Source organism: Sphingobium sp. FW305-3-2-15-F-TSA7 (assembly GCF_058787155.1).
In genome coordinates this window covers 1-57,671 of the sequence record NZ_JBYSZM010000018.1, presented here as the reverse complement: position 1 = coordinate 57,671, position 57,671 = coordinate 1, and the positions used below count along the sequence as shown (strand labels likewise).

Here is a 57,671-nt window from a genome sequence, read left to right as displayed (position 1 = left end):
CCTCCGATGGGAACTTGCCCTGTTTTACCAAAATCGTTCTCGCCTTGCGCTTTGCACAGCTGCGGGGCCGAAGCCCGATATGCGCTGCCTAGCATCTCCATCGCTATACTGGTAGCCGGGTTGTTCCGCCCTTGCCGGCGATCTCGGACTGTTTGGCCTGCAGGCTTTCCGGATCGAATCCGGCCACTTTCTGATAGCCGCGCGTGATGGCGTCGATCTCTTCCTGTGAGATCAGCGCACTGATGTCGTCGTCCGGCCCCGTGACGCGTTCGCGTGCGAGCTGGAGCACGGCTTCGGGGCCCTTGGCGCGGTTCGCGGCGACCACGGCGGCGGCGGCGGGCAAGCGGCGCTGTTCATAGGCCTTCAGCGCTTCCACCGGATCGGCATGGTCGCGCAGCGCCTTGTCGAGTGCATCGGCGTCGAGAAACGCCTGCGAGGCACCGTTCGCGCCGATCGGATACATGGGATGGGCGCTGTCGCCCATCAGCGTCACGCGCCCCTGGCTCCAGAAAGGCAAAGGATCGCGATCGACCATCGGATAGACGAATACGTCGTCGATCTCGCGCAGCGCGGCGGGGATGTCGAGGAAATCGAACTTCATATGTTCGAAGGCATGGATGAACTCGCCAATGTCCGCCGGCCGGTTCCAGTCCTCTTTCGGATAGCTGGCGCTGGTGCCGATATGGATCTCGGCAGTGAGGTTGATCAGCGAGCGGCCGCGAAGCCGCGCCTCTTCCGAGATCGGATAGATCACCATCTTGGCATCGTGATGGCCGGCGATCACCATGGTGCGCCCGTCCATATAGGGTTCGCGTTCCACCGCCCCGCGCCACATCATCGTGCCGGAAAAGGTCAGCGCGGCATCGGGGTGCATCTGCCTGCAAAGCGCGGAATGGACGCCGTCGGCGCCGATCAGCAGGTCCGCCTCCAGCGTCACCGCGCTGCCGTCCGCCCGCCGGAGCCGGGCGGAGACGCGATCGGCGGTCTGGGTGAAACCCTCGATCCGGTGCCCGGTCATGATCCGCCCCTCGGGCAGCGCTGCGGTCGCCGCGTCGAGCAGCACCTTGTGCAGATGGCCGCGATGGATCGAATATTGCGGAAAGGGATCGCCGGCGTTGCGCCCGCGCGGGTCGCGCAGAATCACCTGGCCGAATTCGGTGCGATACTCGACGGCGCTGGTCTGGATGCCCGTCTGGTTGAGCGCATCCTCCAGCCCCAGTTCGTAGAGAATGCCCGCCCCGTGCGGCAGCATGTTGATGCCGACGCCCAGCGGAAGCAGCACCGGCGCGGCATCGATGACCGTCACGTCGTGGCCCAGGCGGTGCAGCTTGTTCGCCGCCACCAAGCCGCCCAAGCCCGCGCCCGCAACGATCACTTCCATTCGCATTCTCCGTCTTTCGCGCGGCCAGACAGGGCCGCTCGACCTTCGATACCTATTCTCTTATCCGCTATAAATGTTTCCAACAAGCTACATTAGTAGTTGACCTAGATCATGTGTGTCACATAAAACGCTGATCGTTAGTGGAGGTTGGTGCGCGCATGAGTTGGGAAACGCAGCAAGGCAGCTATGAGTTGGGCGATCTGCCGCTGCAGAAAGGCGACGTGCTCCAGGCCGCGCAATTGAGCTGGAAGACCCACGGCACGCTTTCGCCCGAACGCGACAATGTGATTCTCTATCCCACCAGCTTCGGCGTGCATCACGGTGACGTGGAGTGGCTGATCGGTCCGGACGGCGTGCTCGATCCCGCCCGCTGGTTCATCGTGATGGTGGACATGTTCGGCAACGGCCTGTCATCGAGCCCGTCGAACAACGCATCCTATCCGATGCTGCTTTCGATGGCGGACAATGTCCGCGCGCAGCAGCGCCTGTTGGCCGACCTGTTCGGCGTCTCGCGTCTCGCCTGCGTCTATGGCTGGTCGATGGGCGCGCAGCAGGCCTATCACTGGGCCGCGCTCTATCCCGACATGGTCGACCGGATCGTCGTCAATTGCGGCAGCGCGCGCACCGCGCCGCATAATCAGGTGTTCCTTGCCGGGCTGATGGCGCTGCTCCAGGCCACGCCGCAATATAAGGGCGAGGGGCGTTTCCATTCGAAGCCGAATGAGGCGCTGCGCGCCTTTGGCCGGGTCTATGCGGGCTGGGCGATGAGCCAGTCATTCTACCGCGAGGGGCTGTATCGCGATGCCTTCCAAGTCGACGCGCTGGAGGATTATCTGGCGCAGAACTGGGACGGACGCTTCGCCGCCCGGCACGGTTCCGATCTCCATGCCCATCTGATGACCTGGTATCACGCCGATATCAGCGACAACGATCTCTATCGCGGCGATCTTGCCGCCGCGCTGGGCGCCATCAAGGCGCGCGTCCTGCTGATGCCGGGGCAGACCGACCTCTATTTCCGCGTTGCCGACAATGCGCTGGAACTGCCGCATCTCGGACAGGCGACGCTGGCACCGATTCCCAGCAAATGGGGGCATGTCGCCGGCAATCCCCAACGCAATCCGGCCGACGCGGCGTTCCTGCGGGAACAGGTACGCGCGCTGCTGGCCGCGTGAAGCATATGACGATCGAAGGAGTCACCAATGAGCGCGCTTGACCTGCTGGATTTGTTTCAACGCGAGCTCGAGCTCTGCAAGGTCGGCCCCGGCGAGGTGATGGCGGTGCTCAGCGGCCCCGGCACGCGGCCTTTCTATGCCGAGGCGTTCGTGGCGGCGGGCCAGCGGCTCGGCGCGGAAGTGTTCCATCTGCATCTGCCGCAGCCGATGAAAAGCGCGGGCGCAACGCCGACCACGGCGCAGGGCGCGCTGTGGGGGATCACACCGCTCACCGGCCACAAATCGGGCGTCGAGATACTGAAGGGCACCGATATATTGATCGACCTGGTCGGCCTGCTCCATTCGCCCGAACAGATCGAGATCCAGAAGGCCGGCACGCGGGTGCTGATGGTCGTCGAGCCTGCCGATATCCTGGCGCGGATGATCGCGCGTCCCGATGCGCGCCCGCGCGTCGAGGCCGCCGGCAGCAAGATCGCGGCGGCAAAGACGCTTCGGATCACGAGCCCGGCAGGCACCGACCTGACCTATCAGCTCGGCCAATATTCACACACGCCGATCCTGCAATATGGCTATACCGACATACCCGGCCGCTGGGATCATTTCCCCGGCGCTTTCGCCTATACCTGGCCCAATGAGGGTCAGAGCGAAGGCAAGATCGTGCTGCGCGAGGGGGACATCATCTATCCCTTCAAGGAATTCGTGCGTGGCGAAATCCACATCACCGTGGAGAAGGGTTTCATCACCGATATTTCCGGTGGATTCGACGCCGAGCATCTCAGTCATTTCCTGGCGGCGTGGAACGATCCCGACGCTTATGCCATGGCGCATATCGGCTGGGGTCTGGACGAGATGGCTCTGTGGAACAATATCAGCCTGATCAATCGCGAATCCGCCATCGGGCAGGACGGCCGCGCCTTTTACGGCAATGTGCTGTGGTCGACCGGCCCCAACACCGATGTCGGCGGCAGCCGCAACACGCCGGCGCACCTCGATATCGTCATGAAGGGGGCGAGCCTCTATCTCGACGGCGAACCGATGGTCGAGAATGGCGACGTCATTCCCGCAGACCAGAAACTGATCCGCTAGCGTCATGCTCCACACGCTGACCCTGACGGAGATCGCCAGCCGCATCCGCGGCGGCGATCTCTCGTCGGAAGCATTGGTCGGCGCGTGCCTCGAACGGATCGGCGAGCGCGAGGCGCGGGTCGGCGCGTGGCAATGGCTCGATGCCGAGGCTGCTCTCGCCGCCGCGCGCGCGGCCGATCGCGCGCCGGCGAAGGGGGGGCTCCACGGCGTGCCGATCGGCGTGAAGGACATCATCGACACCCACGACATGCCCACCGGCCTCGGCTTCGGTCCGTATCGCGATCGCCGTCCGGCCTGGGATGCGGGCTGCGTCGCTTTGTGTCGCCGCGCCGGCGCGATCGTGATGGGCAAGACGGTGACGACCGAATTCGCCTATTTCGCGGCGGGCAAGACCCGCAATCCGCACGATCCGGATCGCACACCGGGCGGATCGTCGAGCGGATCGGCGGCCGCGGTCGCGGACGCCATGGTGCCCGCCGCCTTCGGATCGCAGACCGCGGCATCACTGACGCGGCCGGCCGCCTTTTGCGGCGTGGTCGGCTATAAGGGCAGTCACGGCGAATTCAGCCTTTCGGGTATCCGACCGCTCGCCGAATCCTTCGACAGCCTTGGCGTGCTCACCCGTTCGGTCGAGGATGTGGCGACGCTGCGCGACGTGCTGCTCGGCCGTGCCGTCACTGCGGGACCGGTCGTGGAGCGACCGCGCATCGGCTTTGTCCGTGGCTTTCATTGGGCGCAGATGGAAGCGGAGGCGAATGCGCTGACCGAAGCGGCAGTCGCGATGCTCGCCGATGCGGGTGCGGTGGTGGAGGAGATCGCCCTGCCGGAGCGTTTCGCGCCGCTGACCGAGCTTCACAAGACGATCATGGCTTTCGAGGTGGCGCGCAATTATGCCTTCGAGCAGCATAGGCACGCCGCGACGCTGAGCCCGGCCTTCACCCAGCTTTGCGCGGCCGGAGACGCCGTTTCGAAGCTGGACTACGACGCGGCGCAGGCCGAATGCGTCTGGGCGCGCGCCGAGTTTGCCCGCCTCTTCGCGGGCTATGATGCATGGATCGCTCCATCCGCGCTGGGTGAGGCGCCCCGCGCCGCCGATGGAACCGGCGATCCGGTGATGAGCCGGTTGTGGACATTGCTGCGCGGGCCGAGCGTCAGCTTGCCGATCGGGCTTGGTGCGCAGGGGCTCCCGATCGGGATGCAGCTTGTCGGCCCGGCCGGCAGCGACGATCGCCTGATTGGCGTCGCGGCCTGGGCGGAGCATCGTCTGGCCTGGCACGGCCAGTCGGGTGAGAGGAGCAGGCGCCATGCGCGAGGGTGAGATGACGGCATCCGCCGCCGGCAGGGCCGCTCCGTCGGGCATTCCGGTACGCGCGATGATGGCGCTGTGCTTCCTGGTCGCGATCATCGAAGGTTTCGACATCCAGGCCGCCGGTGTCGTCGCGCCGCGCCTCGCCCCCGCGCTTGGCCTCGGGCCCGCGGAAATGGGCCTCTTCTTCAGCGCCGCCACGCTCGGCCTCATCGCCGGCGCAGTGATTGGCGGCCGCCTGGCGGACCGGTTCGGGCGCAAGGCGACGCTGATCCCGGCATTGCTGCTGTTCGGCCTGTTCTCGCTCGGCACTGCTTTCGCCAATGATTTCACCGGCCTGTTCGTCATGCGCTTCATGACCGGCCTCGGCATTGGCGGGGCGTTTCCCAGCCTGATCGCTATCGTCGCCGAAAATGCCAGGCCCGGCAGGATCGCCGCGGCGGTCGCGGCGCTCTATGCGGGCCTGCCCGCGGGCGGCGCGGTGGCGTCGCTTATCTCCGCGCTTGGTGCGCATGGCAGCTGGCAGACGATCTTCATCATCGGCGGTGTCGCGCCTTTGTTCGTCGCACCATTGCTTTACTGGGTGCTGCCGCATGACAAGCCGGCACTGCGCACGACCGAAATCCGCGCCGCGCCGCTCGCTGCGCTGTTCGGGCCGGGCAATCTCAACACCACGCTATTGCTGTGGCTTGGTTTCTTCTGCGCGCTGGGCGTGCACGGCCTGTTGCTGAATTGGCTGCCCACGCTGCTCGTCACGCGCGGCATCGACAAGGCGGGTGCCGGCATCGTCCAGATCCTCTTCAATATCGCCGGCGCCACGGGCAGCGTGCTTGCCGGTCGCGCAATGGTGGCCTTCAATCCGCGGCTCGTGATCGTCGCGGCTTTTGCGGGGCTCGCGTTCGCGCTCGCGATCATCGCGGATGCCCCCGCGCAGCTTGGCTTCATGCTGGCGGCCGGGGTGCTCGTCGGCTTGGGCAGCATGGGCGTGCAGGGGATCATCTACGGTCTCGCGCCGCGGCTTTATCCGGCCGAGGCGCGTGGCACCGGCGTTGGTGCCGCGATGGCGATCGGCCGCTTCGGCTCGGTCGTCGGCCCGATGTTCGCGGGTTTCCTGATGGCGGCCGGCGGTGGCGGCACAGGCGTGCTGCTCGGGGTTCTGCCGGTCGTGCTTGTCGGCGGCATCGCCACCTTCGCCATCATCCACAGGAAGGACCCGGCACAGGTCGCCGGAAACGCAGTTTGAATCGTGATCAGCAGTCGAAGTCGAGTTGAGTAACGGGTCGGTCCGAACATGACGAAAAGTCTTCGGCCGACACCCTGAGTTTGAACAGATCCGAAGAATGGCGGCGGACGCGATTCCGCCGATGGGATCGCTTGTGCCTTGAACGGGAGCATCTGATGCAGCGCCGAGACTTTGTTCGAACCATGGCTGGAGGTGCGATCGTCGCGACCTGTGCCGGCGGTATGGGCAGCCTGCCCGCAGTTGCGGCCAGCGGGGCGGCGCTCGAGCCCTGGCAGCTTCGGCGCATCGGCATGACCACGGTCTGCCTGCGCGACCGCATTCCGACCAATCCCAACCAGCCGATGCCGCTGGTCTCGCCCCCGCTGCCGATGCTGGAGGCGCCGGCCTTCATCCGCGACACCTTCGGGCTCACCAATATCGAGGTGTGGAACTTCCAGTTCGCCGACGACAGCCCCGCTTATTGCCGCAGCCTGCGCGCCGCGGCGGAGCGGGCGGGGTGCCGCATCTTCAATCTCCAGCTCGACGGCGATTACGACCTGTCGAGCAAGGATGATGCGGTGCGCGAACGGTCGATCACCTTCGTGAAGGACTGGATGCTGCGCACCTCGCTGCTCGGCGCGGCGATGATGCGGGCGAATATCGATTCCGGCAATCCGACCGATCCGTTCGATCCGGTCGCGCTTGCGCCCACCATTCGGCTGCTCGGCGACTATGGCCGCACGATCGGCGTGAAGCTGCTCGTCGAGAACCATCTCGGCCATTCCAAGCACATCGCCAATGTCGCGAAACTGCTGTCGCTGGTGAAGCACGAGAATGTCGGCGGGCTGCTCGACTGGGGCAATTCGGAGGCGCCGGACCCACGCCGCCGCATCGCGGATTTGAGCCGGATGTTCCCCTATCTGTCGCTCGTATCGGCCAAGGGGCTGCATTTCGACGCGGCGGGCCGGCATGTCGAATATCCGATCCGCCCGATCGTGCTCGCCACGGAACGCTCGGGATATGGCGGTATCTATTCGGTCGAACTCTACACCGAGACCGATCTTCCGGACCCGCTGGTCGCGGTCAAATCGCTGATCGCGAGCATCGCCGCCGCACTGGCCCGGCCCTAGCCGGCGCTTCGGACCGCAGGAATCACCGCATCAAGGACGCAACGACAGAACGATCAAGAGGGAGATTTCCATGAACTATCGCCATCGCCTCGGCCTGATCGGGGTTTCGATCGCAGCACTTGCCGCCACCGGCGCGCAGGCACAGACCAATGACGCGCAGGGAGAGAACGCCACCGGCGAGGGTGAGATCGTCATCACCGCGAACAAGCGCAGCGAGAATGTCCAGGATGTTCCGAAATCGGTTCAGGTCGTCACCAACGATGCACTCGTGCAGCAGAATATCACCAATATCGCCGATCTGTCGAAGATCGTGCCGACCGTGTCGGGCGTCGGCCAGACGCTGACGATGCGCGGTGTCGGCACCGGCGCCCCCACCATCGGCGCGCAGAGCAAGGTCGGCATCGTGGTGGACGACGTGCCGCAGCCGTCGCGCGCCAATATCGCCAATAATCTTCAGGACATCGCACAGGTGGAAGTGCTGCCCGGGCCGCAGGGCACGCTGGCGGGGCGCAACGCCACCGGCGGCCTGATCAATATCGTGACCTCCGCGCCGACCAGCGACTGGACGGGTTTCGTCAATGTGCTCGGCACGACCGACAATCAGTTCCAGGCGTCGGGCTTCGTCTCCGGGCCGATCAGCGACAAGATCAGCATCAGCATCTCGCAATATTATGACGGCTTCCGGGGCCTCTACAAGAACATCACCCTCGACAAATGGGCCAATTCCTACGTCTACGGCACCCGCAACAAGATCCAGTTCCGGCCCACCGAGGATCTGACGATCACGGGCACCTTCTTCTACCAATATGCGCATCGCAATGGCGTCGGCGCCGCGCCGACCGGTGTGTCCGCGACACCGGGCAACGCGTCGCTCGGCGGCAACGAATATATCCACGCCTATGCCAACCCGACGATATTCTTCGCGGCCGACATCAATCGCCGCAGCCTTGCCCAGCTCCAGCCCGGCGTGCCGATCGGCCCGGACAATAAATATTACGCGTCGCCGAACAACGGCACCGCGCACAGCCAGACCTGGGGCGGCGTGTTGCGCGGCGAATGGGAGAGTTCGGGCGGGGTGACGCTGACCTCGATCACGTCCTATCTCAAGGAAAACAGCCCGATCCGCGGCGATTTTCTCGGCTTCACCCTGCCGCTCGCCGATTTCAACGCCCGGCCGGAATGGCAGGGGTACAACAACCTGCTCAACGCGACCGATTATCTGACGCAGGAGTTCCGCGTTTCCTCGCCGTCGAGCGGGCCATTCCATTATGTCGCCGGCGTCTTCTACAGCGACCTCAAGCAGCGCTTCAATTATCAGCGCTACTGGCTGCCGGTCGACTGGTATCGCACCTTCTGGACCGAAACCATCGCGGCATACGCCCATGCCGATTATGCGGTGACCGACCAGCTCACCATCCAGGGCGGCATCCGCTTCGAGCATGACAAGGTGAAATATAGCTGGCTGTTCAACGGCATGCCGGCGGCGCAGAAGGCTCTGTCGAACGGCACTGTTGCCAATTTCCCCGCGATCGCCACGGTGCTGAGCCAGGGCAAGGACGATGCGAGCTTCGTCAATTTCGACTTCGGCGCGCAATATCACGTCACGCCCGACGTGATGGTCTACGCCACCTATGCCCAAGCGAAACAGGGGCCGGTCTATGATGCCGAGGACAATACCACCGCGATCGTGACGTCGCTCCAGACGCTGCCGCAGGAAACGGTGAAGAACATCGAATTCGGCCTGAAATCGCAGTTCCTCGATCGCCGCGTGACGCTGAACATCGCCGCGTTCCAGGGGCGCTACGCCAATTACCAGGCCTATACCAACGTGCCCAATGCCACGCCGAACCTGCCGCCCGTGGTCAAGACCCAGCCGGTCGGGCGCGTGCGGACGCGCGGCGTCGAACTCAGCCTCGACACGCACCTCATCGAGGAACTGCGAACCACGCTGAACCTTGCCTATACCGACGCCAAGATCCTCGATTTCCCCAATGCGCCTTGTTACACCGGCGCGGTGGCGACGGCGGCGCCGGTCGGCACGGTCGCCTGCGCGATCACGCCCACGGGCAACACCCAGGGCGACATGTCGGGCGAGACGCTGAACAATGCACCGAAGCTGCGCTTCACTGCCGGGCTCGATTATGCGGTGCCGGTCGGCGACGGGGGTCTGAAGCTGTTCGTCGCGCCCTTGCTCAAATATGCCAGCAAACAGCGCTTCGACCTGCTGCGCCTGCCGACTTCCTACATCAAGGCCAAGGCGTTCGTGGATCTGAACGTCGGGCTGCGGTCGGAAAATTATACGCTGGAGGTGTTCGCCTCGAACCTCTTCAAGACCAGGGCGCAGACCTACACCATCTCGGCGCTGGGCTACACGCCGGCGACCGGCTTCCTCAATCGCGTGATGGACCGCACCAACACGCGTTATTTCGGTCTGCGGGGTCGCGCCAGCTTCTGACCCCGCAACCGGGCACCGGGCCGATCCCCTTCGGTCCGGTGCCCATTTTTCCTGTCCCTGCCCGTGTTCATGCCGGAGTTGTCCATGGCCCGCCGTCCCCTCGCGTTCCTCGGTCTCGCGACCATATTGGCCGGTTGCCAGACGGCATCGACATCGTCGGTCCGGTCGACGCCGGTGGGGCTGGAAACCGCCGAATGGGCGCATTTCGGCGGCAATCTCGGATCGAACCAATATTCGCCGCTGATCCAGATCGACAAGAGCAATGTCGGCCAGCTCGGCATCGTCTGGGAATATGACGTAGGCGATCCCACCACGGTCGCGGCGCCGCTCATCGCCGACGGGATCATGTATATCGTCCGCAACGCCGACACGCTGGTCGCGCTCGATCCGGAGACCGGCAGGGAAATCTGGGTGGCGGAGGGCGCGATCGACCGCACGCGCGGGCTTTCCTACTGGCGCAGCGCCGACGGCAAGGAAAGCCGGCTGCTATTCTGCAAGAACCAGGCTCTGCGCGCGGTCGACGCCAGGACGGGGCGGCCGATCACCGATTTCGGCGTGGACGGCGCGGTCGACCTGCGCCTCGGGCTCGGTCGCAATCCCGCCAGGATCGGCAGCATCGCGCCGATTGCAGGCGGCAAGGTGGTGGGGGACATCATCATCATGGGATCGAACACCGGCGAGGGCTATGGATCGCCGCCCGGCGACATCCGCGCCTATAATGTCCGCACCGGCAAGCTCGTCTGGCAGTTCCACACCATCCCGCACCCCGGCGAGCCCGGCTATGACAGCTGGCCCAAGGATGCGTGGCAGACGATGGGCGGCGTCAACAACTGGGGCGGCATGGCCGTCGACGAGGCATTGGGCATCGCCTATCTCGGCCTCGGTTCCTCCACCTATGATTTCTGGGGCGGCGACCGCAAGGGCGACAATCTCTACGCCAATTCGCTGATCGCGCTGGATATCCGGACAGGCAAGCTCGTCTGGCATTATCAGCTCGTCCACCACGACCTGTGGGATTATGACGTCACCAGCAGCCCGGTGCTGATGCAGGTGCGCCGCGACGGCAAGATGATCGACGCGGTCGTGCAGGCGACCAAGCAAGGGATGGTGTTCGTCTTCGACCGCGCGACCGGAAAGCCGGTTTTCCCGATCGAGGAACGCCCGGTTCCCAAAAGCGAGATGGAGGACGATGTCGCCTCTCCCACCCAGCCCTTTTCCGCGCTGCCGCCGTTCGCCCGGCTGCGTTTCACCGAGGCGGACATCGATCCGAACCTGCCCGAAGAGGAGCGGCGCGCCTTCGCGTCGCAGGTGCGCGCCGCGCGCAACGAGGGGGTGTTCACGCCGCCGGGTCTCAAAGACACCGTGCAGATGCCGGGCAATCATGGCGGCGTGAACTGGGGCATGGTGGCGGGCGAACCCAGATCGGGCCGTTTCTATGTTTCGTCCTTCGACCTGCCGACGATGATGAAGCTGGAGAAGATGGATGGTCAGCCGGCGGGCGGCTATGCCACCCCCAAGGACCGCGGCCGCGCGGTCTACAAGAATAATTGCGCGATCTGCCATGGCGACAAGATGCAGGGCCAGCCCGCGATCCCCGCGCTCCAGGGCGTCGTCGCGCGGCTGGGCTCAGCCGAGGCGGCGAAGACGATCCTGGGCGGACGCAATACCATGCCCGCCTTTGCCGGCAGCCTCGAACAGGCCGATATCGACGCCGTCGTCGCCTTTCTCGACGATCCCTCCGAAACCCAGCAGCCGGTGATGCCGGCGGTGTCGCGCGGGTTGCCGGTCGATGCCCAGGCGCATGGCGCCTCGGGGCCGGATCTCAGCAATGCCGGCAAGGGCCGCTGGTATTCGAGCTATGGCTTCATGGTCTCGGCCAAGACCTTCCTGCCCGCGATCAAGCCGCCATGGACGACGATCACCGCCTATGACCTGAACGAGGGCAAGATCATCTGGCAGGTGCCGCTGGGCGGCGTGCCGGGCTATCCGGTCGCGCAGACCGGCGTGTCGCGTTCCAAGGGCGGGCTGATCGTCACCGAGGGCGGGCTGATCATCGCGACATCGTCCGACGATCGCAAGATCCACGCCTATGACCGGGACACCGGCAAGCTGCTCTGGGAGCACGAACTGCCCTCGATCCCGCAGGGCGTGCCCGCGATCTACGCGGTGCGGGGCCGGCAATATATCGCGGTGCCGGTCGCCTATTATTTTCCGAGCGGGATGAGCCCGATCGGTCCGTCGCGCGGGCCCAAGGGACGGAATTCCTATGTGGTCTTCGCGCTGCCGGCGAAACGATAGGGGACAGGGTGTTCCCTCTCCTCCCTACGCGAAGCGTGGGGAGGGGGACCGCCCCGGCGCAAGCCGGGGTGGTGGAGGGGAAATGGATGTATCGACCGACACTGCATTCGACAGAATTGTCGGGACGATTCCACTTGAATAGCTGCGCGGTGTCGGCACCGCATTTCCCCTCCACCACCGACCTATGGTCGGCGGTCCCCCTCCCCATCTTCGATGGGGAGGAGAGGGTTTTCGCGTTTGCGGCTCAGGCCTGTTCTTGCTTCGCCAGCAACCGATACCGATGAAGCAGCGGCTCGGTATAGCCATTGGGCTGCGCCGTGCCTTCGAAGACGAGCGCGCGGGCGGCCTGGAGCGCGATCCCCGGCGCGCCCGAGGTGACGAGCGGCTGATAAACGGGGTCGTCCGCATTCTGCGAATCCACCTTGGCTGCCATGCGCGCGAAGGCCGCGTCGACATCCTCGGTCGAACACACGCCGTGCAGCAGCCAGTTGGCGATGTGCTGTGACGAGATGCGCAGCGTCGCGCGATCCTCCATCAACCCGACATCATGGATATCGGGCACCTTGGAGCAGCCGATTCCCTGATCGATCCAGCGCACGACATAGCCCAGCAGCCCCTGGACATTATTGTCGAGTTCGTCGCGGATCTCCTCCGCCGTCCAGTTCTTGCCGGCGGCGAGCGGGACGGCGAGCAGCGTGTCCAGCCCCGCGACGGGTTCCGCCCTGCGCTCGCCCTGCCGGGCGAACACGTCGACCGCGTGATAATGCGTCGCGTGCAGCGTGGCGGCGGTGGGGGAAGGAACCCAGGCGGTGTTCGCGCCGGTGCGCGGATGGCCGATCTTCTGTTCGAGCATGTCCGCCATGCGATCGGGTGCCGCCCACATGCCCTTGCCGATCTGCGCCTTGCCCGAAAGCCCGCAGGCGAGGCCGATCTGCACATTGCGATTCTCATAGGCAGCGATCCAGTCGGACGACTTCATGTCGCCCTTGCGGATCATCGCGCCGGCCTTCATCGAGGTGTGGATCTCGTCGCCGGTGCGGTCGAGGAAACCGGTGTTGATGAAGACGATGCGGTCCTTCACCGCATGGATGCAGGCCGCGAGGTTCGCGGAGGTGCGGCGCTCCTCGTCCATCACGCCCACCTTCACCGTGTGCCGGGCCAGCCCCAGCAGATCCTCGATCGCGTCGAACAGACGGTTGGTGAAGCCCGCTTCTTCCGGGCCATGCATCTTGGGTTTGACAATATAGATCGATCCGGCGCGGCTGTTCACGAAGCGGCCGGTGCGCTTCAGGTCGTGCATCGCGATCACGCTGGTCACGATGCCGTCCAATATGCCCTCCGGCGCCTCGCCGCCGTCCGCCAGCAGGATCGCCGGCGTGGTCATCAGGTGGCCGACATTGCGCACGAACAACAGGCTGCGGCCCGGCAAGGTGACGGTGGTGCCGTCCGGGGCAACGTGATCGCGGTCTTCGTTCAGCGTGCGCGTCATGCTGCGCCCGCCCTTGTCGAAGCTGGCGGTCAACTCGCCCTTCATCAGGCCGAGCCAGTTGGCATAGGCGGCGACCTTGTCCGCCGCATCGACCGCGGCGACCGAATCCTCGAGATCGACGATGGTCGAGAGCGCGGATTCGAGTACGACGTCGGCAAGGCCGGCCGGATCGGTCCGGCCGATCGGGTGGTTGCGATCGATCACCAGTTCGATGTGCAGCCCGTTATGGACCAGCAGCAGATTGTCTCCCCGCGTACCGGCGAATTGGGCGCGATCGGCCAGGTCGGGCGTGCCGCCGGTCCAGTCGGTCCAGCTTCCGCTCGCCAGCGGCACGGCGCGGTCAAGGAACGCCTTGGTCCATGCGATCACCTGCGCGCCGCGCACGGGATCATAGCCGGGGCCGGATGCCGCACCGGGCAGGGCATCGGTGCCGTACAGCGCGTCGTAGAGGCTGCCCCAGCGCGCATTCGCCGCGTTGAGCAGGAAGCGGGCATTGAGCACGGGCACCACGAGCTGCGGGCCGGCGAGCGTCGCCAGCTCGGCATCGACATTCTCGGACGCGATCGCGAAGGGCGCGGGCTCGTCGACCAGATAGCCGATCGAGCGGAGGAACCCGGCATAGGCCGGTCCGTCGACGGCCTGGCCGGCGCGCGCCTCGTGCCATTGGTCGATCTGCGCCTGAAGCGCGTCGCGCTTCGCGAGCAGCGCGGCGTTTTCGGGCGCGAAACGCGCGAACACCGCGGAGACTCCGGACCAGAAGGCTTCGGGATCGAGCCCGGTGCCGGGCAGCGCCTGATCCTCGATGAAGCGGACGAGCTCTTCCGCGACCCGGATGCCTGCCTTGTCGATCATGTCGGCCATCTGCCGTCTCCCTGATGATAATCAGGGTCCAGATAGGCGATAGCCATATCCGCCGGTAGAGTATAAAAAAGAGAGACAGTTTATCGCTCAGGGAAAAGATGATGGACGCCGATCACGCGCTGTTCGCCACCGTCGTCGCGTCCGGCAGCCTGTCCGCCGCGGCGCGTGCGCTGGGCATTTCGCCGGCGATGGTGTCGAAACGGATCGCGCGGCTGGAACAGCGGCTGGGCACGCGTCTGCTCCATCGGACGACGCGGACGATGGAACTGACGCCGCTGGGTGAACAATTCCACCGCGACGTGGTGGACTTGCTGTCCGCGCTCGAAAAGGCGGAGGCCAGGCTGATCGGTGCGGCCGAGCCACGGGGTTCGCTCGTCGTCACAGCGCCGACAAGCTTCGGACGCATGCATGTCGCGCCGCATCTGGCCGGCTTCCTGCGCGCCTATCCGCACATTCAGCTCACCCTCGACCTGACCGACAGTTTCGTCGACATGGTTTCGGGGCGGATCGACATGGCGATCCGCATCGCCCAGGCGAAGGGCGTGGGGCTGGACGGCCGCAAGCTCGCGACGAGCGAGCGCATCCTGTGTGCGGCACCCGACTATCTGGCCCGCAATGGTGCGCCCGAAACGATCGAAGGATTGAAGCGACATCGGTTGCTGGCTGCCGAGGGGCAATGGCCCTGGATCCTGGCGCGCGGCGGCAGGACCATCAATGTCGAGGGGGTGAGCACCGTCCGCACCAATTCGAGCGAGGTGGTGCGCGAACTGGCAGTGGCGGGCGTCGGCATCGCGCTCAGGTCGCTATGGGACGTCAGCGGGGAACTGAAGGACGGACGGCTTGTCCGTGTGCTCCCTGATTATGGCGGGGTCGCCGATCTCGGCATCTTCGCCGTCTATCCGGCCTCGCCCTTCGTGCCCGCGCATGTGCGGGCGCTGACCGATTATCTTGCGGATCTGTACGCCGATCCGCTCTGGTAGATCGGCTTGAGCCGTGCCGGGCCGCCGCTCGGACGGCCCGGCATGATGGTCATGCGGCGTCGAGCAGGAAGTTCAGTGCCGCGTTGGTGATGGTGGAAGGCGCTTCGAAGGTCGCCCAATGGCCGCAGCGGTCGAGCACGCGATATTCGGCGCCGCCGATCGCGCCCGCCAATGCCTTCACGGCGCGGGGCGGGGCGGTGCCGTCCTCGTCGCCGGTCAGCAGCAGCGTCGGCACCGCGATCTTCGCGACGTCGGCGCCCTGGACCGCGGCCAGCGCCTCGCAGGTCAGCGCATAGCCCTCGGGATCCTGGCGCATCAGCATCTCGCGCACCAGCGCCGCGACCGCAGGCTGGTTGGCCTTGGTGTTGGCGGAGGTGCCGCCCTGGACGATGGCGTCGGCAATCCCCGCCATGCCCGATTGGCGGGCGGTGCCGGCACGATCGCGCAGCGCGGTACGGGCGCCCTCGGGTGGAGCGAGCAGCGGGCCGACCAGCACCAGGCTGCGCACCAGATCGGGCCGGCGCACCGCGAGGTGCTGGCAGACGACCGTGCCCAGCGAATGGCCGACGACGTGCCAGCGGCCGCCGCCGTTCGCCTCGATCAGCGCGGCCATATCGTCGGCGAGCGCGACGAGGTCGAGCGTGTCGGGCGTGGCGCTGCGGCCCGATCCGGGCAGGTCCGGGCGGACGCATTTGAAGAAGCGCTGGAGCACCGCCACCTGCGGCGTGAACACGTTGGACGTGCCGCCCAGTCCGTGGACGAACAGGATCGGATCCCCTTCGCCCTGTATTTCCGTAACCCAATTCGACATGATGCTGGCTCCGTTATGCGATGACGTTGCTGAGGCGGCCGAGACCTGTGATCTCGACCGAGACGCGGTCTCCGGGCACCAGATAGCGGGGCGGATCGAAACCGATGCCGACGCCCTCGGGCGTGCCGGTGGCGATGATGTCGCCGGGATAGAGCGTGATGCCCGCGGACAGCGCTTCGATCAGCGTCGGTATGTCGAAGATCAGATCGGACGTGATCGCATCCTGGCGCAATTCGTCGTTCACCCAGCAGCGGACATTGAGATTCTCGGGCTCGACCTCGTCGGCGGTCACCAGCCACGGCCCCATCGGGCAGAAAGTGTCGAGCGACTTGCCGATCAGCCACTGCTTGTGCGTCGACTGAAGGTCGCGGGCCGTCATGTCGTTGACGATCATATAGCCCCAGACATGATCATAGGCATCGGCCTTGGAGATGCCGCGGCCACCCTTGCCGATCACGATCGCCAGTTCGGCCTCATAGTCGACCTTGTCGCTGACGCCGGTCGGGTAACGGATCGGCTGGCCGGTCGCGATCACGCTTTCGGGCACCTTGGAAAAGATGATCGGCGCCTTGGGGATGGCATCGGCCGCGCTCTGCGCGCTGCTGTCGAAACCGCTGCGGGTGAATTCATGCGCATGCGCGTGATAATTCTTGCCGACGCAGAAGATGTTCCGGCGCGGCGCCGGGATCGGTGCGAGCATCTCGACGGCGGACAGGTCCACTCCGTCGCCCGTCGGCACCGGCAGTGCGCCACCCGCGGCATCCCCGGCGATGATGTCGAGCAGGGTCGTGCCGTCGAGCAGCCACGCGCGATTGGCGTCCGGATCGATGATGGCGGCGCATGTCCTTCCGTCATGCCGAACGGTCGCAAACTTCATGATTGGATGTCCTTTCTCTGCGGGGCCGATCGTTGCCCCGATTCCCCGGCTTGATCGGTGCCGGTTTGAATGATCAGTGGCTGTGAATCTTGTGGGCGAAATGCGCGGCCACCCAGCCGCACGCGCCGCCAAAGGCGACGGGCGCGGCGAGCATCGCCAGGCTTTCGAGGCTGGGCTCGAGGTGAGACGCGAAATAGCCCGTCATGCCCAGGAAATAGCCGATGATGCTGTTCACCGGTGGGGTGAGCATCGACAGCATCGCGATCGTCGCCAGGAAGAAGACGACGATGATCAGGGCCAGCGTGCCCAGGCTGTGGATCGAGGCCAGCACCGTGGCGCCGACCATGCCGAGGACGATGCCGAGGATCACGCACGCGATCGCCTGCGCGCCGCCCTTTGCGGTGCCGCCGCCCGTACTGAACGCGCACCAACCCAGGAAGAGCAGCCAGGGCTGGAAACCCGCGACCGCGCAGAGCCCGGAACCGAGCGCCGCGACCAGCCCGACCCACATCGCGACCAGCAGATAGCCCGCATTGCCGCCCTTCGAAACCTGCTCGCTCATCGATCTCTCCCTCTTTTGTGATCCAATGCGTGTGGAATCGTGATCCAATCGCTCAGTGCGTGGGCGGCGCCTTGTGGAAGCTGCCGTCCTTCATCACCGCGGCAATGCGGCTTTCGTCCTGCAGGATGGTGATGTCGGCCAGCGGGTCGCCGTCGACCAGGATCAGATCGGCCAGATAGGTTTCCCGCACTCTGCCCAGCTCGTGCGGCCGGCCCATGGCCTCGCCGCCCGTCGCGGTCGCGGCAACGATCGCCTCCATCGGCGTGAAGCCGAACAGATCGACGAAATATTCGAGATCCTTGGCGTAGGTGCCGTGCGGGGTCCAGGCGAAGCCATAATCGCCGCCGGGGACCAGGCGGATGCCTGCGGCCTTCATCTTCTTCACACCGGCGATGCAGGCTTCGAGTTCGCGATGATAACCCATGTCGCGGGCCATGTCGGGGGTGATCCCCCAGCCGGAGGCGTTGTACGAGGTCTGGTAGAGCCAGGCGACGCCGGGCCCGACGAAATGCCGGTCGCGCACGGCCGCGAGCTGCTCGATCGTCTCGTCGCTGGCGAAGCTGGCGTGATAGATGAATTCGATGCCGTGCTTCAGGCATTGGCGCACGCTCTCGTCGGAGCGGGCATGCGCGGCGATGTAGGTGCCGGGCTTGCGGCGCGCTTCGGCCACTGCCTCGGCGACTTCGTCGTCGGCCATTGGCGTCCGCTCTGCGTCGATGCCGGCGATGTTCTCGCCCGACAGGTTGAGCTTGATGCCGTCCACGCCCTCTTTCAGGAGCTGGCGCACCGTACGCCGCATCTCCATCGGGCCGTTGATCACCTCGACATAGGTATAGGCGGCAACATGGCTGGGATTGAGATCGCCCAGGCCGCCGATGGTGGCGATCTCCGGGCCGTTGGCCAGATAACGCGGGCCGGGCAGCTTGCCCGCATTGATATAGTTGCGGATCACCACGTCCAGCCGCGGCTTCGCGGCGGCGGCGCCCACGCACATGGTATAGCCCATGTCGAGATATTTCCGTGCCGAGCCCGCTGCCTCCAGCACATGTTCCTCCACCGGCATCATGCCGATTGCGTCGAGCGAATCCTGGTCGATCCAGCTGAAATGCGTATGCGCGTCGCACAGGCCGGACATCAGCGTCATGCCGCGCCCGTCGACGATCCGGTGGGGCTCGTGCGGGATCGCGCCGCGATCGCGCTCGACCCGGGCGATGCGATCACCCTCGACCAGCACGTCCGCCTCGAACGGCAGGTCGCCGCCGCTGTCGAGCACGCGGACATTGGTGAACATCGTCGTCGCCATATCAATCTCTCCCGATGCGGGGTGCGCCGCGCATGTGGTCAACCCCTGCGCCCGCATTGCGCGGTGCGATCTGTGTCGCGACGCGGCCGAGAAGCTCGGCCGGCCATTGGTGCGCCGGAACCATGCCGTCCGGCGCGGCGGCATAAAGCGCGGCGAGACGGACGATCGCGTCGGCATCGCCTTCCTCCAGGCCGTCCAGCCGGACGGTCGCCCTGTCCGGCGCGCTCAATTCGATATTGGTGGGGCGCCTGCAGCCCGCGAGGCATGGCACCTGGCGCAGCATGATCCGGTTGCCGAGCACCGGATCCGCCAGTGTCGCGATCCTGCTGGCCAGACGTGCGCCGTGCGTGGAGCCGCGCACGAAGCGATCGCAGCGCACGCACGCCTTGAGCCGAACGGACGACGGCGATGGGCCATGGGTTACGCCGATCATCACGATTGTCTCGTCCGCTCCCCGTTCGTTCGCCAACGGACGAATCTGAACTTACACCAATGTCGCTGATCGTAGACGTTAGTAGCCTATTGCGTCAACAGGGTTCATATTATGCGCAGCGGCTGCCGATCGTGGTGCATGGACGCGTAGCGCACCCGCGGGGAGGCGGATCAGGGCGCAGACAACGCCCCGTTGCGGGTCGATTTATGGATTTTCCGCGGGATTAGCGGGTTTCAGGAGATCTGCAGATTGTCCCGAACGGCCCTGAGATGCGCCAGCGTGAACTCGCGCGCGCGCGCCGGATCGCGGTCCATCAGCGCGCCGACGATATCGACATGCTGTTGCTGATAAAGATCGCGCTGCGCGGCGCTCAGCGAGCGCTGCTTCAAGCGCATCCATTCGGGCTGATTGCGTGCCTCGTTGATCGCCCTGTACATGGTCAGCAGCAGCTCGTTGCGCGCGGCGGACATGATGGCGACATGCAACATGCTGTCCCAATGCTCGAACTCGGGCACGTCTGCTGCCGCGCGCATCCGCTCCAGGCAGGTCTGAATCTGCGTGAAATTCTCGGCGCTCGCGCGATAGGTTGCGAGCTCGGCGGCGGCCGGCTCGATCATCAGCCGCACGTCCATCACATCGGACGGGCTGGCGCCGCGGATCTGGTCGATCAGGCTGCCATCTTCGGCCTGCTCCTTCGGGCGGACAATCGCCGTGGCTGCGGCGGCCGCCTTATAGGCCTCGAACGGCCGCGCCTGCAGCGGCGCCCTGGCGGATGGGTCGGCGACGAAGGAGCCACGCCCGACATGGCGTTCGATGCGGCCCTGCTCCTCCAACTGACGGAGCCCCTTGCGCAGCGTGTTGCGCGATACGCCAAGTTCCTGCTCCAGTTCGCGCTCGGTCGGGATCTTGGTTCCGACCTGCCATAGTCCGTCGGCGATGTTCCGTTCGAACCGGGTCAGCAGGCCTCCGACCGTTTCCCCTGCTCGCTTGCGAACGTTCCGGTCCGTCATATTTTATCGTCGCTTTCCGCAGGCTTGAGCGCGCCGCGGACTCTGGCACGCCAACCCAATGTCGTCAAACCGGACGAGCCGATTGGCTCTGACAGGGGACGGCATTGGATCAGTTCGACCGATGTGGGGCCTGATCAGCCGCGGGCGAATTCCTGGTGCAGCCGGTTGAGGATCGCCGCATCGGCCGGTCCGTCGTGCGAGACCACGCGGTGGCGCAAGGTCAGGCCTTTGCCCGGCTGTATCTCGATCGCCCCCGGCGCGACGATGCACGGATTGACCATGTATGCGCCGCGGATGATGTGCCAGGTCGAAGGTGGGTTGCCGGGATGATCGAGCACCGCGCCGCCCGCGATCTTCCCGTCGGGCGCGGTCGTCGAGAAATCATACCAGGGCCGCGCCGGCCAGTTGAGCTCGTAACTGTCCTGCCAGCTGTCCTTCAGGTCGAGCGGGCCCGAAAGATCGCTGATCACGATCGCACCGCGCGGCTTGGCGCGATAGCAGAAGCCGCCGAACGGATTCTGCGCGATCGTCACCGGACGGTTCGTCGCGGGCATGAATGTGTAGATATAGTCGAACACGTTGCAGCCATGCTGCTGGCTTGCCGTGACGCGCATGGTTTCGATCAGCACATCCTCTCCGTCCGCCTGCCAGGCATTGACGGCTTCCAGAGCGGCGGACGAGCGGCCGGTGGAGAGAAGCCTGGCTGATCGGCTGACGATCGCGCGGCCATCCTTCGGCGCGCGCGCGCCCCAGCCCCACCAGTCGCCGCGCTTTTCGCCGTCGACGTTGATCCAGGCGCAGAAGACACCGCGATGATGCGGATGGTCGGGTGCCGCGACATCGGTGACCATCTCGCCGCCCGGCGTCCAAAGCGGATGGGTATAGGCGGTACCGGGGACGGCCGGGCCCTTCTCGCCGGCCGGCAGCGCGCCATAGAGATAGCGCATCGCGTCGCGTCCGTCCGGGTCGCGGATCAGGATCGCGCTCGCGTCCTTCACGCCGCTGAATTTTCGCGCACGGGCGGCCATGACGGGCTGGTTCGCCATCATCGCCAGCCCTGTGGAGACGAGCATGCCCGCAAGCAGCTCTCTGCGATCGGTATCCATTGATCCTCCTGTATGAAATGGCTCAATCCGCGTTGGCCAATAATGTCGTCGATGTTGCTCATAGGATGCGCCAAGCCGGCCGCCGGTCAGCCCTGCGCCGTGAGTCCGGCGGCGGCGATGCCCGCGAGCGCGCAGATTTCGTCATTGTCGGATGTGTCGCCGGTCACGCCTACCGCGCCGATCGGCTCTCCCGCCGCATCGACGACGATCACGCCGCCGGCCGCCGGGATCACGCCGGTCGGCGCGATCGGCCCGAGCGCGGCGACGAAGGTCGGGCGCTCGGCCGCCATCTCGCCGATCTTGCGGCTGGATATGCCGAGCGCCAGCGCGCCGCCCGCCTTGCCCGCGGCAATGCCCAGCCGCAGCGACGAGGCGCCGTCCTGGCGTTGAAAGGCGATGAGATGGCCGCCGGGATCGAGCACCGCGATGCTCAGCGGCTTCAGGCCCATGCCCGCGCCCTTGTCGAACGCCGCTGTGATGATGCTGTTGGCCTGGGCAAGCGTGATCCGGTTCATTCCGTGGTTCCTGTTGGTTGTAGGTGAGCAAGGGCCTTGGGGACTGGGCCGCCCGTGGCCCAGTCGAGCAACTCGACGGTGTGGACCACGGGCAGCGACGCCCGCTGCCCGATCTGCACGGCGCAGCCGACATTGCCGGTGGCGATGACATCGGCCCTCAGGCGTTCGATGCTTGCGACCTTGCGGTCGCGAAGCTGTCCGGCGATTTCGGGCTGGAGGATATTGTAGACGCCGGCCGAGCCGCAGCAGAGATGTGCGTCCACGGGCGTGACGACGGCAAAGCCCATCTGCGCCAGCAGCCGCTTCGGCGCTTCGGTCACCTTCTGTCCGTGCTGGAGCGAACAGGCGGGGTGATAGGCGACGGTCAGCCCCGGGGATGTACCCGCGGGCAGTTCGATCGTGGCGAGGAATTCGCTGATATCCTTGGCCAGTGCCGAGACCCGCGCGGCCTTGTCCGCATAAAGCGGATCGTCGCGCAGCATATGGCCGTAATCCTTGATCGTGGTGCCGCAGCCCGACGCGGTGAAGACGATCGCATCCAGCCCCTCGGTTTCGGCGACCGCGATCCACGCATCGACGTTGCGCCGCGCCGAATTCAGGCTTTCGATCTCCCGGCCCATATGGTGGACGAGCGCGCCGCAACAGCCTTCGCCGGGCGCGGCCACGACGTCATAGCCGGCACGGTTGAGCAATCGTTCGGCCGCGCTGCGGAATTCGGGACGCAGCACCGGCTCGGCGCAACCCTGGAGCATCGCCACGCGGCCTTTCGCGCCGGCGATGCGCGCGTCGCCGATGTGTGTGCGGGGCGGTACGTGATCGGGCGCCAGCGCCAGCATCGCGGCCAGCGGCTTCTGCCCGGTCGTCCGCGCGAGCGCAGCGCCGATCGGCCGCGTCGCCCGGGCCAGCGTCAGCGCCAGCCGGAAGCGCCTGGGATAGGGCAGGATATGCGCCAGCACCGTGCGATAGAGCCGGTCCATGAACGGCCGCCGATAGCGCTGCTCGATATAGGCGCGGGAATGATCGACCAGATGCATATAGTTCACGCCCGACGGGCAGGTCGTCATGCATGACAGGCAGGAGAGACAGCGATCGATATGCTTGACGATCTCGGGCGTCGGCTGCTGCTCGGTCTCGAGCATGTTCTTGATCAGGTAGATGCGGCCGCGAGGGCTATCGAGTTCGTCGCCGAGCAGGACATAGGTGGGGCAGGTCGCGGTGCAGAAACCGCAATGCACGCATTTGCGGATCACCGCCTCGGACATGGCGGTCGCCGGATCGGCAAGCTGTTCGGGGGAAAAGCTGGTCTGCATCAGGATTGTCCAAAACGACCGGTTTCGAAGATGCCCAGCGGATCGAAGGCGCGCCGCACGCGCGTCTCCAGCGCGGCGATCGCCGGCGGTTGCGCATCGAGGCTCGGCGTGTCCGCCAGGCCGCCATGGCGAACGAGCATGGCATGGCCGCCCGCTTGCCGCGCGGCCGCACGCACATGGTCTGCCGGGCCCGCATGAGTCAGCCACACCAGCCCGCCCGCCCAGTCGACGAGATAGTCGGTGTTCCCGGCCGCAAGGCGCGCGATCAGGTCCGCACAGCCGCGCGATCCGATCGAGATCCGCCAGAGCGCTCCGGTTCCGGCGAGCGGCGACACCGTCCACAGCATGCGCCAATATTCGTCCGCCTCGGCGGCCGGCATGGGCTCCCCGCCAGGCAGCAGGCGCGCGAGCAGTGCCAGGCGCGCCGCCACCGAATGGTCGAAACCCTCGATCCGCAGCGCAGTGACGCCGCCATCGGGCAGATAGGCAGCGGCCGCGACATTGGCCTGCGATCCCATGGCTGCGGCCATGGTCGCAACCGCCTCCGCCGGCATCTGACCGCGCAACGCGAAGGTCGCGGTCGTACGCGGGCGCGGAAGCACTTTCAGCGTCACTTCGGTCAGCGCGGCAAGCCGGCCCCAGCTTCCGCAGACCAGCTTGGACAGATCATAGCCGGTGACGTTCTTCACCACCTTGCCGCCCGCGACGAAGCGCTCGCCCCGCCCGGAGACCGCGGCGAAGCCGAGCAGATGATCGCGCACGCCGCCTGCCGACAACCGCCGCGATCCGCCGACGCCGGCAGCAATGATGCCGCCGATCGTGGCGCTGCCGGCGGGGCGGCCGAAGATCGGTCCGTGATCGAAGGGATCGAAGGCCAGCATCTGGTTCTCGGCGGCGACCAGCCGCTCGATCTCGTCAAGCGGCGTGCCGGCGCCGGCGGTCAGCACCAGTTCGGCGGGATCATAGTCGATCACCCCGGCAAAGCCCGTCATGTCGACGATCTCGGCGTCGGTTTCCGCACGGCCGATGCCGTCCTTGCTGCCGCCGCCGCGCAGGGCGAGCCGATGTCCGGCCTGGCCGGCCGATGCGACGATCGCTTCGAGTTCGTCGGATGTGGTGGGGCGCAGCATGGCCATCAGAAGCGCGGCAGTTCGGGAAAGGGGGTGCGTCCGGCATGGACATGGACGCGGCCAAGCTCGGCGCAGCGATGCAACACCGGAAAGACCTTGCCGGGATTGAGCAGCAGTTCGGGGTCGAACGCGCATTTCAGCCGCTGCTGATGCGCAAGGTCGACCTCCGAGAACATCAGCGGCATCAGGTCGCGTTTCTCGATGCCGACGCCATGCTCGCCGGTGAGCACGCCCCCCATTTCGACGCATAGCCGCAATATGTCGTTGCCGAACGCCTCGGCGCGATCGAGCTCGCCGGGGACGTTCGCGTCGTACAGGATCAGCGGATGGAGATTGCCGTCGCCGGCATGGAAGACATTGGCGACACCGAGCCCATAATGTTCGGACAGCGCAGTGATGCGGCTCAGCACCTCGGGCAGGCAGCGCCGGGGAATCGTGCCGTCCATGCAGTAATAATCGGGCGCGATCTGGCCAACGGCGGGAAAGGCGGCCTTGCGCCCGGCCCAGAAGCTCAGCCGTTCCTGCTCGTTCTGCGAACTGCGGACCGATACCGCGCCGTTTGCGACCGCGATCCGCTCGACCTCGTCGACCAGATGGTCGCATTCGATCGCGGGTCCGTCGAGCTCGACGATCAGCAGCGCATCGACGTCCAGCGGATAGCCGACTTTCACGAAGGCTTCCGCCGCGTGGATGGCGGGGCGATCCATCATCTCCATGCCCGCCGGGATGATCCCGGCCGCGATCACGTCCGCCACGCACTGGCCGGCGCCCTCGGCGGTGGCGAAGCCGATCAGCAGCGCGCGTGCGGTCTCGGGAAGCGGCTGGATGCGCACCGTCACTTCGGTCACCACGCCGAGCAGCCCTTCGGAGCCGACGATGACGCCGAGCAGATCGAGCCCCGCCGGATCGAGCGCCCGTCCGCCGAAGCGCAGCACCTCTCCCGCCATCGTCACCAGCTCGACGCCCAGCACATTGTTGGTGGTGATGCCGTATTTCAGGCAATGTACCCCGCCCGAATTCTCCGCGACATTGCCGCCGATCGAACAGGCGATCTGGCTGGACGGGTCGGGCGCGTAATAGAAACCATCGCCTTCGACCGCGCGCGTGATGGCGAGGTTGGTGACCCCCGGCTGCACCACGGCGATCCGCTCGTCATAGTCGATCTCGAGCACGCGATTGAGCTTGCCCAGGCCGAGCAGCACGGCGTCCGCCAGCGGGATCGCGCCGCCGGAAAGCGATGTGCCCGATCCGCGCGGAACCACCTTGATCCCTTGGGCGTGGCACCAGGCGAGTATGCGGGCGACCTGTTCGGTCGAGTCCGGCAACACGGCGACCATCGGCGGCTGGCGATAGGCGGTCAGCCCGTCGGATTCATAGGTGCGCAGCGCATCCGCGTCGTCGATCACGCCCTCACCCGGCACGATCAAACGCAGCGCGGCGACGATCTCCGTGCGCCGCGCCAGAATGGCCTGATCGGGGGACGGCATTTTCAACGCCATTGGTCTCGCTCCGGTAAAAAGATGTCCGATCCGGCATATGTACCCTGCGGACCTTGAATCGCACTGCCCTCATGCGGTGGTGGAGGTCAGGTTCGATCCCACCCAGAGTATCAGGGCATCCTCCTCGCTGACCGAGATGCAGAGATGCCCCATGCGCGCGTCGAAATAGGCGCAATCACCGACCTCCATCCGCTGCGGCTGATAGAATTCGGTGTGCAATTCTATTGCGCCTTCGAGCACGAGCAGGAAATCGTCGCCCTCGTGCCGGATCCAGTCGCCGAACTCGCCGAGCGAGCGGGCGTTGATCCGCGCCTTGGAGGGCACGACGCTTTTCTGGGTGAGGCCGGTACACAGGAATTCGTTGGTATAGGGGCCGGTGTGCTGGATCTGTCCTTCAGTGGCCTTGGTGAGGTTCCAGCGGCCGATCGGCGCCAGCACCGGCCGGTTCGCGAACAGCTCGTCGATCGCAACATCGAGCCCGACGGCGAGCTTCTGGAGAACCTCGAAAGTGGGTGAAGTATGGTCGTTCTCGATCTTCGACAAAGTCGACCGCGCGAGCCCGGCCCGGGTCGCGACTTCGGCCAGGGTCAGGCCCTTGCTTGCTCGCATCGTCCGCACCCGCTCGCCCAGTTTGAACTGAGGCGATGCGCCCGGCCGCGCGGCCGGCTCGATCTTCAGAAGGGGCGCCCCGGCCACGGCGTCCGCTGCAGCCAAATCCTTCTTTCCCGTCACCAAGTTCAACCTCATTTTTTCAATGCTCCCGTTCATGTCGGTCCCGCGGTGATGGCGGGGTGATGGCATCGATCTCCTCCTGAGGAACGGGTCCGGCGATGGTGCTCCATTCATGGGTGCCCCAACGCGGCATTGTGTTGCTCAATCCATGCAATAGATCATTATAGAGGAAATTAGTTTCCAACAAGCTACATTCGACGTTGACAATACCCAATTTGGCGCTGTATTGGTTCAACGACTGATAGGGGAAACGGCGACCATGTCGATGTGCGCCGCCTCTGACAGGCAGAGACTGTTGCGTAATGACTTGCTCCACCGTGCGAAATCCCGGGGATTTGCCCAAGGGCTTGGTGGAGTGGGTAGGGTGTGTCGGTGCCGGAGCCCATCCTTTGAGGATTGGATCATTGGCCGCGCCGTGGCTCGCGTCAATATGACGATGTCGATACGGGGCCGAGCCATGTTCGCTGCGACGGGAGGTGACGAGTGTCCTTCCCGGCAGCGATCGAAGCGCCGTTCGCTCGATGAGCAGATTGCAAGATCATAATAAGAACAAGAAGTCGCGTTGGAAATGGATCACCAGGTATCGCGTACATTCGGCAATGTTTTGAGAGGTTTCAATCAACGCACTGGCAAATGGCGCACCTTGCACGATCTGCAGGGATTGGAGACTTTTGTCCTGTCCGACGGGGACTCCGCAAAATAACAGAACGGAGGGAGTGAAATGGGGAAATTCTATTCGATGAGCCTGCGCGCAGCGGGTGTTTCGGTATTCGCTCTCATGGCGAGTGCGGCCTTCGCCCAGGAAGCGGCGTCGGATGAGGCGCCCGGCGAGGCCGATATCGTCATCACCGCCAACAAGGTCACCCAGAATGTCCAGGACGTTCCCAAGTCGGTCCAGGTGGTCGGTTCGGCGGCGCTGCAGCGCCAGAATGTGACGAACATCTCCGAACTGACCAAGCTGGTTCCGACGGTTTCGGGCGTCGGCCAATCGCTCAACATGCGCGGCGTCGGCACCGGCGCGTCCACTGTCGGCTCGCAGAGCAAGGTCGGCATCACGCTGGACGATGTGCCGCTGCCCTCGCGATCCAACATCGCCAATTATCTGATCGATATCGAGCGGATCGAAGTGCTGCCGGGGCCGCAGGGCACGCTGGCCGGACGCAATGCCACCGGCGGCCTGATCAACATGGTCACCCGCTCGCCGTCGGACGACGAATGGATGGGTTTCGTCAACCTGCTCGCCACCACCGACGGGGAACGATCGGCATCCGGTTATGTCTCGGGGCCGATCTCCGACAAGATCAGCGTCAGCCTGTCGCAATATTATCGCGGCTTCCAGGGGCTCTACAAGAATGTGCTGCTCGACAAATGGGCGAGCGACTATGTCTATGGCACGCGCAGCAAGATCGAATTCCGGCCGACCGAGACCTTCACGCTGACCGGCACGTTCTTCTATCAGCGCGCGCACCGCAACGGCGTGGCGGGCGGCGGCGGCCAGCCGCTGGGCGGCAACCCGATCATCCTGGCCGGCGGCGACACCAGCGTCGTGTTCGGCTCCGACATCAAGGGCCGCACCTTCGCCCAGCTCCAGCCCGGCGTCACGCCCGGGCCGCGCAACAACAAATATGCTTCGTTCCTGAACGGCACCTCGCAGAGCACAAGTGTCGGCGGCGTCCTGAAGGCGGAACTCGATCTGCCGGGCGACCACACGCTGACCTCGATCACCTCGCATCTCGACGAGCGCAGCCCGATCCATGCCGACAACCTCGCCATCGCCCTGCCGATCGCGGATTTCAACGTCCGTCCGGAATGGGACGGTTTCGGCAATTATTATAATGGCAGCCGCTACACGACGCAGGAAATCCGGCTGAACTCGTCAGCCGGGGGCCGTTTTCACTATGTCGCGGGCCTGTTCTACAGCGATCTGCGCCAGCGCTACGATTATCAGCGTTTCTTCCAGCCGGTGAACTGGAAGCGCACGTTCAACACCAAGGCGATCTCCGCCTATGCGCATGCCGATTTCGACGTCACCGAACAGCTCAAAATCCTGGGCGGCATCCGCTACGAGCATGACAAGATCGATTATAACTGGACGTTCCTGCCGATCCTCGCCGCATCCAAGGTGACGTCGGACGGCATCGTCCGCAATTTCCCGACGACCAATACGCTGATCGTGAACACCGGCAACGCCAGCGGCGACTTCGTCAATTTCGACTTCGGCGCGCAGTACAAGGTCACGCCCGACGTGATGCTCTACGCCACCTATGCGCAGGCGAAGCAGGGGCCGATCTACGACGCCGAACTCAACGTCATCGCGATCACCGGCCGCGAATTGACTCCGCTGCCGATGGAGCGGGTCAGGAATATCGAGTTCGGCATCAAGAGCCAGTTCCTCGACCGGCGCGTCACGTTCAACCTGGCGGCGTTCCAGGGCACTTACGACAATTACCAGGCACAAACCTCGGTCCCGAACGAGGATCCGCTGCAGCCGCCGACGCTCAGGGTCTATCCGGTCGGCAAGGTGCGTACGCGCGGCATCGAATTCACGCTCGACACGCATCTGGTCGAAACGCTCAGGACCTCGCTCAACGTCGCCTATACGGACGCGAAGATCCTCTCCTTCCCCAATGCGCCCTGTTACACCGGCTCGGTTGCGGTGCTGGCGCCGGTGGGCACCGTGCCATGCTCGATCATTCCGGCTACGCCGACGAGCGCGACGTTCAACACCCAGGGCAATCTGGCGGGCGAATCGCTCAACAACGCGCCCAAGATCCGGGCGAGCCTCAGCATCGATTACAGCATTCCGGTCGGCAGCGACGGCCTGGAATTCTACATCGCGCCGCTGGTCAAATATGCGTCCAAATATCGCACCGACCTGCTGCGCCTGCCGACCTCCTATCTTGGCGCCACGACCTATGTCGATCTGAACGTGGGTGTACGCAACGATGCCTGGACCGCGGAGGTGTTCGTGCGGAATCTCTTCAAGGAGTTCGAGGAGGGCTACACGGTATCGGCGACGGGCTTCACGCCCAACAACCGCATCCTCAACCGCGTGCTCGACCGCATCAACAATCGCTATGCGGGTGTCCGCTTGCGGGCTAGCTTCTGATCTCCTTCATGCGCCAGGCCGTTCCGGCGGCCTGGCGCCAGTTCCAGAATTTTCCCGATATTTCCCGATTGGATCTCGCATATGGTCAGCCGCAACCGGCTTGCGATCGGCGTCATGGCTCTTGTACTGACCGGTGTGCTGGCGGCTTGCCAGGCCGGCTCCGGCGTCTCGCCCGCAGCGACGGTGGCGGCCCCGGGGCCCTCTTCCGAATGGCTGTTCTACGACGGCAGCCTGGGCTCCAATCAATATTCGCCGCTGACCCAGATCAACAAGAACAATGTCGACCAGCTCGTTCCGGTCTGGGAATATGCCACCGGCGACGTGATCACCAACGCCGCGCCGCTGATCGCCGACGGCCTGATGTACGTCATCTCGAACGGCACGAGCGTCGCCGCGCTCGATCCCGCGACCGGCCAGGAGATCTGGAAGGCCGAGAACATCATCGATCGCACGCGCGGCTTTTCCTATTGGCGCAGCGCCGACGGCAAGGAAAGCCGCATCCTGTTCTGCAAGGACCAGACCTTGCGCGCGATCGACGCGAAGACCGGCGCGCCGATCGCCGATTTCGGCGGACGCGGCTTCGTCGATCTCCGTGAGGGGCTGAATCGCGACGTCAGCCGGATCGGCAGCATCCAGCCGGTCACGCCTGGCAAGGTGGTCGGCGACATCATCATTCTGGGCGCCAATACCGGCGAGGGCTATGGCGCGCCGCCGGGTGACATTCGCGCCTTCAACGTGCGCACCGGCCAGCTCGCCTGGCAATTCCATGTCATCCCCCATCCCGGCGAGCCGGGCTATGAGACCTGGGAAGACAAGAATGCGTGGAAGACCGCGGGCGGCGTCAACAGCTGGGGCGGCATGTCCGTCGACGAGAAACTGGGCATTGCCTATCTCGGGCTCGGTTCGGCCACTTATGATTTCTGGGGCGGCGATCGCAAGGGCACCAATCTCTACGCCAACTCGCTGATCGCGCTCGACATCAAGACCGGCACGCTCGTCTGGCACTACCAGACCGTCCATCACGACCTGTGGGACTATGATCTCACCAGCAGCCCGGTGCTCATGCAGATCACGCGTGACGGCAAGCCGGTCGACGTCGTGGTGCAGGCCGCGAAGACCGGATTCCTGTTCGTCTTCGATCGCGCGACCGGCAAGCCGGTCTTCCCGATCGAGGAACGGCCGGTGCCCAAGAGCGATCTGCCGGGCGAGATCGCCTGGCCGACCCAGCCCCATTCCACGCTGCCCAGCTTCGCGCGCCAGCGCTTCACAGAGGCCGATGTCGATCCCGCGCTGCCCGAGGACGAGAAGCGCGCGGTGATCGCGCAGATCCTGGGCGCGCGCAACGACGGGCTGTTCACGCCGCCGGGGCTGCGCGACACCGTTCAGATGCCCGGCAATCATGGTGGCGTGAACTGGGGAATGACTGCGGGCGAGCCCAAATCGGGCCGTTTCTACGTCTCGTCCTTCGACCTGCCGACGATGCTGCGGCTCGCGAAGATGAGCGCGCAGCCGGTGGGACAGTTCGCGACCCCGAAGGATCGGGGACGCGCGTTGTTCGGTATCAACTGCGCGATCTGCCATGGCGACGATATGGAGGGTATTCCGCCCGTGCCGGTGCTGCGCGGCGTAACGACCAAGCTCGGCATCGAGAACACCTACAAGACGATCCGCAACGGCCGCAGCACCATGCCCGCCTTTGCCGGCAGCCTGAGCGACGCCGACATCAACGCGATCGTGGCCTATCTGGCCGATCCGACTCCGTCGCCACAGGCGGCGCCGTCGGGTGGGCAGACGGCGCAGGCCGCGGACGCGCATGGCGCTACCGGTCAGGATCTCAACGCACCGGGCGAGGAACGCTATTATTCCAGCTATGGCTTCATGATCTCGGCCAAGAGCTTCCTGCCGGTCATCCGGCCGCCCTGGACGACGATCACCGCCTATGACCTGAACCAGGGCAAGATCCTGTGGCAAGTCCCGCTCGGCGGCGTGCCCGACTATCCGGTCGCGCAGACCGGGGTCAGCCGGTCCAAGGGCGGGCTCGTCGTCACCGAAGGCGGTCTGGTCTTCGCCAGCTCGTCGGACGATCGGAAGATCCATGCCTATGATCGCGACACCGGAAAATTGCTGTGGGAAGCGGTGCTGCCGTCGATCCCGCAGGGCGTGCCGGCGATCTATCAGGTGCGCGGGCGGCAATATCTGGCGGTGGCCGCGACCTATTATCCGCGTGGCGGCGGCATGACCCCGGTCGGCCCGGCGCGGGGCCCCGCGGGCAATAACCGCTATGTCGTCTTCGCACTGCCGGAGCGGAAGGCGGGAGGCGGGAAATGAAACGCCTCACCGCCCTGCTGGCGTCTGCGCTGATCCTGTTCTCCGCGCCGCTGGGGGCGGAGGACGTGAAATGGGAAAGCGCCTTCGATCCTGCGCGCGGCGAGTGGCAGGCGAGCGGGGCCGGCCGCTGGACGGTGAAGGACGGCATCGCGAGCGGGAAGGCGCCGGCATCGGGCGCGGCGCTGCTCGGCTCGACCGAACGGTTCCAGGGCGTCGGGATCGAGGGCGAATATCGCTGCGACGGCGCCTGCAAGGGCGGTGTCATCCTGCGCGCGGTGCGGAGTGGCGACCGGATCAGCGGGCTCTATGTCTCGTTCGATGCCGGGGATCTGCGCGTCTACAACGCGGTTTTCGATGCCACCGGGCGCGAGATCAGCCGCACGCCGTTGCCCGCGCGCGGTCCATCGGCGGCCGGTGCCGCCAATTCGGGCGTGCCGGGCCCGACACCTGAGGCGAAGCGCATCTCCTTTCCGCCGGAAATGCCCTCGCCGACCGCCAATCTCCATGCGGAATTGAAGAAGGGAGTGTGGAACAGCTTCAGCATCTTTCTTTCGCGCGACGCCGCCGAAGTCATCGTCAACCAGATCCGCGTGGTCGCCGGCAATGCAGCGCCCCCGGCCGGCGGCGAATATGGGCCGGTCATCCTGCGCGTGGCCGGCGAAGGGCAGGCCCAGTTCCGCGGCGTCAGGATCAAGGATCTGCAATTGCGCCGGGCACTCGCCCCCGACACGGTCGGCAAGGGGTTTCGCAAGCAGCAGCTTGCCGATCTCTATTTCGGCGACACCGTCGCGGTGGGTGACATCAATGGCGACGGCAAACCCGATCTGGTCTCCGGGCCCTTCTGGTATGAAGGGCCGCGTTTCGAGGTCGGCCATGCGATCTACGATCCCGCGCCGTTCAATCCCGCCGGCTACGCCAATTCGCTGATCAGCTATGTCGAGGATTTCAACGGCGACGGCGCGCCCGATATCTTCATGGTGGGGCAGCCGGGCCAGCCGGGCGAGGTGTTCATCAATCCCAGGGGTGAATCGCGCAACTGGGCGCGGCATATCGTCATCGATCATATCGACAACGAGACCACCGCCTTTGCCGATATCGATGGCGACGGCCGCAAGGAGCTGGTGATCGGCCGCAGCAAGCAGATCTGGCTGGCGCGGCCCGACCCGGCGGATGCGAGCAAGCCGTGGAGCCTGACTGCGATCAGCGAAGTGGGCGATTGGGGGCGACTCTGGACGCACGGGCTGGGACAGGGCGACGTCAATGGCGATGGCCGGCCGGACATCGTGTTCGGCTGGGGCTGGTGGGAGCAGCCCGAAAGGATCGACGGCACGCCCTGGCGATTCCATCCCGTCGATTTCCTGCCCAATCCCAAGGGGCTGCCGCTGGGCGATCCGGGCGGCGCGCAGATCTATGTGGAAGACGTCAACAAGGACGGCCTGCCCGACATCATCACTTCGCTCGAAGCGCATGGCTGGGGTCTTGCCTGGTACGAACAGAAGCAAGGCGCGGATGGCGCGCGCAGTTTTGTCCGGCACATGATCATGGGCGGTCCCGATCAGCCCAATGACAGCGTGAGCTTCTCCGAACTCCATGCCCTGACCGTCGCCGATGTCGATGGCGACGGTCTGAAGGACATCATCACCGGCAAGCGCTGGTGGGTGCATCCCGACGGCTATTCAGATCCCGATCCCAACGGCCCCGCCGTGCTCTATTGGTTCAAGGCCAGTCGCATGTCCGATGGGAGCATGGAATTCCTGCCCCGGCTGATCCACAATAATTCGGGCATCGGCACGCAGATCGTCGCGACCGATCTGAACGGCGACGGCCGGCTTGACGTGGCAACGGCAGGGCGGAAGGGCATCTTCATTTTCACCGGCACCGAATAGATTTGGGAAGACAATGATGAGCGAAGCGATCGTGCGGCTGCATATCGGGGGCGAAGCACGGGATGCTGCGTCGGGCGCGACGTTCGAGCGGCGCAATCCGCTGACCGGGCAGGTCGCGACCCGCGCCTCGGCCGGCGGCGTGACGGATGCGATCGCGGCGGCGGACGCGGCGGCGGCGGCATTGCCCGGCTGGTCGGCGCTCGGCCCCAACGACTATCGCACGCTGCTGCTCAGGGCCGCCGACGCCGTCGCCGCAAAGGGTGATGCCTTCGTCGCCGCGATGATGACCGAGACCGGCGCGACCGAGGCCTGGGCGCGGTTCAACGTCAGGCTCGCCGCAGGCATGGTGCGCGAGGCGGCGGCGCTCACCACCCAGGTTTCGGGCGAAGTCATCCCATCGGACAAGCCCGGCAGCCTGGCCATGGCGATCCGCGAGCCCGCCGGCGTCGTGCTCGGCATCGCACCGTGGAACGGGCCGGTGATCCTGGGCGTCCGCGCCATCGCGACGCCGCTCGCCTGCGGCAATACGGTGATCCTCAAGGCGTCCGAGCTTTGCCCCCAGACCCATGGGCTGATCATCGAGGCCTTTGCCGAGGCGGGTTTCCCCGCGGGCGTCGTCAATCTGGTCACCAACGCGCCCGAGGATGCGCCCGACGTTGTCGGCGCTCTGATCGATCACCCGGCGGTCCGGCGGATCAGCTTCACGGGATCGACCAAGGTCGGCCGTATCGTCGCCGAACGCGCCGGCCGCAACCTGAAGCCCGTGCTGCTCGAACTCGGCGGCAAATCGCCGCTGCTCGTGCTGGAGGATGCCAATCTCGACGAAGCGGTGAAGGCCGCCGCGTTCGGCGCCTTTTTCAACCAGGGCCAGATCTGCATGTCGACCGAGCGGATCATCGTGGTCGATTCCGTCGCCGATGCCTTTGTCGAACGCTTCGCCGCCAAGGCGTCGACGATGATTGCGGGCGATCCCAGCGAGGGGCGTGCGCCGCTCGGCGCGCTCATCGACCGCAAGGCAGTGGAGAATGCGGCGGCGCTGATCGCGGATGCCGTGTCCAAGGGCGCGACCAAAGTCGTCGGCGATCCGGCTAAGGGCATGTTGATGAACGCCACGGTGATCGATCATGTGACCGCCGATATGGCGCTCTATTCGCAGGAGAGCTTCGCCCCGATGGTCGCGGTCATCCGCGCGCGCGACGAAGCGGATGCGATCCGGCTCGCCAATGACAGCGATTATGGGCTGACCGCGGCAGTCTTCACCCGCGACGTCGCGGCGGGCCTGCGCGTGGCGCGCCAGATCAAGTCGGGCATGTGCCATATCAATGGCCCCACCGTGCATGACGAGGCGCAGATGCCGTTCGGCGGCACCAAGGATTCGGGTTATGGCCGCTTCGGCGGCAAGGCCGGGATCGACCAGTTCACCGAGCTGCGCTGGATCACCGTGGAGACCCAGCCGGGCCATTGTCCGATCTGAGGTTGCGCAACAGCAGAAGCGGCAGCCAGGATCGCGTCACGTTGAAACTCCTCCACTCAATTGGGTGACGATAGCCCGGCAAGGCCAGGGGACCGGCGGAGAGCCGCAAAAAACGCTGGCCGCGATGATGGATGGATGGCACCCGATCGTTCTGCCGATGGGGGAATAGAAATGCACGGGAACAGCCGATCCTTTCCGACGCATATTGGTCGTCGCGTCCTGTGTGGGGGAATCGCGGTGGCATTGTCGCTGGGATTGGCGGGCGCGGGCGTCGGCCAGACGCGCGCGAGCGACTATGATGTGGTCATCGTCAACGGCCGGGTGATGGATCCCGAATCCGGCCGCGACGAGATCGCGAATATCGGCATTCGCGGCGACCGGATCGCGGTCATCACCGGGGAGAAACTGTCCGGGCGCTCAAGGGTCGACGCCGGTGGCAAGGTCGTCTCGCCCGGCTTCATCGATCTGCTTTGCTATCCGACCACCGATGCCGTCGGGCAGCGCGCCAAGATCGCCGACGGCGTGACGACGACGCTGCAGATGCATGCCGGCCCGGTCGATGTCGACGGCTGGTACAAGGGGCTCGCGGGGCGGATACTGACAAACTATGGCACGGTGGTCGGCCATGGCGCGCTGCGCGATGCCGCGGGCGTGACCGACCGGTTCAAGGCTGCCACGCCCGAACAGCTGGAAAAGATGAAGACGCTGGCCGCGCAGGCGATCGAGGGCGGCGCGGTCGGGATCGGCTATGGCCTCGAATATACGCCCGGAGCCTCGCCGCTGGAGACGATCGAGCTGTTTCGCGTCGCCGCGAAATACGGCGTGCCCAACCACGTCCATGCCCGTCACATGGAGTTCGATCGCAATGTCGCAGCGGTCAACGAAGTGATCGCCGCGGCCGCGATCAGCGGCGCGCGCGCCGAGATCGTCCATCTCAACAGCTCGGGCGGCACGCATCGCATGGCGACGGCGCTCGGCATGCTCGACGGCGCGCGTGCCCACGGGGTCGATATCGGGGCGAGCGTCTATCCCTACACCGCCTGGTCGACCTATATCGGCAGCACCATTTTCGACGAGGGTTTCCAGCAGAAGCTCCAGATGACCTATCAGGACATCGAACTGGTCTCGACCGGCGAGCGTCTGACAAAGGAAAAGTTCGATGCGTTGCGTGCGAAGGCGCCGCCGCTAAGCGACAATCGCAAGGCCGATCCGTCGCTATGGGTGATCGGTCATGCCATGCCGGAGGGTGATGTCGATATCGCGCTGGGCTCCCCGATCGTTTCGATCGGCAGCGACGGCTGGATCGATCCGAGCGGTCGCGGACATCCGCGCGGCGCGGGCGCCTTTTCCCGTATCCTCGGCAGCTATGTGCGCGAGAAGAAGGTCCTGCCGCTCATGGACGGGCTGCGCAGGATGACGCTGCTGCCCGCGCAACGCATGGAGAAAGCGGTGCCCGCGATGCGCGATCGCGGCCGCATCCGCGTGGGCGCTTATGCGGACATCACGGTCTTCGACCCGGCAATGATCGCCGATCGCGCCACCTATCAGCAACCGGGCCTGCCCTCGGCAGGCATCGCTGCTGTCCTGGTGAATGGCACGCTTGTCTACGATCGCGGAAAGTTCGTCGAAGGGGGGTATCCCGGAGCATCGATCCGCCGCGAGTGAATCAGCGAGCCGGGCTCGGCGGTCTGGCTCTTGATGTGCGGGGGCGTGATAGCCCGCTGTCAGTCCCGCGCCATCGCCGCCACTTTGGCCCGACACCAATCTTCCACTTCGCCATTGGTCGTCAGGCCCTCAATGCCTGGCGGATGAGTGGGCCGATTTCTTCGAAGGCATAGGCCTCCTGGTCCTCGCCCAGATAGCTGCCGCCGTTCGTCGTCGCCCATTCGACCTGGGTCATCCAGGCGAAGATGGGTGGTGAGGTGTTGAAGGCGAAGGCGCCGTTCGACCGACCGGTTGCCTCGAGCGTGCGGCCGAGCGAGTCGGTCGCTTCCAGTTCAAAACGGGTCGGGCGGGTCTCGAGGCGCTCGGTCACGCGGCGTTCGGCATGGACGATATGGCCGCGGACGCCGTCGCGGACCAGATAGCCGCCGATCCCGTCGGTGAGCGGCGCATCCGAGCCGACCATGCGCGGACGCAGGATCAGGAACTGTTCGCGCGCGCTGACCCCGAAGGAGACCGACGCCGATCGGCGTGGGGCATTGTCGGGCCGGCTGTACCAGCTGCGGTCGCGATGGCCGAACGTGTCGATCGGAATGCGCTCGCCGTTCAGCACGATCTCTCCGGTGACGCGGCAATCCTGGTCGAAATGCCCCTTGCCGCTGGTCTGGCTGCTCGCATCGACCTGGTTCCAGCTCGGGAAAATCGGATCGATACCCTCGAAATCGAGCTCCATCGTCAGCCGGCCCGGGTCATCATAGGCGACCAGATAGCGCTGCAGCGGTTCGAGCACGCGATAGGTGAGCCCTTCGAAACTGACGTCGGTCAGATCCGCCTTGGGCATAGGGATATGCCAGCGGAACCGCGAATAGGGGATGTCCCAGGGCGTTACCCCGTCATTGCTCCACAGATGCACCGCGAGCGAACAGACCCCCATATTGGGCCGGAACAAGGGATAGATGGCCAGCGACAGCGGCCGGTCCCCGCCCAGGTCGAAGCCGAAATAGGCGGTCTCTGTCCACCAGATATCGTCGGGCGACGAGGGCACATGAAAACCGTCGTCGCGTGCGGTCAGGGTCTGGACGGGTGCGGACATGAAGGCTCCTCAGGCATTTGAGAGATAGGCGGTGGTCCAGGGCGGGGTCAGCGCGCGGGCGCGCGTGATCGGCCAGAGCGTGGCGTGGCGCACGCCGCGCCGCATGAAATAGCTGAGAACGTCGCGGCGGCGCTCGGCATCGGCCCAGCCCGCCCGAGCCAATGCGTGCTCGCCCACCTCGATGCCTTCGGGCGCGGTGCCGGTCAGCCGCGTGAGATCGGCGAGATCGCCGGCACGGATCGCCGCACCATGCCGATCGGCCGCCGCGAAATGGTCGGCATAGTTCTTCAGCGCATTGACCCGGCGTAGCGCCTCGACATCGTCGAGCGCCGGTACGATCACGTCCGCCACATCGTCGCGGAAGATGGCGAGCGCCTCGCCGGTCAGTGGTGCGTCGCCATCGTCGAGCAACGGATAAGGGCCGAGATCGATCGCCAGCAGCCCGGCGACCGCACAGGCGAGCTTGACGTCGAGGACGGGGACGAGGCTGAGATAGGGCAGGCGATCCTGCGCGCTCGAACCATTGTCGAGCGCCGCGAGGATCATGACGTACCAGCGCAGCAGCACCAGCGCGCGGTAATAGGCTATGCGGTACGGATCGATCGCGATCCCCGTCCGGGCGGACCAGCGCCGGAGCTGGCCCGTCAGGTCGCCGCCCGCGCCCAGCCATTCATGGCCCCGGAACACCCACCAGGCGAGATCGTCCATCGGATCGCCCAGATGCGCGAATTCCCAGTCGATCAGCGCGGTGATCTCGCCGGTTTCGAACAGGAAATTCTTGGGCCCCACGTCTCCGTGGCACAGCGACGCCGGGCCGTCCCAGGCCGGGGCCAGTTCACGCAATATGTCGAAGGCGCAGTCAGCAAGCGGCGCGGGGCGCTTCACCCGGTCCCGGCGGATCTTCTGCCACAGATCGAGTTCGAGCAGCGCATGGTCGCGGGGCCCGACAGGGCGACCGACCGAGGGCAGGTCGAGCGTGGCGACGTCGATCATGTGCAGGTCGGCCAGGCTGTCGACGAAGCGGTCGCAGATCGCGGTTCGTTCGGTTTCGGCGAGCGCCAGCAAATCGAAGTCCCCGCGCGCACGTTCGATCAGCAGCCATTTTCCGTCGTCGCTGGCGGCGACGAAGCCCGCTGTCGGTACGGCACGGTCGGTCAGTGCGCGATACACTTCGGCCTCGCGGGCCAGGGTCAGTTCGGTCTCGGCCATCATGCCCGATCCCAGATCGACGCGCAGGATCAGGTCGCTTCCCTGCGCCATGGTGACGATGAACATGCCGCGGCTGGCGCCGGATGCCAGCCGCACGATCTCGATGACGGCGCCGCCCGTCGTCCGCTCGATCCACGCCTGCGCTTCGTTCAGATCCACCATGTTTCCCACTGTCGTCCGTGCGTCAATGCGCGTTGCTGACCTTGCCACGGCCGTTCCCGCCGATCGCGGCGGGCTTGTCCAGCGACAGGGCGGTAAAGGCGGCTTCGTCCTGCGATGCGTCGATATGCCAGTGCGGATAGAGCGGACGCATCGGCGACGCCGCATCGAGCGCGGCCATTTCCTCGGGCGAGAGCGTCAGGTCTCCGGCTGCGGCGAGTTCGTCGAGCTGGCCGATCCGGCTGACCCCGATCACCGCCGTCGCCATGCCCGGCTTCGCCAGCACCCAGGCCAGCGCCGCCTGCGCGACGGAACAGCCGCGCTCGCCGGCGACCTGCCGCAACGCGTCGACGACGGTCAGGCTCTGTTCGCGGTCATAGGGTAGCGAGCTCATCGATACGCGCGATCCCGGCGCGTCGATATTGCCGCGATGATATTTGCCGGTGAGGAATCCGCCGGCAAGCGGGCTCCACGCCATGCCGCCCACGCCGCTCTCGGCCATGAAGGGCAGCAGATCGAACTCGGCGTCGCGCTGGACCAGGCTATGGTTGATCTGGCCGGCGATAAAGGGTGCCCAGCCATTGCGGCGCTGCCGCTCCAGCGCGGTCGCCGCGCGCCAGGCCGACCAGTTGGAGAAGCCGAGATAGCGGACCTTGCCGGCGCGCACGACCTCGTCGAACGCCTGGAGCGTCTCGTCGAGCGGCGTCAGCGGATCTTCCTTGTGCGCGATGTAGAGATCGAGATGGTCGGTGCCGAGCCGCTTCAGGCTGGCGTCGATCGACCGATGGATATGGCGGCGCGACAGGCCGGCATCGCCGACATCGGTGCCGACGCGGTAACCGACCTTGCTGGAGATGACGAGCCGGTCGCGCATGCCGCGGATGGCGGTGCCCAGAAATTCCTCGGATGCGCCGCCCGCGTAGAAATCGGACGTGTCGAACAGAGTGATGCCGAGCTCGACCGCACGTGCGACGATCCGCGAGGCTTCGGTCTGGTCGACCTTGTAGAGGATGCTCGACGCGCCGTCCCTGGCGCCGAAGGTCAGGCAGCCCAGCGCGATGCGCGATATGACGAGGCCGGACTGGCCGAGGCGGGAATGGAGCATGGGTTCAGCCGATGATCGCGACGGGTCCGGCGGAGCCGGCATCAGCTTTGCGAACGCGCATCTTCCCTCTCCTTTCAATAATCATACACTGTAAGATGGAGTTGGCAATAGGCCTTTGGCGATAGGCGTCGAACTCGTGCGCGATAGAGCTCAAGTAATTGTAGATGAATAGGAATCTTGTCCGACAAAGCCGTCAACTTACGCCGTTTCAAGCCGGTCCCGAACTGCTATCCAGATCGGAGAGTGTCCTGCCTTGCCTTTGCGGAGGACATGGGCTGTATGATGCACATGTCATCCCTCACAAAGGCGTTTCGATGGTCCGTCCCCGCAAGCCGCTGATCTCGCGCCGGGTGACGCTCGAAACCGCCCTGCGGATCATCGACGAAGAGGGGCTGGAAGCGCTGAGCATCCGCCGGCTCGGCCGCGAACTCAACGTCCAGGGCATTTCGCTCTATTATCATTTCAAGAACAAGGACGAGATCCTGCTGGGGGCGAGCGCGCTGGCGCTGTCCAATGTGCGGACGCCCGACCCCAGCCAGCATGACTGGCGCGAATGGCTGCTGCGCAACGCGATCGAGTATCGCAAGGCGCTGTGCGAGCACCCCAATCTGATCCCGATCCTGATGCGCCGCCATCCGCTGCGGATCGGCCTGGCCGAACATAATGCGACTGCCAGCCTGCTGGCCGTGCAGGGCGTCCCGCCCGGCGCGATCATGCCGCTGCTCGAAGCGCTGGAGGAGATCGCGATCGGCAGCGCGAGCTATCAGTCCGCCGTCGACAATGACGAGGCGAGCGAGAATTGGAAGGAGGAATATCCGGTGATCTTCCACCTCAGCCGCCAGCCCGCACTGTCGAAGGATCGGCTGTTCGAACTGATCGCGCGTGCGACCATCGCTGCGGTTCTCGACGAGGTGGCCGCGCAGGACGGGGCGAAGGATCCGGTTTAGGAGGACGCAAACTCTCTCTCCTCCCTACGCGTAGCGTGGGGAGGGGACCGCCAGCCAAAGGCTGGTGGTGGAGGGGAAATGCAATGTTGAATACCACTGGGCGACAAGGCGATCGGCCCGAAAACCTCGCGCTCGCTCAAGCATCGCATTTCCCCTCCACCACTGACCTTCGGTCAGCGGTCCCCTCCCCATCAAGATGGGGAGGAGAGAGGTCTAAGCCTGCACCCCCAGCAACGGCAGCACTTCGGCGCCGAAGCGTTCGACCATGTCGACATATTCGGGGCGCGGCACGCCACCCATGTCCATCTTGATCAGATTGACGTCCGCGCCGACCAATTCGCTCAACGCCAGCAGGCGTTCGGCGAATTGCTGCGGTCCGCCGACGATTGCCGGTCCCTGGGTGGCCAGGAATTCATAGTCGAACGGCGCGCTCAGATAGGGTGGCGGATTGTCGTTGACGCTGCGGATCACGCCCTGGGTAAAGCCGTGATAGGCGCGGTAGCGCGGTTCGAAGCGGGCATGGGCATTCTCGTCGGTCTCGCCCAGCCAGCCATGCCAGCATGCGCCGATCTGCGGCGCATGGGCATGGCCCGCCGCGGCGAATGCCTCGCGATAGATATCGGCGACTGCCGCGAACTTGTCGGGGCGGCCGAACGCGCTGGGCAGCATCAGCGCCAGGCCGAGGCGGCCGGCGAGCTTCGCGGTGTCCGGCGAACTGCCACCGCCGATCCAGAATGGCGGGACGCCTTGCTGGATCGGGGCGGGCTGAAGCCGCTGACCGGTGATCGCCGGACGAAATTCGCCCTGCCAATGGACCGGTTCGCCCGACCATAGGGTACAGGCCAGTTCCATCGCTTCGGCGAAGCGCCCGGCGGAATCGGCAGCGGACTGGCCGAACAGGTCATAGGTCTTTTCGAAGAAATTGCCGCGGCCGGTCACCAGTTCGACGCGTCCGCCCGAGATGACGTCGACCGTCGCATAATCCTCCGTCATGCGCAGCGGATCGAGATTGGCGGCGAGCGCGACGGCGGTGCCGAGCCGCAATCGCGTCGTGCGTGCGGCGATCGCCGCGAGCAGCACGGGCGGTGCGGAGAAGGTGTAGGCGATGCCGTGATGCTCGCCGATATTGATGCCGTGGAATCCCAGGCGATCGGCGGCCACGGCGGATTCGATCGTCATGCGATAGCGCTCGGTGGCGGAAAAGGGTGTCCCGGTAACCGGATCGTCGACGATGTCGCCCAGCGACATCAGGCTCACTTTGACCATATCATCCTCTCCGACACATAACATACACTGTATGATTTAATAAGACATACAGATCGCTGTATGTTGAGTGCAAGCATATTCTTCGTTCTGATATAAACTATTATATTTCAATGATATAATTGAGAGTCCATGACTCATTCTTCGTGTTTATCCGGTGAACCGTTGACGATGATAGATATTTCATCATACACTGATTTGTAAATCCCGACATGGGAGTGCGCGGCGATGTTCCGCAATTGCAGGAGGGGCCCATGTCCGATCGATGCGATGACGTGGAGAAGATCCGCGGCCGGATCCGGCGCAAGCGTGCTGCCTATGCCGCGCGCGATCCGCAGGGCAGCTACGACCTGTTCCTCAAGAGCGACGCGGTCTGCGTCTATGATCTGTGTCCGCCCTTTTTCTATCATGGCTGGGACTCGGTGAAACGGATCACCGAGGCATTCGTCGATGCGACCGATGGGGCGCTCGACGTCGATTCAGGGGCGCCCGAGATCATGGTGTCGGGCGATCTCGCCTGTTCCTGGTCGATCGTGCGCGTGCGGACCGTGCTGAAGGGCGGCCATGTCGCGGACATTGCGATGCGGCAAACCAATGTCTGGCGCCGCGTCGATGGCGAATGGTTCATCGTCCACGAGCATAATTCCCAGCCGCTCGATGCTGATGCCACGCACCGGCTGCTCGGCTTTGGGGATGACGTCCTGGCGGCCCCGTCGCATTGACACATTTATCAAGCACTGTTAGATGAATGATCGAACAGATAATGCTGAATGGCGATGCCCAAGAATATAACTCCAATAATGGAGCCATATGCAGGTCCGAATCGTCGATCACACATCGATAGGCAAATCGTTCCAGCAGACCATGATCGTGCGGGCACGGCCCGCCAGGAGGGGAGGATTAATTCGATGCTCAACACCGGAGTCGGATCCCATGATGCGCTCGCGCGGCGCCTGACCGGCGCGCTGCTGCTGGCGGGCGTCGCTCTGCTCGCCCTGACCGGTCAGGCGCAGGCGCAGGACAGTGTCGCCCAGCCTTCGCCGCAGGCGGCCGAAACCGGGGTCACGGACGACGATATCATCGTCACCGCGCGCCGGCGCGAGGAGTCGATCCAGAACGTGCCCGTCGCGATCACCGCGTTCGACGGCAATTTCCTCCAGGATCACGCGGTCGACTCGGTGTCCGACCTTGCCAGCTTCACGCCCGGCCTGACGGTGTCCGAAGCATCGGGCGGCGCCGGCGGGATCATCTATCTGCGCGGTGTCGGCTCGACCGCTGCACATCCGCTGATCGATCAGGCCGTTGCGATCAACCTCGACGGCGTCCAGATCAGCTCCGGCCTGATCCTGCGCGCGACCGAGCTCGACGTACAGCAGGTCGAGGTGCTGCGCGGTCCGCAAGCGCTGTTCTTCGGCAAGAACAGCCCGGGCGGCGTGGTCTCGTTCCGCACCGCCGATCCCGGCGACCGGTTCGAAGCGCGCTTCCGCGCCGGCTACGAGTTCAACGCCAATGAGCGCAGCGTGGAGGGCATGGTGTCCGGCCCGCTCGGCGAGAATCTCGGTGGTCGTCTGGCCGTCGCCTATTCGGCGATGGACGGTTGGCTGCGCATCGCGTCGGTCGACGCGACCACGCCGTTCGGCACCGCGATCGCCACGGACAGCGGACGCGCGCCGCATTCCAAGCAGGTCTTCGTGCGCGGCACGCTGAAATACGACAATGGCTCGTTCAACGCGCGCGCCAAGTTGACCTATCTTCACAGCGAGAATGATTACGGCAACGGCTTCCTGCAGCAGCGCGTCTTTTGTCCGATGGGCAGCGCACAGGTTCTGCCCGGCGTCGCCTCGCCCGCGGCGATCGCGATCGACAATTGCAAGGCCGACGGCACCGTGGTCGGCGGCAACATCCCGTCGTCGCTGTTCAGCAAGGATCCGCTGATCGGCACCGATCCCGACGGGTTCCGCCGGAACACCCAATGGCTCGGATCGCTCGAGATGAACTATGATCTCAGCGATGCGCTGAAGCTCACCTCGGTCACCGGCTATTACGATGTCGATGAGCCGCAGAACAGCCAGTACACGATGGCGCCGATCGCGGCCCTGGTATTCTCGGTCAACACGACCGCCATCAAGCAGTTCACGCAGGAGCTGCGGCTGGCCTCCGATTTCGACGGGCCGCTTAACTTCCTGGCCGGCGGCTTTTTCGAACATTCGCGCAAGTCCGCGCTGACCGGCGCGGTGTTCTCGACCAGCTTCGTCGGGCCGGAGGAGTTCGTCCAGCGCTCCGACAATTGGTCGATCTTCGCGCAGGTCGGTTACAAGATCCTGCCGCAGCTCGAATTGTCGGCTGGCGCTCGCTACAGCCGCGACAAGAAGACCGCGGACGTCTTCGTCCAGCGTGTCCAGCTGCTCAACCTGACCCAGGACAGGATCTCCTTCTCCGATCTGTCGCCGGAGATCACCCTGTCCTACGAACCGAGCGATAATCTGCTGCTCTACGGATCCTATCGCCAGGCGTTCAAGGCAGGCGGCTTCGATGCCGGCCTCGGCACCGGCACGCGCCTGCGCGCAGCGCCGACACAAAGCTTCTCCTACGCACCCGAACAGGCCGAAGGCTTCGAGATCGGCGCGCGCGGCCGCTTCGACGGCGGCCGCGGGCGGATCAGCCTGACCGGCTATCGATATAAATACAGCGATCTCCAGTATAGCGCCTTCGATCCGTCGACGCTTGGCATCCGCATCACCAATGCCGCCTCCGCGACGATCCAGGGCATCGAGATCGACACGAGCTGGCGTCCGCGCGGCGCACCCGGCCTCACGCTCCGCCTGACCGGCGGCTATAACGACACCAAGTTCGACGAATTCCGCGCCGGTTGCTATTCGGGGCAGACCGTCGAGCTGGGCTGCAATCTCGACCAGGCGCCCAACGGTGCCTTCGCGAGCCAGGACCTGACCGGGGCGCCCCTGTCCTACGCGCCCAAGATCAGCGGATCGGTCGGCGCCACCTATGAGCGCGACATCGGCCCCGTGCTGCTCGGCATCTCCGGCGACATCTTCCATTCGAGCAAATTCTGGGCGTCGCTCGAGCAGAGCCCCGGATCTCTCCAGCGCAGCTATACCACCTATGACCTCAGCGTGCGCGTCAGCGATCCCGACAAGCGATGGGAACTCGCGCTGGTCGGCAAGAACCTGTCCAATCAATATATCCTTGGTCGCGCGATCAACGTCTCGCTGACCGGCACCAATACCGGCCGTCCCGGACCCGGCGTGCTGGGCGATATCGCTTCGACGGTGTCGCGCGGCCGGCAGGTGCTGGCGCAGTTCACCTGGCGCTTCGGCTCCTGAAACGGATCGGGCTTGCGACCAAGGCGGTGAGATGACGGCAAGAACGAGCCTGGTTCCCGCGGACGACGAATTCCATGCCAGCGGCGACGATCCCTGGTGGACCGAGACCGCCTGGTATTCGCTGGATGTCGCCGAACGGGGATTGTCGCTCACCGTCTATCCGCTGTTCCGGCCCAATCTGTCGGTCGCATCGCTCGCGATCTTCGTCTGGGACAGCAGCGGCGAGACGCCGTGGGACTGCCGCTACTGGCATTTCCGCTGGAACCTGCCGATGCCCGGCGGCCGGCTGACCGATCTGCGGTTCGAGGGGCTGCACTATCGCACGATCACCCCCTTGCGCCATTACCGCGTCGCGTTCGACGATCCCGGGCGGCTGCGACTCGACCTCGACTGGATCGCGCTCGACCGGCCATGGATCAAGAGCGGCGGCGAGATGCTGGGCATCGACATGTCGATGCCGCTCGCGACGCCGACGGGCCATTTCGAACAGGCCTGCGCCGTCACCGGCACGATCATGCTCGATGGCGAGGCGATCGCGATCGACACGGTCGGCATGCGCGACCGCAGCTGGTCTCCGCGTCCCGACGGTACGGCGCGCGGATCGCTGTTCCACTGCTACGGCATGTCCACCGCCGATGGCCATTTCGTCGTCAATCGCTCGCGCAGCAATGGCGGGCCGATCGATGAATGGCGGCCGTCGACCGGCTATCTGATGCGCGACGGCGAAATGGCCGACATGGAGCGTGCCAGGTTAAGCGTGACCGCACATACGCCTGCGGGCGAGCCGGCGGCGGTCGTGCTGGAGGCGGTGGACAAGGTGGGACGGACGCTGACGCTCGACGGCATCTGCACCAATCTGATGTTCGTCAATTTCAACCCCAATCTCTTCGCGCGCTTTCAGCAGACGATCTGGCGCGGCGCGGACGGGGCGTTCGTCGGCGAATATATGAGTCCTGTCGAAAGGACGCCGCGCCAGCCATGACCGCGCCGATCCCTTCGACGATCGAGCAGGCGATCTCGCCGGCCTGGCTGTCCGCCGCGATATCGGAAAATCATCCCGGCACGCGGGTGACCAATGTCGCGACGGTCTCGATCGTCAATGCGGTCGCTGCACGTGCGCGGATCGCGGTCGATTATGACGGGCCAGATGTTGCCGATCTGCCGACACATCTGTTCGTCAAAGGCGGGTTCGCGCCCGACACGCGCCATTTGCTCGAAGGCGGCGCCTATTATCGCGAGGCGCGCTTCTATCGCGACGTCGCGCCGCGGCTCGATGTCGGCATGCCTTTGTGCGTCCATGCATCGGTCGACGAGCCCAGCCGTCAGGGCGTCGTGGTGCTGGAGGATCTGCTGTCTGCCGGCGCGACGCTCTACCGGCTGGGGGACACGCAAGGCGTGGCGGAGGTCGGGGCGTTCCTCGACCAACTCGCCCGGCTGCACGCGCTGTCCCATCGGATGCTGGCGGGGGATCCGGGCCGGTTCGACTGGGTGCCGCGCACGGCGGAGGTCGTACCCCGCCTGATCAAGAAGGATCCGATCGCGTTGCTTTCGGCGCATCTGGACGGGGCGCGGGGTGAGGTCGTCCCTTCCGTGATGCGCGATCCCGCACGCGTCCTGGCAGCACTCCGGGCGCTGATGGCGTCCGACCAGGGCGGGGACGGCTTCCTGCTCCATGGCGACATGCATCTCGGCAATATCTATATGCGCGGCGATGGCCGGCCGGGCTGGTATGACTGGCAGACGCTGCAACGCGGATCATGGGCGATGGACGCGATCTACTACATCGTCGGTTCGCTCGATCCGGCGGACAGGCGCGCGCATCTGGCCGGACTGCTGGCGCGCTATATCGACGGTCTCGCGGCATCGGGCGGGCCCGAGATTGCGCCGGACGCGGCGGATACGCTCTACCGCCGCTATCTGGCGTACGGGCTTTTCATCTGGTCCGTCGCGCGCGAGACGATCGTGCCGATCGAGACGCTGAAACGCCTGCTCCCCCGCTTCGCGCTGGCCGCCGAAGAGGCGGGCACGTTCGGGGCGCTTGGGGTTTGAGTTAAACCCACACCGTCATGCCGGCGTAGGCTGGCATGACGGGTGGGGCGTAGGGATTGCCCTCCGCACTCATCCCGCCAGCGACTGTCCGTCGTCGATCGTCATCACAGATCCCGTCACATAGGCGCTGTCGTCCGAACACAGATAGGCGACGGCATCGTCCAGCGCGCCCTCGCCCATCAGGCGCGCGCGCGGCCATTTGCCGATCTGCTTCCTGCCGCCATCGGTCTGGAACCAGTCCGAATTCAGGTCGGTCTCGATATAGCCGGGGCACAGGATATTGACGTTGATGCCCTTGCGCACCCAGTCGCGCGCCAGCGTGCGGCCGAGCTGGAGCGATGCCGCCTTGGACGCGGCGTAGAGCCCGAGGCCCGGCGAGATCGCGGTTGCGGTGATCGACGAGATGATGACGATGCGGCCGCGCCCGGTTTCGGGCGATCCCGCCGCGATCATGCGCCGCGCGCCTTCGCGCGCGGTCAGGAACACGCCGCGCACATTGACGCCCATGACGGCATCGATCGCATCGGCATCGATGTCGAGCGCGGGGCCGGCGAGGTTCATGCCGGCATTGGCGATAACGGTATCGACCGGGCCGAAGCGCGACTGGGCCGCGTCATAGGCCGCGATGACCGATGCCTCGTCGGTCACGTCCATCGCGACCGCCATGGCCGCGCCGCCTTCGCCGGAAATCGCCGCCACGACATCTGCAAGCTGGGCCTCGCGCCGTGCGCCGAGCACGACGCGGGCGCCGGCACGCGCCAGCACATGCGCGAACCGCGATCCGAGCCCCGACGATGCGCCGGTGACCAGCGCGACCCGGCCGGCAAGCCGCCCTGACTTGTCGTCGCTCATGACTGGGCCGCCTTCCAGTCACGCTTGATCTTCTTGGCGAGCGACCATTTGTGGACTTCGGTCGGGCCGTCATAGATGCGGAAGGCGCGGACCTCGCGGAACACCTGCTCGACGATGGTGTCGCCCGACACGCCGGTGCCGCCCATCACCTGCACGCAGCGATCGGCGATCCGCATCAGCGCCTCCGACACCGCGACTTTCGCCATCGAGCTTTCGGCAGTGCCGAGCGATCCGGTGTCGAGTATGTCCGCGCACCAGTCGATCATCAGTTCGGCCTGTTTCAGGTCGATCAGATTCTCGGCCAGCATGAAGCCGACGCCTTCGTGATCGACCAGCGGCTTGCCGAAGGCATGGCGGCGATTGGCATAATCGGTCGCGATCTCGTTGGCGCGGGTGCAGGCGCCCAGCCAGCGCATGCAGTGCGACAGTCGTGCGGGGCTGAGGCGGATCTGCGCATAGGTGAAGCCCTGGCCGGCCTCGCCGAGCATCTGGTCGGCGGGCACGCGCAGGCCGTCGATGGCGACGATCGAATGGCCGCCGGGCATCGAGCTGTCGATCGTGTCGAGCACGCGCTCGATCCGGATCGCGGGATCGGGCAGGTCGACGAGGAACATGCAAGCGCCCTCTTCGGCCTTCGCCATGACGATGCCGACCTGCGCACCCTGCGCGCCGGTGATGAACGCCTTGCGACCGTCGATCACCCAGTGATTGCCGTCGAGGCGACAGGTCGTCTTCATCATCGAAGGATCGGAACCTGCGCCGCCTTCCGCCGCCGGCTCGGTCATGAAGAAGGCCGATCGCGCGCGGCCCTCGACCAGCGGCGTCAGGAAACGGTCCTTGATCCCGGCGCTGCCGACCTTGCCGAGCAGATACATATTGCCTTCGTCCGGCGCCATCGTGTTGCAGGCGAGCGGCCCGAGCGGCGACAGGCCCGATTTGCGCAGCACCAGCGCGGTCTCGCGCTGGCTCAGATGGCTGCCGTCCGCCAGGATGTGCGGGGTCAGCACGCCTGCGGCCCGCGCCTTGTCGCGCATCTCGTAGAGCAGGGCATCGGTCGGCCCATGTGCGTCGCGCCGGGGATCCTGTTCATAAGGGACGATCGTCTCGCGGACGAACGCCTCGACCCTGGCCGCGATCTCCGTCGCCCGCTCCGTTGCTCCACCCATGCTCATCACCTCTCATATCCGTACGACGATCGTTTTTATGGCCATGCCGACTCGGCCGCTTCCATATCAGCTTTCCTGCGCTTGTGGACGGATCAGGATCTCGTTGATGTCGACATCGTCGGGTTCGTCGATCGCATAGGCGATGGCGCGCGCCACGCTGTCGGCGGGCAATGCCATGGCCGCGGCGGGGACGAGGCGATCCCGGGTCGTCGGGTCGGTGATCGTGTCGAACAATTCGGTCTCGGTTGCGCCGGGCGAAACGATCGTGCTGCGGATGCCGTCGCGGGTGACTTCCTGGCGGAGGCTTTCGGCGATCACGCGCACGGCATGCTTTGTCGCGGCATAGACCGCAGCACCACCGTTGATGCGGTGGCCCGCGACCGACGAGATCGAGATGATATGCCCGCTCTTCTGCGCCTTCATCCGCGGCAATGCGGCCGCGATCGCGTAGAGCACGCCCTTGATATTGGTGTCGATGGTGCGATCCCAGCCGTCGACATCGAGCAGGTCGAGGCGTGAGATCGGCATGACGCCGGCATTGTTCACCAGCACGTCGATCCGCCCGAAGCGCTCCACCGCATGTGCGACCAGCGCCTCCGGATCGGCGCGGCGGGTGACGTCGCACGCCATGGCCGACACGCGCCCGCCATCCGCCTCGATCCGGGCGACCAGCGCGTCCAGCCGGTCGACGCGACGCGCGCCGAGGACCACCGCCGCGCCGCTCGCCGCGAGCCGCAATGCCGTCGCTTCGCCGATGCCGCTGCTCGCGCCCGTGATCACGACGGTCTTGCCCGCTATGCCCATATTGCCTCTCCTCCTCATCGGTTCGCGAAGTTTATCTAACATTGATTGGAAAGAAAGCCACTGATAAGGCGATGGGCGACAATCGCGTTTCTGGGGAGAGCATGATGGCCGATCCTGTGACAGTGCCGCTGCTGATCGAGCGCCGTGGCGCGGTCGACTGGGTGACGCTCAATCGGCCCGAACGATTGAACGCGCTCGACGAGACGCTGACCCGCGCGCTGGGCGATTATTTCGAAGGGCTGCGCGACGACGACACTTGCCGCGTGGTCGTGCTGCGCGGCGCCGGACGCGGCTTCTGTGCGGGGGCGGATCTGGCCAGTGACCTGACCCGGTCGGTGCTCGACGACGGCATCGGCACCGCGATGCGTGTCCAGCACGCGCTGCGCAACGTCATGCTCGCCATGCGGCGATGCCCGCAACCGATCGTGGCGCTGCTCCACGGCGCTGCGGTCGGTGGCGGTTTCGTGCTGGCGCTGGCGAGCGACATCCGGCTGGCGACGCCCGAGGTGCGGATGAATGCCGCTTTCATCAGGATCGGCCTGGGCGGCTGCGATGTCGGGGTGAGCTATTTGTTGCCGCGCCTGATCGGTGCATCCGCGGCCTATGAGCTGCTGCTGACCGGTCGTGATCTCGACGCGGATCGTGCGTTGCGGCTCGGGCTGGTCTCCGAGATCGTCGAGCGTGACGCGCTGGAGGCGGTTGCGGCAGCCTATGTCGAGCCGATGCTCGCCACGGCGCCGCTCGGGCTTGCCTTCACCAAGGACGTGCTCAACGTCAATCTCGACGCGCCCAGCTTCGAGGCGGCGATCGCGCTCGAGGATCGCAATCAGGTGCTACTGTCGCAAAGCGCCGATTTTCGCGAGGGCGTCAGCGCTTTCAACGAGAAAAGACGCCCACAATTCACCGGACGATAGGGAGAGGATCATGGAGATTTCAGGCTGCGCGGCGGTCGTGACCGGCGGCGCTTCGGGATTGGGCGAAGCGACCGCGCGGGCGTTGGCGGCGAAGGGGGCGAAGGTCGCGCTCTTCGACCTCAACGCCGCGAAGGGCGAGGCGGTGGCGGCCGAGATCGGCGGCGTGTTCTGCGCGGTCGACGTCACTTCCGACGACAGCGTCGATGCCGGCTTCGTCGCCGCGCGCGCCGCGCATGGCCAGGAACGGATCCTGATCAATTGCGCGGGCACCGGCAATGCGATCAAGACCGCCAGCCGCTCGCGCGAGGACGGCAGCATCAAGCATTTCCCGCTCGATGCGTTCGACCGGATCGTCCAGATCAATCTGGTCGGCACTTTCCGCTGTATCGCCAAATCGGCGGCCGGCATGCTGACGCTCGATCCGCTCGAGGACGGCGAACGCGGCGCGATCGTCAACACCGCGTCGGTCGCGGCCGAAGACGGACAGGTCGGGCAGGCCGCCTATGCTGCATCCAAGGGTGGTGTGGTCGGCATGACCCTGCCGATCGCGCGCGATCTGATGGGCGACGGCATCCGGGTCAACACGATCCTGCCGGGCATTTTCGACACGCCACTGCTTGCACAGGCGCCGCAGCATGTGCGCGATGCGCTGGGTGCGTCGGTGCCCTTTCCCAAGCGGCTCGGCCTGCCCCACGAATATGCCAGGCTCGCACTGACAATGATCGAGACCGGCTATTTCAACGGCGAGGACGTTCGTCTGGACGGCGCGATCAGAATGGCGCCACGCTGATTTCATCGCTTGTTATCTAACATTGGATGGTTTAGCTTTCTCCAAAATCAGGAGAGGGTATGCAGCCGATCATCATCGATGACGCCGAAGCCGTCGAGTGGGACGATCATGCCGACGTCGTCGTCGTCGGCTTCGGTGGAGCCGGCGCTTCCGCGGCACTTCAGGCACGCGAAAGCGGTGCCGAGGTTATCCTGCTCGACCGTTTCGGTGGCGGCGGAACGACGACATACAGCGGTGGTGTCATCTATGCCGGCGCGACGCGCTTCCAGCGCGAAGCGGGCTTTGACGACACGGTCGAGAACATGCTGGCCTATCTGCGTATGGAAGTGGGCGATGCCGTTCGCCCGGAAACGCTGCGACGCTTTTGCGAAGGCAGTGCCGCCGATGTCGACTGGCTGATCGGCCATGGCGTCCGCTACGCTTCCGACGCCTATCTCGACAAGATCACCTACCCGCCCGAGGGCAAGTTCCTTTATTATTCGGGGAACGAGAAGTCGCCGGCCTTTGCCGAAAAGGCGCCGCCGGCGCCGCGCGGGCATCGTGCGGTCGGTCCCGGTTTCGGCGGCGCGCATTATATCGCGGCACTGCGTCGCGCGCTGGAGCGAGAGGGCGTCGCGCTGATGACGCACAGCCGCGCGACGCGACTGGTCTGCTTGTCGAGCGGCCAGGTGGTCGGCGTCGAGGCGATCGTGCTTCAGGCCGACAAGCAGGCGGAACAGCAAGCGCTGTATGAAAGCGCCAACCCCTATGTGCCGCACAATCACGGCAAGACCGAACGTGCGCTGCAAGCCATGCGCGATCTGGAGGCGCGCTACGGCCGCACGACGCTGATCCGCGCGCGCGGCGGCGTGGTGCTGAGCACCGGGGGCTTCGCTTATGGCCGCAATTTGGTCGACCGGCATGATCCGGGGTTTGCACGCCATTATGATGTGACCCATCGGCTTTCGACCATGGGCAATGACGGATCCGGCATCGAGATGGGCATGTCGGTCGGCGGTGCGATCGGGCGGATGGATTCGCTCTACATCGCGCGCAACATCGCCCCACCCGAGGCCCTGCTCGACGGCGTCATGGTCAATGCCCTGGGTGATCGCTTCGTCGCCGAGGACGCCTATGTCAGCCTGATCGGTGGCGAGATCGCCCGTCAGCCGGACGGCGATGCATGGTTGCTGGTCAACGCGGCTTCGTTCCGGAAATCGATCTGGGAATCGCTGACATGCGGCTGGCAGCGCTTCAAATATTTCGGCGTGCCGATGCTGATCAACTATGCGATCGGCGGAACGCGGCGCGGTGGCACCATCGGTGCGCTTGCCCGGAAGACCCGTATCGATCCGGCCCGGCTGCGCGCGACGATCGAAGGCCATGATCGCGATCTTGCGGCGGGCGTGCCGGACAGGGTCGGCAAGACGGAGGTTCTGCGCAAGCCGCTGGGCAAGGGGCCATTCTATGCCGTCAACATGGCGATGAGCAATCGGCACGCCATGACCAAGTTCATGACGCTGGGCGGACTGGAGGTCGATGAGGACAGCGGCGGCGTGGTGCGCGCGGACGGCACCGCGATCCCCGGTCTTTACGCCGCCGGCATGGCCGCGGTCGGGCTCCACTCCAACGGCTATATCAGTGGCCTCTCGATCGCCGACGGCGTCTTTTCCGGCCGCCGCGCGGGGCGCGACGCGGCGCAGGCCGCCGGGCCGCAGCCGGCCAATCGCCTGCCTGCACGGGAAGGTGTGGCCTGATGACCGGCCAGGGTCTCGCCACCACCGAGGAGATCATCGAGGAAGCGAGGAACGGGCGGATGTTCATCCTGGTCGATGACGAGGATCGCGAGAATGAGGGCGATCTGGTTATCCCGGCGCAGATGGCGACGCCGCAGGCGATCAACTTCATGGCGCGCGAAGGGCGCGGACTGATCTGCCTGGCGATGACCAGGGCAAGGATCGATGCGCTTGGCCTCGGGCCGATGAGCCGGAACAACCGGTCGGCGCACGAAACCGCCTTCACCGTCTCGATCGAGGCGCGCGAAGGCGTGACCACGGGCATCTCGGCGGCGGATCGTGCGCGCACCATTTCGGCCGCGATCGATTCTGCGCAAGGGCCCGATGCGATCGTTACGCCCGGCCATATCTTCCCGCTGACTGCGCGCGACGGCGGCGTGCTCGTCCGCGCCGGCCATACCGAGGCGGCTGTCGACATCTCGCGCATGGCCGGGCTCAATCCCTCGGGCGTGATCTGCGAGATCATGAACGACGACGGCACGATGGCGCGGATGAGCGACCTGTCCGGCTTCGCCGCGCGTCACGGGCTCAAGATCGGGACGATCCGGGACCTGATCGCCTATCGGCTGCGCAGCGACCATAATCTGGAACGCGTCGGCGAAGCGCCGTTCACCAGCATCTTCGGTGGCGACTGGACGGCCGTCACCTTCCGCAACAAGGCGATCGACAGCGAGATGCTGGCGCTGGTCAAGGGCCGGATCCAGCCCGACCGGCCCACGCTCGTGCGCATGCACGTCGTCGACGTGTTCACCGACATGCTCGGTGTCGAAGGCGAGCGCCACGGGCTGCTGCAAAGCGCCATGGCCGAGATCGGCCGCGAAGGCGCCGGGGTGATCGTGATGATCACGCAGCAGATGCCCAACATGCTGACGCGTTTCGTCCGGCGCAAATCGGACGAGAGCCCGGCGGTGAGCGATCTCGACGTGCTGCGCGATTATGGTGCAGGGGCACAGATACTTTCCGAACTGGGCGTGCACGACATGATTCTCCTCACCAATTCGCCGCGGACTTTGGTCGCGCTGCAGGGTTTCGCACTCGACGTCGTCGGCCATCGCGCAATGACGAGCACACCACCCGCGACCTGGCTCAACTGACGGTGGCGGCTTCGATGTTGAACGATCCGCTGCGCTTTCGTCGCGGCCCCGCCATGCGCAACCGGATGATGCTGGCGCCGCTCACCAATCTGCAGAGCCATGACGACGGCACCTTGTCCGACGACGAATTCGGCTGGCTGGTGAAGCGCGCCGATGGCGGCTTCGGCCTGGTGATGACCTGCGCCGCGAGCGTGCATGCACTCGGCAAGGGTTTTCCGCGGCAACTGGGCATCCATGACGATGCGCATCTGCCCGGGCTGGCGCGGCTGGCCGAGGCGTTGCGCGCGCGCGGCGCAGTCTCGTCGGTCCAGCTCCAGCATTCGGGCATGCGCGCCCCGCGCGACCTGATCGAAGGTGCGCCGGTCGGCGTCGCCGACGATCCCGAACGCGGCGTGCGCGGGCTTTCGACTGGCGAGGTCGAGCAGGCGATCGAGGATTTCATCACTGCCGGGTTGCGCGCGGAGCGGGCCGGTTTCGACGGCGTCGAGGTGCATGGCGCGCACGGCTATCTGCTGTGCCAGTTCCTCGACGTGAAGCGTAATCAGCGGACGGATCGCTATGGCGGTAGCGCGGACAATCGGGCACGCATGTTGCTCGATGTCGTATCCGGCCTGCGCGCCCGCACGCAGCCCGACTTCCAGATCGGCGTCCGGCTCTCACCCGAGCGCTACGGCGTCGACCTGGGCGAGGCCCGCGCGCTGGCTGGGCGGCTGATGGCCGAAGGGCAGGTCGATTATGTTGACATCTCATGCTGGGATACCTTCAAGCTGCCCGAGGATCCGGCGTGGCAGGGCCGTGCGCTGATGGACTGGTTCACCGATCTGGAGCGTCACGGCACGCGGCTGGGCGTCGCGGGCAAGCTGACCGACGCGGGCAATGCGCGCGAATGCCTCGATCGCGGTGCCGATTTCGTCCTGATCGGTCGCGGCGCCATCCTGCATCATGATTTCCCGCGCCTGGCGGAACACGATATGCGCTTCGCCAGTGCAGCCTTGCCGGTCAGCCGCGCGCATCTTGCGCGCGAAGGTCTGGGTCGCGATTTCATCGACTATATGGCGACGTGGAAGGGCTTCGTCGCCGAGGAGCAGCACGCGTGACCGATCGCAGGGTGGAGATTGTCGAGGTCAGCGCGCGCGACGGGCTGCAGAATGAAAGCCTATTGGTGTCGACCGCCGACAAGGTCGCGCTGATCACCCGGATGATCGACGCCGGCGCGCGCCGTTTCGAGGTCGGCAGCTTCGTCAATCCGAAGCGGGTTCCGCAGATGGCCGACACGCCCGAGGTGATCGCCGCGCTGCCCGATCGCGAGGATATTCGCTATATCGGGCTGTGCCTCAACCGAAAGGGCGTCGAGCGCGCCGCGCAGTCGCGCGAAGGCAACAAGCGCGGCGTCGACGAGGCGGGCTGCGTGACCGTCGCCAGCGACGCGTTCGGGAAAGCCAATCAGGGGCAGAGTTCGGCGGAGTCGGTGGCGGAGAATCTCGCCATGCTCGCGCTGGCCAGGCGGGAAGGGCTGGTGCCGCAAGTGACGATCGCGGTGGCGTTCGGCTGCCCGTTCGAGAAAAGGGTGTCGCCCGATCATGTGCTCGAAATCGCCGAAAGGCTGGCGGAGGCCGATCCGGTCGAGATCGCGGTCGCCGACACGATCGGCGTCGCCGTGCCCGGCCAGGTGCGCGACCTGATCGGCCGGCTGCGCGAATTGCTGCCCGAGACGATTCGGCTGCGTGCGCATTTCCACGACACCCGCGCGACCGGCGTCGCCAATGCCTGGGCGGCATGGGAAGCGGGCGCCGATGTGCTGGACAGCTCGCTCGGGGGGCTGGGCGGCTGCCCATTCGCGCCGGGGGCCACGGGCAATGTCGCGACCGAGGATCTGGTCTACCTGCTGGAGAGGTCGGGGGTACCGACGGGGATCGACCTGGAACAGGCGATCGCGGTCAATCGCTGGTTCGCCGGGGTGATGGGCAAGGCGCTGCCGTCGAA

Annotated in this window: 45 protein-coding genes; 24 read left to right on the top strand and 21 right to left on the bottom strand. The window is 65.5% G+C overall.

Going from position 1 to position 57,671, the window contains the following annotated elements:
• Window positions 1–103: 103 nt before the first annotated feature.
• On the bottom strand, window positions 104–1,381 hold the full coding sequence (locus tag AC3WN8_RS15485; RefSeq protein ID WP_492670348.1) for a flavin-dependent oxidoreductase: 1,278 nt from the start codon (window positions 1,379–1,381) through the stop codon (window positions 104–106).
• Between the two features lie 158 nt (window positions 1,382–1,539).
• Here AC3WN8_RS15485 and AC3WN8_RS15480 point away from each other — a divergent pair, with 158 nt between their 5' ends.
• The 7 genes from AC3WN8_RS15480 (at window position 1,540) to AC3WN8_RS15450 (ending at window position 12,050) form a co-directional block, all read left to right on the top strand.
• On the top strand, window positions 1,540–2,553 hold the full coding sequence (locus AC3WN8_RS15480) for an alpha/beta fold hydrolase (protein WP_492670347.1): 1,014 nt from the start codon (window positions 1,540–1,542) through the stop codon (window positions 2,551–2,553).
• Window positions 2,554–2,580: 27 nt separating this feature from the next.
• A complete protein-coding gene (locus tag AC3WN8_RS15475; protein WP_492670346.1) occupies window positions 2,581–3,639 on the top strand; it encodes a 2,5-dihydroxypyridine 5,6-dioxygenase NicX family protein in 1,059 nt (352 codons plus the stop codon).
• Between the two features lie 4 nt (window positions 3,640–3,643).
• Complete coding sequence (locus AC3WN8_RS15470) at window positions 3,644–4,957, top strand: amidase (protein ID WP_492670345.1); 1,314 nt, start codon at window positions 3,644–3,646, stop codon at window positions 4,955–4,957.
• Window positions 4,944–6,188 (top strand): 3-(3-hydroxy-phenyl)propionate transporter MhpT, encoded by a 1,245-nt coding sequence (gene mhpT / locus AC3WN8_RS15465; RefSeq protein ID WP_492670344.1) that lies wholly within the window; start codon window positions 4,944–4,946, stop codon window positions 6,186–6,188. Before AC3WN8_RS15470 ends, mhpT begins: the two co-directional genes overlap by 14 nt.
• A gap of 155 nt (window positions 6,189–6,343) precedes the next feature.
• Window positions 6,344–7,297 (top strand): sugar phosphate isomerase/epimerase family protein, encoded by a 954-nt coding sequence (locus tag AC3WN8_RS15460; protein WP_492670343.1) that lies wholly within the window; start codon window positions 6,344–6,346, stop codon window positions 7,295–7,297.
• Window positions 7,298–7,367: 70 nt separating this feature from the next.
• A complete protein-coding gene (locus AC3WN8_RS15455) occupies window positions 7,368–9,752 on the top strand; it encodes a TonB-dependent receptor (RefSeq protein WP_492670342.1) in 2,385 nt (794 codons plus the stop codon).
• A gap of 84 nt (window positions 9,753–9,836) precedes the next feature.
• Complete coding sequence (locus AC3WN8_RS15450; protein WP_492670341.1) at window positions 9,837–12,050, top strand: outer membrane protein assembly factor BamB family protein; 2,214 nt, start codon at window positions 9,837–9,839, stop codon at window positions 12,048–12,050.
• A gap of 244 nt (window positions 12,051–12,294) precedes the next feature.
• Here the strand turns inward: AC3WN8_RS15450 and AC3WN8_RS15445 are convergent, their stop codons facing one another.
• Entirely contained in the window at window positions 12,295–14,400 is a 2,106-nt protein-coding gene (locus tag AC3WN8_RS15445) for a malate synthase G (RefSeq protein WP_492670340.1), read from the bottom strand.
• 98 nt (window positions 14,401–14,498) lie between these two features.
• On the opposite strand from AC3WN8_RS15445, the gene AC3WN8_RS15440 reads away from it, so the two are divergent.
• On the top strand, window positions 14,499–15,380 hold the full coding sequence (locus AC3WN8_RS15440; RefSeq protein WP_492670339.1) for a LysR family transcriptional regulator: 882 nt from the start codon (window positions 14,499–14,501) through the stop codon (window positions 15,378–15,380).
• Window positions 15,381–15,429: 49 nt separating this feature from the next.
• On the opposite strand, the gene AC3WN8_RS15435 is transcribed toward AC3WN8_RS15440, so the two are convergent.
• The 12 genes from AC3WN8_RS15435 to AC3WN8_RS15380 all read right to left on the bottom strand — a co-directional run bounded on the left by AC3WN8_RS15435 (window position 15,430) and on the right by AC3WN8_RS15380 (window position 26,650).
• Window positions 15,430–16,191 carry an alpha/beta fold hydrolase gene (locus AC3WN8_RS15435; protein ID WP_492670338.1) on the bottom strand — a complete coding sequence of 254 codons (762 nt, stop codon included), beginning with the start codon at window positions 16,189–16,191 and terminating at the stop codon, window positions 15,430–15,432.
• A 13-nt stretch (window positions 16,192–16,204) separates the two neighbouring features.
• Window positions 16,205–17,068 carry a fumarylacetoacetate hydrolase family protein gene (locus tag AC3WN8_RS15430; RefSeq protein ID WP_492670337.1) on the bottom strand — a complete coding sequence of 288 codons (864 nt, stop codon included), beginning with the start codon at window positions 17,066–17,068 and terminating at the stop codon, window positions 16,205–16,207.
• A 73-nt stretch (window positions 17,069–17,141) separates the two neighbouring features.
• Window positions 17,142–17,630: a DUF1097 domain-containing protein gene (locus AC3WN8_RS15425; RefSeq protein WP_492670336.1), complete on the bottom strand. Its 489-nt coding sequence runs from the start codon at window positions 17,628–17,630 to the stop codon at window positions 17,142–17,144.
• Window positions 17,631–17,682: 52 nt separating this feature from the next.
• Entirely contained in the window at window positions 17,683–18,933 is a 1,251-nt protein-coding gene (locus AC3WN8_RS15420; protein WP_492670335.1) for a metal-dependent hydrolase family protein, read from the bottom strand.
• A 1-nt stretch (window position 18,934) separates the two neighbouring features.
• Entirely contained in the window at window positions 18,935–19,366 is a 432-nt protein-coding gene (locus AC3WN8_RS15415) for a DUF1636 family protein (RefSeq protein ID WP_492670406.1), read from the bottom strand.
• Between the two features lie 233 nt (window positions 19,367–19,599).
• The gene (locus AC3WN8_RS15410) at window positions 19,600–20,376 is read right to left on the bottom strand and encodes a FadR/GntR family transcriptional regulator (RefSeq protein WP_492670334.1); all 777 of its coding nucleotides are present in this window, start codon (window positions 20,374–20,376) and stop codon (window positions 19,600–19,602) included.
• A gap of 134 nt (window positions 20,377–20,510) precedes the next feature.
• The gene (locus AC3WN8_RS15405) at window positions 20,511–21,482 is read right to left on the bottom strand and encodes a DUF6807 family protein (protein ID WP_492670333.1); all 972 of its coding nucleotides are present in this window, start codon (window positions 21,480–21,482) and stop codon (window positions 20,511–20,513) included.
• 86 nt (window positions 21,483–21,568) lie between these two features.
• Entirely contained in the window at window positions 21,569–21,997 is a 429-nt protein-coding gene (locus AC3WN8_RS15400) for a GlcG/HbpS family heme-binding protein (RefSeq protein ID WP_492670332.1), read from the bottom strand.
• Window positions 21,994–23,307: a glycolate oxidase subunit GlcF gene (glcF, locus tag AC3WN8_RS15395; protein WP_492670331.1), complete on the bottom strand. Its 1,314-nt coding sequence runs from the start codon at window positions 23,305–23,307 to the stop codon at window positions 21,994–21,996. The genes AC3WN8_RS15400 and glcF overlap by 4 nt, the downstream gene beginning before the upstream one ends.
• Window positions 23,307–24,443, bottom strand: coding sequence for a glycolate oxidase subunit GlcE (gene glcE / locus AC3WN8_RS15390; protein ID WP_492670330.1), 1,137 nt, complete (start codon window positions 24,441–24,443; stop codon window positions 23,307–23,309). Before glcE ends, glcF begins: the two co-directional genes overlap by 1 nt.
• Complete coding sequence (locus tag AC3WN8_RS15385) at window positions 24,443–25,936, bottom strand: FAD-linked oxidase C-terminal domain-containing protein (RefSeq protein ID WP_492670329.1); 1,494 nt, start codon at window positions 25,934–25,936, stop codon at window positions 24,443–24,445. The genes glcE and AC3WN8_RS15385 overlap by 1 nt, the downstream gene beginning before the upstream one ends.
• A gap of 69 nt (window positions 25,937–26,005) precedes the next feature.
• A complete protein-coding gene (locus tag AC3WN8_RS15380) occupies window positions 26,006–26,650 on the bottom strand; it encodes a helix-turn-helix domain-containing protein (protein ID WP_492670328.1) in 645 nt (214 codons plus the stop codon).
• 739 nt (window positions 26,651–27,389) lie between these two features.
• Here AC3WN8_RS15380 and AC3WN8_RS15375 point away from each other — a divergent pair.
• The 5 genes from AC3WN8_RS15375 to AC3WN8_RS15355 all read left to right on the top strand — a co-directional run bounded on the left by AC3WN8_RS15375 (window position 27,390) and on the right by AC3WN8_RS15355 (window position 37,130).
• Complete coding sequence (locus tag AC3WN8_RS15375; RefSeq protein WP_492670327.1) at window positions 27,390–29,777, top strand: TonB-dependent receptor; 2,388 nt, start codon at window positions 27,390–27,392, stop codon at window positions 29,775–29,777.
• A gap of 81 nt (window positions 29,778–29,858) precedes the next feature.
• Window positions 29,859–32,105 carry an outer membrane protein assembly factor BamB family protein gene (locus AC3WN8_RS15370; protein ID WP_492670326.1) on the top strand — a complete coding sequence of 749 codons (2,247 nt, stop codon included), beginning with the start codon at window positions 29,859–29,861 and terminating at the stop codon, window positions 32,103–32,105.
• On the top strand, window positions 32,102–33,991 hold the full coding sequence (locus AC3WN8_RS15365; RefSeq protein ID WP_492670325.1) for an FG-GAP repeat domain-containing protein: 1,890 nt from the start codon (window positions 32,102–32,104) through the stop codon (window positions 33,989–33,991). Before AC3WN8_RS15370 ends, AC3WN8_RS15365 begins: the two co-directional genes overlap by 4 nt.
• Window positions 33,992–34,007: 16 nt before the next feature.
• Complete coding sequence (locus AC3WN8_RS15360) at window positions 34,008–35,465, top strand: aldehyde dehydrogenase (protein WP_492670324.1); 1,458 nt, start codon at window positions 34,008–34,010, stop codon at window positions 35,463–35,465.
• A 237-nt stretch (window positions 35,466–35,702) separates the two neighbouring features.
• Window positions 35,703–37,130, top strand: coding sequence for an amidohydrolase family protein (locus tag AC3WN8_RS15355; RefSeq protein WP_492670323.1), 1,428 nt, complete (start codon window positions 35,703–35,705; stop codon window positions 37,128–37,130).
• A gap of 121 nt (window positions 37,131–37,251) precedes the next feature.
• Here the strand turns inward: AC3WN8_RS15355 and AC3WN8_RS15350 are convergent, their stop codons facing one another.
• The 3 genes from AC3WN8_RS15350 to AC3WN8_RS15340 are packed head-to-tail and all read right to left on the bottom strand — an operon-like array spanning window position 37,252 to window position 40,693.
• Window positions 37,252–38,220, bottom strand: a complete 969-nt coding sequence (locus tag AC3WN8_RS15350) for a DUF7064 domain-containing protein (protein WP_492670322.1) — start codon at window positions 38,218–38,220, stop codon at window positions 37,252–37,254.
• Between the two features lie 9 nt (window positions 38,221–38,229).
• Window positions 38,230–39,591 carry a phosphotransferase family protein gene (locus AC3WN8_RS15345; RefSeq protein ID WP_492670321.1) on the bottom strand — a complete coding sequence of 454 codons (1,362 nt, stop codon included), beginning with the start codon at window positions 39,589–39,591 and terminating at the stop codon, window positions 38,230–38,232.
• Window positions 39,592–39,613: 22 nt separating this feature from the next.
• Window positions 39,614–40,693, bottom strand: coding sequence for an aldo/keto reductase (locus AC3WN8_RS15340; protein WP_492670320.1), 1,080 nt, complete (start codon window positions 40,691–40,693; stop codon window positions 39,614–39,616).
• Window positions 40,694–41,007: 314 nt separating this feature from the next.
• Between AC3WN8_RS15340 and AC3WN8_RS15335 the strand changes: the two genes are divergently transcribed.
• On the top strand, window positions 41,008–41,640 hold the full coding sequence (locus AC3WN8_RS15335; RefSeq protein WP_492670319.1) for a TetR/AcrR family transcriptional regulator: 633 nt from the start codon (window positions 41,008–41,010) through the stop codon (window positions 41,638–41,640).
• 213 nt (window positions 41,641–41,853) lie between these two features.
• Here AC3WN8_RS15335 and AC3WN8_RS15330 read toward each other — a convergent pair whose 3' ends face one another.
• On the bottom strand, window positions 41,854–42,906 hold the full coding sequence (locus tag AC3WN8_RS15330) for an LLM class flavin-dependent oxidoreductase (protein ID WP_492670318.1): 1,053 nt from the start codon (window positions 42,904–42,906) through the stop codon (window positions 41,854–41,856).
• A 251-nt stretch (window positions 42,907–43,157) separates the two neighbouring features.
• Between AC3WN8_RS15330 and AC3WN8_RS15325 the strand changes: the two genes are divergently transcribed.
• From AC3WN8_RS15325 to AC3WN8_RS15310, 4 genes are all read left to right on the top strand, one after another.
• Window positions 43,158–43,625: a YybH family protein gene (locus tag AC3WN8_RS15325; protein ID WP_492670317.1), complete on the top strand. Its 468-nt coding sequence runs from the start codon at window positions 43,158–43,160 to the stop codon at window positions 43,623–43,625.
• A gap of 186 nt (window positions 43,626–43,811) precedes the next feature.
• Entirely contained in the window at window positions 43,812–46,244 is a 2,433-nt protein-coding gene (locus AC3WN8_RS15320; protein ID WP_492670316.1) for a TonB-dependent receptor, read from the top strand.
• Between the two features lie 31 nt (window positions 46,245–46,275).
• Window positions 46,276–47,226, top strand: coding sequence for a DUF7064 domain-containing protein (locus AC3WN8_RS15315; protein WP_492670315.1), 951 nt, complete (start codon window positions 46,276–46,278; stop codon window positions 47,224–47,226).
• Window positions 47,223–48,293, top strand: coding sequence for a phosphotransferase (locus AC3WN8_RS15310; protein ID WP_492670314.1), 1,071 nt, complete (start codon window positions 47,223–47,225; stop codon window positions 48,291–48,293). Before AC3WN8_RS15315 ends, AC3WN8_RS15310 begins: the two co-directional genes overlap by 4 nt.
• A 69-nt stretch (window positions 48,294–48,362) precedes the next feature.
• Here AC3WN8_RS15310 and AC3WN8_RS15305 read toward each other — a convergent pair whose 3' ends face one another.
• From AC3WN8_RS15305 to AC3WN8_RS15295, 3 genes are all read right to left on the bottom strand, one after another.
• The gene (locus tag AC3WN8_RS15305) at window positions 48,363–49,145 is read right to left on the bottom strand and encodes an SDR family NAD(P)-dependent oxidoreductase (protein ID WP_492670313.1); all 783 of its coding nucleotides are present in this window, start codon (window positions 49,143–49,145) and stop codon (window positions 48,363–48,365) included.
• Window positions 49,142–50,311, bottom strand: coding sequence for an acyl-CoA dehydrogenase family protein (locus AC3WN8_RS15300; RefSeq protein ID WP_492670312.1), 1,170 nt, complete (start codon window positions 50,309–50,311; stop codon window positions 49,142–49,144). Before AC3WN8_RS15300 ends, AC3WN8_RS15305 begins: the two co-directional genes overlap by 4 nt.
• A gap of 66 nt (window positions 50,312–50,377) precedes the next feature.
• The gene (locus AC3WN8_RS15295; RefSeq protein ID WP_492670311.1) at window positions 50,378–51,115 is read right to left on the bottom strand and encodes an SDR family oxidoreductase; all 738 of its coding nucleotides are present in this window, start codon (window positions 51,113–51,115) and stop codon (window positions 50,378–50,380) included.
• A gap of 104 nt (window positions 51,116–51,219) precedes the next feature.
• Here AC3WN8_RS15295 and AC3WN8_RS15290 point away from each other — a divergent pair, with 104 nt between their 5' ends.
• From AC3WN8_RS15290 to AC3WN8_RS15265, 6 genes are all read left to right on the top strand, one after another.
• Window positions 51,220–52,029, top strand: coding sequence for an enoyl-CoA hydratase/isomerase family protein (locus tag AC3WN8_RS15290; protein WP_492670310.1), 810 nt, complete (start codon window positions 51,220–51,222; stop codon window positions 52,027–52,029).
• A gap of 10 nt (window positions 52,030–52,039) precedes the next feature.
• Window positions 52,040–52,819: an SDR family NAD(P)-dependent oxidoreductase gene (locus AC3WN8_RS15285; RefSeq protein WP_492670309.1), complete on the top strand. Its 780-nt coding sequence runs from the start codon at window positions 52,040–52,042 to the stop codon at window positions 52,817–52,819.
• Between the two features lie 59 nt (window positions 52,820–52,878).
• Window positions 52,879–54,555, top strand: a complete 1,677-nt coding sequence (locus AC3WN8_RS15280) for an FAD-binding protein (RefSeq protein ID WP_492670308.1) — start codon at window positions 52,879–52,881, stop codon at window positions 54,553–54,555.
• Window positions 54,555–55,688: a 3,4-dihydroxy-2-butanone-4-phosphate synthase gene (ribB, locus tag AC3WN8_RS15275; RefSeq protein WP_492670307.1), complete on the top strand. Its 1,134-nt coding sequence runs from the start codon at window positions 54,555–54,557 to the stop codon at window positions 55,686–55,688. The genes AC3WN8_RS15280 and ribB overlap by 1 nt, the downstream gene beginning before the upstream one ends.
• Window positions 55,689–55,702: 14 nt before the next feature.
• The gene (locus AC3WN8_RS15270; protein ID WP_492670306.1) at window positions 55,703–56,785 is read left to right on the top strand and encodes an NADH:flavin oxidoreductase; all 1,083 of its coding nucleotides are present in this window, start codon (window positions 55,703–55,705) and stop codon (window positions 56,783–56,785) included.
• On the top strand, window positions 56,782–57,671 hold an 890-nt coding region (locus AC3WN8_RS15265), incomplete at its 3' end, for a hydroxymethylglutaryl-CoA lyase (RefSeq protein ID WP_492670305.1). The genes AC3WN8_RS15270 and AC3WN8_RS15265, both read left to right, overlap by 4 nt.

Bases quoted from the DNA above. Each gene is read 5' to 3' on its own strand.
- AC3WN8_RS15485 (WP_492670348.1), bottom strand. From the start codon at position 1,381: ATGGAAGTGATCGTTGCGGGCGCGGGCTTGGGCGGCTTGGTGGCGGCG.
- AC3WN8_RS15480 (WP_492670347.1), top strand. From the start codon at position 1,540: ATGAGTTGGGAAACGCAGCAAGGCAGCTATGAGTTGGGCGATCTGCCG.
- AC3WN8_RS15475 (WP_492670346.1), top strand. From the start codon at position 2,581: ATGAGCGCGCTTGACCTGCTGGATTTGTTTCAACGCGAGCTCGAGCTC.
- AC3WN8_RS15470 (WP_492670345.1), top strand. From the start codon at position 3,644: ATGCTCCACACGCTGACCCTGACGGAGATCGCCAGCCGCATCCGCGGC.
- mhpT (WP_492670344.1), top strand. From the start codon at position 4,944: ATGCGCGAGGGTGAGATGACGGCATCCGCCGCCGGCAGGGCCGCTCCG.
- AC3WN8_RS15460 (WP_492670343.1), top strand. From the start codon at position 6,344: ATGCAGCGCCGAGACTTTGTTCGAACCATGGCTGGAGGTGCGATCGTC.
- AC3WN8_RS15455 (WP_492670342.1), top strand. From the start codon at position 7,368: ATGAACTATCGCCATCGCCTCGGCCTGATCGGGGTTTCGATCGCAGCA.
- AC3WN8_RS15450 (WP_492670341.1), top strand. From the start codon at position 9,837: ATGGCCCGCCGTCCCCTCGCGTTCCTCGGTCTCGCGACCATATTGGCC.
- AC3WN8_RS15445 (WP_492670340.1), bottom strand. From the start codon at position 14,400: ATGGCCGACATGATCGACAAGGCAGGCATCCGGGTCGCGGAAGAGCTC.
- AC3WN8_RS15440 (WP_492670339.1), top strand. From the start codon at position 14,499: ATGATGGACGCCGATCACGCGCTGTTCGCCACCGTCGTCGCGTCCGGC.
- AC3WN8_RS15435 (WP_492670338.1), bottom strand. From the start codon at position 16,191: ATGTCGAATTGGGTTACGGAAATACAGGGCGAAGGGGATCCGATCCTG.
- AC3WN8_RS15430 (WP_492670337.1), bottom strand. From the start codon at position 17,068: ATGAAGTTTGCGACCGTTCGGCATGACGGAAGGACATGCGCCGCCATC.
- AC3WN8_RS15425 (WP_492670336.1), bottom strand. From the start codon at position 17,630: ATGAGCGAGCAGGTTTCGAAGGGCGGCAATGCGGGCTATCTGCTGGTC.
- AC3WN8_RS15420 (WP_492670335.1), bottom strand. From the start codon at position 18,933: ATGGCGACGACGATGTTCACCAATGTCCGCGTGCTCGACAGCGGCGGC.
- AC3WN8_RS15415 (WP_492670406.1), bottom strand. From the start codon at position 19,366: ATGATCGGCGTAACCCATGGCCCATCGCCGTCGTCCGTTCGGCTCAAG.
- AC3WN8_RS15410 (WP_492670334.1), bottom strand. From the start codon at position 20,376: ATGACGGACCGGAACGTTCGCAAGCGAGCAGGGGAAACGGTCGGAGGC.
- AC3WN8_RS15405 (WP_492670333.1), bottom strand. From the start codon at position 21,482: ATGGATACCGATCGCAGAGAGCTGCTTGCGGGCATGCTCGTCTCCACA.
- AC3WN8_RS15400 (WP_492670332.1), bottom strand. From the start codon at position 21,997: ATGAACCGGATCACGCTTGCCCAGGCCAACAGCATCATCACAGCGGCG.
- glcF (WP_492670331.1), bottom strand. From the start codon at position 23,307: ATGCAGACCAGCTTTTCCCCCGAACAGCTTGCCGATCCGGCGACCGCC.
- glcE (WP_492670330.1), bottom strand. From the start codon at position 24,443: ATGGCCATGCTGCGCCCCACCACATCCGACGAACTCGAAGCGATCGTC.
- AC3WN8_RS15385 (WP_492670329.1), bottom strand. From the start codon at position 25,936: ATGGCGTTGAAAATGCCGTCCCCCGATCAGGCCATTCTGGCGCGGCGC.
- AC3WN8_RS15375 (WP_492670327.1), top strand. From the start codon at position 27,390: ATGGGGAAATTCTATTCGATGAGCCTGCGCGCAGCGGGTGTTTCGGTA.
- AC3WN8_RS15370 (WP_492670326.1), top strand. From the start codon at position 29,859: ATGGTCAGCCGCAACCGGCTTGCGATCGGCGTCATGGCTCTTGTACTG.
- AC3WN8_RS15365 (WP_492670325.1), top strand. From the start codon at position 32,102: ATGAAACGCCTCACCGCCCTGCTGGCGTCTGCGCTGATCCTGTTCTCC.
- AC3WN8_RS15360 (WP_492670324.1), top strand. From the start codon at position 34,008: ATGAGCGAAGCGATCGTGCGGCTGCATATCGGGGGCGAAGCACGGGAT.
- AC3WN8_RS15350 (WP_492670322.1), bottom strand. From the start codon at position 38,220: ATGTCCGCACCCGTCCAGACCCTGACCGCACGCGACGACGGTTTTCAT.
- AC3WN8_RS15345 (WP_492670321.1), bottom strand. From the start codon at position 39,591: ATGGTGGATCTGAACGAAGCGCAGGCGTGGATCGAGCGGACGACGGGC.
- AC3WN8_RS15340 (WP_492670320.1), bottom strand. From the start codon at position 40,693: ATGCTCCATTCCCGCCTCGGCCAGTCCGGCCTCGTCATATCGCGCATC.
- AC3WN8_RS15335 (WP_492670319.1), top strand. From the start codon at position 41,008: ATGGTCCGTCCCCGCAAGCCGCTGATCTCGCGCCGGGTGACGCTCGAA.
- AC3WN8_RS15330 (WP_492670318.1), bottom strand. From the start codon at position 42,906: ATGGTCAAAGTGAGCCTGATGTCGCTGGGCGACATCGTCGACGATCCG.
- AC3WN8_RS15325 (WP_492670317.1), top strand. From the start codon at position 43,158: ATGTCCGATCGATGCGATGACGTGGAGAAGATCCGCGGCCGGATCCGG.
- AC3WN8_RS15320 (WP_492670316.1), top strand. From the start codon at position 43,812: ATGCTCAACACCGGAGTCGGATCCCATGATGCGCTCGCGCGGCGCCTG.
- AC3WN8_RS15315 (WP_492670315.1), top strand. From the start codon at position 46,276: ATGACGGCAAGAACGAGCCTGGTTCCCGCGGACGACGAATTCCATGCC.
- AC3WN8_RS15310 (WP_492670314.1), top strand. From the start codon at position 47,223: ATGACCGCGCCGATCCCTTCGACGATCGAGCAGGCGATCTCGCCGGCC.
- AC3WN8_RS15305 (WP_492670313.1), bottom strand. From the start codon at position 49,145: ATGAGCGACGACAAGTCAGGGCGGCTTGCCGGCCGGGTCGCGCTGGTC.
- AC3WN8_RS15300 (WP_492670312.1), bottom strand. From the start codon at position 50,311: ATGGGTGGAGCAACGGAGCGGGCGACGGAGATCGCGGCCAGGGTCGAG.
- AC3WN8_RS15295 (WP_492670311.1), bottom strand. From the start codon at position 51,115: ATGGGCATAGCGGGCAAGACCGTCGTGATCACGGGCGCGAGCAGCGGC.
- AC3WN8_RS15290 (WP_492670310.1), top strand. From the start codon at position 51,220: ATGGCCGATCCTGTGACAGTGCCGCTGCTGATCGAGCGCCGTGGCGCG.
- AC3WN8_RS15285 (WP_492670309.1), top strand. From the start codon at position 52,040: ATGGAGATTTCAGGCTGCGCGGCGGTCGTGACCGGCGGCGCTTCGGGA.
- AC3WN8_RS15280 (WP_492670308.1), top strand. From the start codon at position 52,879: ATGCAGCCGATCATCATCGATGACGCCGAAGCCGTCGAGTGGGACGAT.
- ribB (WP_492670307.1), top strand. From the start codon at position 54,555: ATGACCGGCCAGGGTCTCGCCACCACCGAGGAGATCATCGAGGAAGCG.
- AC3WN8_RS15270 (WP_492670306.1), top strand. From the start codon at position 55,703: ATGTTGAACGATCCGCTGCGCTTTCGTCGCGGCCCCGCCATGCGCAAC.